Origin of the sequence: Clostridium puniceum (assembly GCF_002006345.1) — a bacterium.
Lineage (GTDB): Bacteria > Bacillota > Clostridia > Clostridiales > Clostridiaceae > Clostridium > Clostridium puniceum.
Window position 1 is genome coordinate 57672 of the sequence record NZ_LZZM01000201.1, and the last position, 57671, is coordinate 115342.

Below are 57671 nucleotides of genomic sequence, written 5' to 3' on the forward strand. Positions count from 1 at the left end.
CTTACTAGGGTTAGTAACATAGAACTTGCCATTTATCTTATCTTCATATATTAATCTATCTGCATGTGGAATAACCTGCATATTACCTAAAATTAAGGTCTTTAGAGTTACTTCTTTCATATCATTATTTCTGTCTATTCTATAAACTATATTTTTTGATCCACCTTTGTCTATATCTATATAATATACTCCTGTAAATATTGATGCACTTATTTTTTTAACTGTCATATTTTCTTGATATGAACAAATTTCTTTAACAATAGTTTCTGTAGAATTTTTTGCATTATATGTTATTATTTGAATTTTATTTTTGCCATCCTTTTTAACCTTTTCTGCTATTACTAATATCTCTCTATCTTGAAGCCAATCATAATAAAGAATAGTTCCATCATTTTCTGTTTTAACCTGATTACTTGTTCCAGTTTTAGAATCTTGCAAAAATAAACTATCATTTTCCTTGTAAATTAAGTATTTACCATTATATGATATACTGACATCTTTTGCTGTACTTGAAATATTTGCCTTAATATCCTTCGTAGTATCTTTTTTAACCTCTATTGGTTTACTTGCAAATTCTGATGTATGCTTAAATACAATGTTATTTAAGAAATATAACCCACCAATTTGCAGTATTATAGATAACATTGCCCATGCAATTATCTTTTTAAACACTTTCATAACCAAACCTCACCTTCTGTTTATTTAACAATAATTGCTGTTGCAATAGTTCTTTCTCCCATACTATTTGATGGCTTATTTATAATTTCTCCATCATAATACATAGTGGTTGATTTACCACCATCTAAATTCATTGCATTAAGGCAACCTAATTTAGACATAATTTCTTGTACTTCTTTTACTGTTGCACCTAAACTTCCTAGTTCTCTACCATCTATAACCAAGAAAATTATCGCTCCATCTTTTCTTTGACCTATTGCAGTTTTAGGAGCTATTCCAAATCCACCATCTCCACTTATTTGTGTCATTTTCCCATTAATAATCAATGCTGGATAAAAGCTTACAGCTTCTTGAACACCCTTTTCTTTAAGTTCTGCTACTGAAAAATTTCCTACAAGCATAGTACCATTTTTGGTTATTCCAAGAGAAGTTGTTTTTCCTCCGCCTAAATCATCATATACAACTTTTCCTTCATTCATAATAACCCCTGTTGGTAATCCTCCATTCCCAGTCCATTCAGCTGAAGATGACTGATCTACGAATCCACCACCGTTAATTGCTGCAATTGCACCATTTTTCTCTGCAATTTGAGATGTAATTTCACCTTCAACTTTTAACTTAGAAGTGTAACCAATCTTAACTCTCGTTGGGTCTTTTATTACCATCCAATAGCCATTATATTTAGAATTCCCATCAAGTTGATTGATTTCTATAGTATCATCTTTAATCTTTGGAATATCAATTTGTGATGTATCTGTTGTTTCGCTAGTTGTTTCAACAGCGTTTTGACCTTGAATTTTCGCTATTCTTTCATCTGATAAAAACCATTTAGCCAAATATTGATGACTTGCTGAAGTCATTGCTGCTCCAACATATGTACTTTTTGCCGTTTCAAATGGTCCATATAAAAGTATAAATGGAAATGTACATGCTGTGAAGAGAAGTTCAAATGCTAAAAATGCTACTATTGTTTTAGCTGAAAATTTCCTTGATTTTTTCTTCACTTTTTTTACTTTTGTTCTATTCTTTTGATTCATATTTTTACTATTTTTATTTATTTTCATTTCATTATCCTCTCCGGAATGTCTTAAATAGACTTGTGTTTTGGTTATACCAAACTTTATTATATATTATTTCGTTTTAAAACGCTAGGACTAATTTACTTTTGACATAATTAAGCATTTATATATATTTTTTTATCTTATTTTGTCAAATATGAGATAATTATCTTATATATCAGTAGTTTATGGCATATACTTCAATTTTCTTTTTTGACTTCCTTAGTTATGATATAATGCATATTAGGAGGGATACATTTATGGAAGATAAAATATTAATTGAATTAAAAAATTCTAAAGATTATATTTCTGGAGAAACTTTAAGTTCAAGCTTAAAGGTTTCAAGAGCTGCTATATGGAAGCATATAAAAAACTTAAAATCAAAAGGTTACTTAATAGATGGGATTTCAAATAAAGGTTATAAATTAATCTCTTCTCCTGATTTAATAAATAAAAGTGAACTCTTATCCTTAATGAAAACATCTATATTAGGAAGAAATATAATTTATTTTGATAATATAAATTCTACAAATATTAAAGGAAAAGAACTTGCACAAAGAGATATTGAAAATGGCAGTTTAATAATTGCTGAAAAACAAACTCTAGGAAATGGACGTTTTAGTAGAAAATGGGTTTCTCCAAATGGTGGGCTTTGGTTTTCTTTAGTTTTAAGACCAAATCTTCCTCCAACTGAAGCACCAAAAATCACTCAAATTGCAGCTGCTTCAATTTATAAAACTTTAAATGATCTTAATATTAACTCAACTATAAAATGGCCTAACGACATACTTATAAATGATAAAAAGCTTTGTGGAATATTAGCTGAAATGAAATGTGATATGGATCAAGTACATTATCTAATTTTAGGTATAGGTATAAATGTTAATATTAATGAAATGGATTTTGATGAAAGTATAAAATCTACTGCAACTTCATTAAAAATTCAATTTAATAAACAATTTAATAGAAATAAAATACTTGCTACATTTTTAAATCATTTTGAGATTTTATACAATAAATTTTTAACTACTCTAGATTTATCTGAAACAATTTCAATTTGCAGAGCTCACTCTAACATTTTTGGAAAGAAAGCTAAATTAATTACATATAATAATGAGGAAATCGTTACTTGCGTTTCCTTATCTGATGCTGGCGATCTTATTATAAAAGATCACACAGGAAATGAAAAAGCAGTACTTACTGGTGAAATAAGCTTTAATGGAGTTAATAACTAAATTTATTTTCTGAATTTCATTTATTGTTATGACACCATTCATTTTATGGTTGATAGCTATCTTTATAATAAGAAGGTGTTGTGTAAAAGTAATTTTTGATCCTTTAACCAACACCTTTTATTATATTTTATAGAAAAGTAACTCATTTTCTTTACAAAATTACTTACTCATTTATCACTTTTTGAATATGCTCCTTTAATACACTTGCTGATTCTTGTAATCTTCTTAATTCTTCTTCATTCTTCAATTCTGGATTTACAATTCTTACAACGCCTGTACTATTAATAATTGTTGGTACTGCTAAATAAACATCATCAATTCCATATTGACCTTCCATTAAGCAAGATATAGTCAAAATAGTATTTTCATCTCTTAATATAGCTTCTACTATTCTATTTACTGCTAATGCTACTGCAAAATAAGTTGCATTTTTTCTGCTTATTATTTCATAAGCAGCATTTTTAACATCACTTTCTATTACTGCCTTAACTTCATTATCCCATTCTAAATTAAATTTCTTAGCATATTCCTCAAAACTCTCTCCTGCTATACTTGCTGTACTCCAGCTTACAACTTCACTATCACCATGTTCACCTAAAACATATGCATGAATATTATTATTATTTACATTTAAATATTTACCAATTACATATTTTAGTCTTGATGTATCCAATACAGTTCCCGAAGCAATAACTCTTTCCTTAGGGAATCCTGATAATTTATATGTGATATATGCTAAAATATCGCATGGATTTGATACAACTAACAAAATTGCATTTGGACTTGCTGCTGCAATTTGTGGTACAAAGCCTTTAAATATTTTATAATTTTTTTCAATTAAATCTAATCTAGTTTCCCCTTCTTTTTGAGCTGCTCCTGCTGTAATTATAACTATATCTGAATCTTTAGTTTCTTCAATATTGCCTGCATATATGCTAACTGGTTTTACAAAAGATGTGCCATGAACTAAATCCATAACTTCTCCCATTGCTTTCTCCATATTTATATCAAATAAACATATTTCTGTAGCCACACTACTATTCATTAGAGCATATGCAGTTGTTGCTCCTACAAAACCTGCACCTATTACAGATATTTTACGTTTTCTTTCTACCATTCTATCTTCCTCCTATAGTTTAAATTACTTTTATTCTTTCCAAATATTTAATTTTTATCCATTGTTAAATTTTTATCATACTTTATTATAACCTATTTTTTCTTTTATGTAAATATTATTAATTAATAATCATTATTATTTTTAATAAGTAATTTGAATTTTTCTATAAATACTATATAATTAAATTTAGCTACATATTAGTGATATTTGGTGAAATTATAAGCTGGGCTTTTATCTTTATATTGCCCATATACAAATGGAGGTACACTTTAATGAAATTATTATTTTTTGATACAGAAACTACTAGCATAAAACCTGGCAGCATATGTCAATTAAGTTATATAACTGTTGATGCTAGTGTAAAACCTCAGGTAACAACTGGGAAGAATTTCTTCTTTACAGTTGATGAAATGGACCCTTCTGCAGAAGAAATTCATGGTTTTTCTTTAGAAAAACTTTATGATTTATCTAACGGACAATATTTTGAAGACTTAGTACCTGATTTTTATGATGACTTTGTTAGCTCTGATTTTTTGATAGGGCATAATGTTAATTTTGATGTTAGATTTTTAAAACATGAGTTAATATCTTTAGATGAAGATTTTAATCCTAAAAATGTTTTTTGTACTATGGCATACTACAGAGACATATGCAAAATCAAAAAAGCTAATGGAGAAATCAAAAACCCTAAATTATCTGAAGTAATAGATTGGCTTAATATATCGACTGAAAAAATTGCTGAAACATCCGAAAAATTATTTGAAGGAAGTGGAAATTATCATGATGCAAGATTTGATACAGCTGCAACTTATTTAACTGTTATAGAAGGGTTAAAGAAAGGTTATTTCCCTAAAGGTTATTTCACAAATATTCTTAATTCTAAAAAATAAATATTTATCTATGGTTACCACCATCATAACTTAATCATATAATATACTATAATTAAAAATTTTACTAATTCATATTTCTTTTAACTTTTATAAAACTATAATATAGCTTTTTTCTTTCATATATTGTAAATGGGGTGGTAAAATGAAAAAATACATTTGTGAAGTTTGTGGATATATTTATGATCCTGAAATTGGAGATGCTGATGGAGGCATTACTCCTGGTATAGATTTTAATGATTTACCAGATCATTGGGTTTGTCCTATATGCTCTTTTAACAAGGATAATTTTTCAGTTGAAGATTGATTATATTACATTAGTAATAGTAGCCTAAAGAGACTATAAGATTTTTTCCTATAGTCTTCTTAGTTTCTCATATTTAAAATATAAATAAATTTAACTATCTAATTTTTTAAATAATTCTTCTTGATACTTTTTAGTGAGTTCCTTATTCATAGGTTCTACCCCTTCCAATGGATACTTAATTCCTAAAACCTTATATTTATTTGCTCCTAAAACATGATATGGAAGCAATTCTACCTTTTCAATATTTGGAATTGTATCTGTAAATTCTTTAAGTTTTTTTAGATGTTCCTCTCCATCTGTTAATCCAGGCACTACTACATGTCTTATCCACATCTTAACTTTATTTTTCTTCATCGTTTCTAAAAACCTTAAAGATTCATCGATTTCTACACCTGTAATATTTTTATATCCTTCTTTAGTAAAATGTTTTGCATCAAATAATACTAAATCCGTGTATTTTAATATTTCATCGTAATCTCCAAAGCCATATCCTGAAGTATCAAGACAAGTGTGTATGCCTTTATTTTTACATAATTTTAATGCTTCAAGAAGAAATTCCGGTTGCCTTAAAGGATCTCCACCAGAAAATGTAACTCCTCCACCACTACTTGCAAAATAGGTTTTAAATCTTTCTATTTTTTTAACTAACTCTTCTGGAGTATACTCTTCGCCACCATCAGTACACCATGTATCTGGATTATGGCAAAATTTACATCTTAGCGCACAACCTTGAAGAAATACTACCACTCTTATTCCTGGTCCATCTACAAGTCCCATGGATTCTATTGAATGTACTCTGCCTTTTACCATAATATCAACTCCTTTAATTCAATTAACAGTTCAAAGTTAACAATGATGATTTTATTTCTTATTTGTACCAAATACATTAATTTAATAAAATTATTTTTATTAAATTCTCTAATTCTTATACTACCACATTTTATACACAAATTTATAGTATAAATAAACGGAACCTTAGATTCACTAAATAAATTTTACTGTTCATCCAAGGTTCCATCTATATTTATATTATCCTAATCCAATTTATTCACTAAATGCTTTCATGGAATGTTCTGCTTATAACTTCTAATTGTTGCTCTTTTGATAATCTGCTGAAGTTAACTGCATATCCAGAAACTCTAATTGTTAATGTTGGATATTTATCTGGATTTTCCATAGCATCAATCAATGTTTGTCTGTTAAGAACATTAACATTTAAGTGATGAGCTCCTTGAACAAAATATCCATCTAAAATTGAAACTAAGTTACCTATTTTTTGGTTTTCATCCTTTCCAAGTGCATCTGGAACAATTGAGAATGTGTTAGAAACACCATCTTGACATATTCCATTATATGGTATCTTGGCTACTGAATTAAGTGATGCTAAGGCTCCATTTACATCTCTTCCATGCATTGGATTAGCCCCTGGTGCTAATGGTTCCCCCTTCTTTCTTCCATCTGGAGTTGTACCTGTCTTTTTGCCATACATAACATTAGATGTAATTGTAAGTGCTGATAATGTATGTTTGGCATCTCTATATAATGGATGCTTTTTAAGTTCATTTGAGAACTTAGTAACTAATGCTACGCCTAAATCATCTGCTCTATCATCATCATTTCCGTATTTAGGGAAATCTCCTTCTACATCAAAATCTACAGCTATTCCATCTTCATTTCTGATTGGCTTAACTTTAGCATATTTAATAGCTGATAATGAGTCTATAGCAACTGAAAGTCCTGCAATACCAAAGGCCATTAATCTTTCTACTTCAGTATCATGAAGTGCCATTTGGCTAGCTTCATAAGCATATTTATCATGCATGCAGTGAATAATATTCATTGTATCTACATAAACTTTAGCCACATATTCTAATACCTTGTCATAATTTGCTTTAACTTTTTTAAAGTCAAGAACTTCTTCATCTGTAAGCTTTGAAATTCCTGGAACTACTTTTATACCCTTTAATTCATCTACTCCACCATTTATAGCATATAAAAGTGATTTGGCTATATTAGCTCTCGCTCCAAAGAACTGCATTTGTTTACCAACCTTCATTGCAGATACACAACAAGCTATTGCATAATCATCACCATAAATTGGTCTCATAACTTCATCACTTTCATATTGAATAGCATCTGTCTTTATTGAAATTTCTGCACAATACTTTTTAAAGCTTTCTGGTAATTTATCTGACCATAAAACTGTTAAGTTAGGTTCTGCTGATGTTCCTAAATTTATTAAAGTATGAAGATATCTGAATGAATTCTTAGTTACAAGAGGTTTACCATTGATACCAACACCTCCAATTGATTCAGTTACCCAAGTTGGATCTCCACCAAATAATTCATTATATTCTGGAGTTCTTAAGTGCCTAACCAATCTTAATTTTATTATAAGCTGATCAACTAATTCTTGAGCTTCTTTTTCATTTATTAAGCCAGCTTCTAAATCTCTTTCAATATATATATCTAAGAAAGTAGAAGTTCTTCCAAATGAAGTTGCGGCTCCATTGTTTTCTTTAATACCTGCTAAGTAGGCAAAATACAAATGTTGTGTTGCTTCTCTTGCATCTGCTGCCGGTTTAGATATATCAACACCATACTTTGATGCCATTGATTTAACTTCGCTTAAAGCTCTAATCTGCATAGATACTTCTTCTCTTTTTCTTACCAACTCATCAAGCATATCACCATTTAAATTATCAAGATCCTTTTTCTTTTCTTCAATTAAATAATCTATACCATAAAGTGCAACTCTTCTATAGTCACCTATTATTCTTCCTCTACCATAAGCATCTGGAAGACCTGTTAAAAGCCCTGCACTTCTAGCAGCTCTGATTTCTTTTGTATAAGCATCAAATACACCTTCATTATGAGTTTTTCTATACTTAGAAAAATATTTTTCGATATTTTCATCTAATTTATATCCATATTCTTCCAAAGAACTTTGAACCATTCTCATGCCACCAAAAGGATTTACAATTCTCTTAAGTGGCGCATCTGTTTGAAGACCAACTATAACTTCATTTTCTTTGTCTATATATCCAGCCTCATAATTATCAATTCCAGATACAATATCAGTGGCTACATCAATTATTCCTTTTTTAACTTCTTCAACTATTAATTCATATGCTTTCTTCCATACTTTATCTGTCTTTTCAGATTTACCTTCTAAAAAGTTTGAGTCACCTTCATATAATTTATAATTTTTTTGTATAAAGTTTCTTACGTCGATACCCTCTTGCCAAGTCCCTTCTTTGAAACCTTCCCATTGTTTAAACATTTGTTATCCTCCTTTATACTATACAATAAACTAATTGTTATTTTTTTATCAATTAATTCATACTTTTATTCTATACTTTAAATTCATGCTTGTCAATGATATCTTTTATCATTTAACATTTGTTCTCATTTTATCTAAAAGTTCCTCATTTTAACAACTAAAAAAAGCCGACTGTCTAGGCTTTTTGCCCAGACGGTCGGCTTTTTTAGTCATACTTCATGTGGTTAATCCACTTCCGTCAGTCATATGACCAATATCTTATATTTATCCTACTATGCTCTTATAAATTTGTCAATACAGTTAAAATTATTAATTAAATTATTTTTGTATATTTTACTTCAAGTCTTCATATAAGTAAATATTATTTACTTATAAACTATTTCTGTATTTTTTGCTTCGAAGTATCTATCATTAGATAATTTTTCAAACCAACGACCAGACTTTTTAATAATCCTATTTCTATTATCTTCTAAGTTTATTTCAACTAATCCATATCTATTTTTAAATGCATTTTGAGGAGATACATTATCAGTAAATGCCCATAACATATACCCTATACAGTTGCATCCTTCTTCAATAGCTTTTAAAAGCCATACTAAATGATTCTCTATAAACTCTATTCTATAATCATCTTGTATTACACCTTCTTTATTTTTATATTTTGATTCACCTTCTACTCCCATTCCATTTTCAGCAATGAACCATTCAATATTTCCATATTCATTTTTAATTCTCATTGCCATATCATACATTATTTGAGGATATATCTCCCATCCCCTATGTGGATTCACTTTTTTGCCTGGCAAATCGAACATTTCATAATAATATGATGGATGAAAAGGAACTTCTGAATTCCAACCACTAGTCCTAGCTTTTACTCTATGTGGAAAATACAAATTTAATCCTAATAAGTCAACTGTATTATTTTTAATAACAGCCAATTCTTCATCATTGTAATTAAATAAGCAATCATGTTTTTTAAGAACTTTAAACAGTTCTTGTGGAAATTCTCCTTTTATGCTCGGATCAAGATATAGTTTATTAAAGAAAAGATCATACATTTCAGCAGCTTTTATATCATGAGGTGCTGATGATCTTGCATAGGTTACTTCTGGATTTAAAATAACACCAATCTTCGCTCCAATATCTTTTCCAACATTACCAGCTTTAAAAATTTCTACTACTTTTGCTGTTGCGAGGACTTTATTATAATTCCATTGCATCCAAGTTTTTGTATTTTGTTCAAATGGCCATCTAATTGCATCTAAATAAACTCTAGTTTGGACTACTATAGGTTCATTAAAAGTAAACCAATACTTAACCTTATGTCCAAAAGCTTCAAATGCTTTTTGTGCATATTTAACGAATAGATCAACTACATGCTTTGATTCCCAACCACCATATTTTTCAAACAATACTGCTGGCAATTCGTAATGTTCTAAGCATATCATTGGTTCAACACCATTTTTAATAACTTCATCAATCATATTGTTATAGTATTTAAAAGCTTCATCATCAATTTCAGCAGTTTCATAATCTTTTATAAATCTAGACCAATCAATAGATGTCCTATATTTTTGTAGTCCTACTTCCCCCATAAGTTTTGCATCTTCTTTATATCTTCTATAAAAATCAGTAGCTAATGTAGGTCCATAACCGTTGTGCCAAAGATGTGGTGTAGACTTATACCACAAATCCATATAAGAATATTGCCCATCTTTTTTTCCTGTCCATCCCTCGGTCTGCCACGCAGATGCTGCTGCTCCAATAAAGAAGTTTTCTGGTAATTTAAATTTACTCTTTTTTAACTCCATATCCTGCCTCCAAATATATTATAAAATTTAGAATTATTTTAATTTATTTCATATACCCGCCCTTCATTGGTGATACTGCATTATCTGAAAATATTTTTAAAATCCCAGATTTATATTTTGACTTTCTTGGTGCCCAATTCTTTTTACGTTCTAAAAATACTTTTTCAATTTCTTCTTTACTGCATCTTTCACCATTTACTCCAACAACTTGTATAATCCTTTGTGAAATACTAATTTCAATCAAATCATATTCTTGGATTAGTGCAATTGGTCCACCCACTGCTGCTTCTGGTGACACATGTCCAATTGCAGGACCTTTAGATGCTCCAGAAAATCTACCATCAGTTATTAATGCTATACTTGTAGATAATTCTTCGTCAGAAGAAATTGCTTCTGTTGTGTAAAACATTTCTGGCATTCCACTTCCTTTGGGACCTTCATATCTTATAATCACTGCATCCCCCGGACGAATCACTTTCTTTAAAACTGCATCAATTGCTTCTTCTTCACTATCAAATGGTTTTGCTTTTAATACAACCTCATGCATTTCCTTTGGAACAGCAGAATGTTTTACTACTGCACCCTCTGGTGCTATATTTCCTTTTAATATTGAAACTGAACCATTGGTCCCTATAGGATTATTAAATGGACGAATAATCTCTTCTCTCTTTATGCCTATCTTTTCTAAATAGCTATTACATTTTTCATAGTACCCATTAGTTTGTAGTTCTTCTAAGTTTTCCCCTAAAGTCTTACCTGTTACAGTCAGTACGTCTAAATGAAGCATATGTTTTAACTCTTCCATTATTGCAGGCACCCCACCAGCATAATAAAAGTATTGCGCTGGCCATTTTCCTGCAGGACGTATATCTAATAAGTAATGTGCATCTTTATGTATTCTATCAAAAGTTTCTTCATCTATATATAATCCAAATTCATGAGCTATAGCTGGTAAATGTAATAGTGAATTAGTAGACCCTGAAATTGCTGCATGAACTAGTATGGCATTTTCAAATGATTTTGATGTTACAATATCTTTTGGCCGAAGATTCATATTAACTAATTTGATAGCTTGTCTACCTGCTCGTAATGCAACCTCTTCTAATTCTTCGCATGTAGCTGGCATTAATGAACTCCCTGGAAGCATTAGTCCTAAAGCTTCTGCCATTACCTGCATTGTAGCTGCTGTTCCCATAAATGAACAAGCTCCACAAGATGGACATGCATTTTCCTTATAATAGGTTAATTTCTCTTCCGTGATTTCTCCACGCTTACACATAGCACTATAAGCACCTATTTGTTCTAAAGTTAATAAGTCTGGACCAGCTTCCATTACTCCTCCAGTAACCATAATGGACGGTATATTCAATCTTCCAATTGCCATAAGATGTGAAGGAACTGCTTTATCACAACTTGAAATAAATACTCCACCATCAAATGGAGTTGCATTAGCATGAATTTCAATTAAAGATGTTAATACATCTCTAGATGCTAACGAATAATTTATTCCATCATGACCTTGTGACATTCCATCGCAAATATCTGTTGCAAAATATCTAGCGGCCTTTCCACCCAATCGAGTAACTCCTTCTACTGCCTTGTTTACAAATTGGAAAAGGTGGGCACTTCCCGGGTGGCTATCTCCAAATGTACTTTCTATTATTATTTGTGGTTTTATTAAATCCTCAGTTGACCACCCCATTCCTCTGCGAAGCGGATCCATTTCCGGGGCAATTTTTCTTATTTCTTGACTTATCATATTATGATTCTCCTTAATTAATATTCACTTGCATTCAAAGCACATCAGATGTATTTATCATATCACATCTGATATTTTTGTCAATTTCTTTCATTTTTTAATCATACAATTGATAATTTTTATATCACCTCTTCTAAAACGTACATATTCATCTGACGTATTTGAGTATAATCAAAAAAATACACCCTTCTATTTTTTTAGATTGGATGTATTTATCAATAATAATATAATTAATTATTTTTTTCATTTTGTATAACAGCTTTAATATTTCTGCGGTTGTATACTAAATGCAAAAACATTGCATCACGTGCCCCATTAGAATCATGTTCTCTAATTGCATTTAAAATTTCCCTGTGGGTATCCATTGTTTCCTTACGTAGTTTTTGATTTGTTATATCTATAAATATAGCAATAGAACTATTAATAATAGGAATTAAATTTCCAATCACTAAATTTTTACTGCTTTTAGCTATAGCTGTATGAAATTCTATATCTTTTTCTAAATAAAGTTCATTCTTTAAAATTAAATCATCTATTTCATCACACAAAATAGATATTTTATTTATTTCTTCTTCTGTAGCTTTTATTGCAGCTATAGATGCTATTGATGGTTCTATCATAAATCTTACCTCTAACAAATCAAGAGCCAACTTAAATTTATCTTTTATAAATGTCAAACCTAATGGATCGTCAGCAACTCCACCTTTTTCAGATATAAAAGTTCCAGCTCCACGTCTAATTTCTAAAACATTTCGCGAAACCAAAGCTTTTATAGCTTCTCTAATCGTACTTCTTCCCACATTGAGTTTATTTGCAAGCTCATATTCATTAGGTAATTTATCTCCAATACTCCAATTATTCTCCACAATTAATTGAATTATACGTTCCGAAGTTAGTTCTCCTAGTGATTTTGTCGAGATATTTATACTATTTAAATCAAAGTCTTTGAAATCTGACATATTTCCTCCAATATTAACACCAACTTTATTATCCACTAAATCTTTTATAATCAGAATTTTATCTACAATTATTATACTATAGTTATCAACTTTTGAAAATTGTAGCTTCCTATTTAATAGTGGTTTAACTTTCATATTATAACGTTCTTTACTGTTTAGTTTATTTTATATTATATACTATAATAAACTTCCTTAAAACATCTACTCTCTCTTTTTCCTTTAATTAAATGTATTATGTCCTTTCATAGTATAAAAGTTCCTAATAAAAAATGCTGGATAAAATAACTGTTTTTATCCAGTCATCTTATCCAGCAATTAAATTATTAATTTATTACGTATTATTCAATCCACGATGCTACATATTTGTATTTATTATCCTCTTTTCCACTTAACACCTTAATTTCGCCTTTTAATCCTTTTTCTTTTGCAGATAAACAAAAATGACATATACAAATTCCAATATCAATTCTACTAATTTCACTTTTACCTTCTGAATAGATATGATAAATATTATCTTCCTTTAGTATCCTCCAAGGTTGTTTATTCACGGCTGACGGAGCAAGGCGAACCATTTCTAAAACCTCATTATATTCTTTAGCTTCTTCAGGTGTTAGTGAAGTATCAAAATTCTCATTAAAAAATATTTGGGCAAAATCTTTTCTTCTAAAGGTATTACTTCCAAACATTCTTGCTAAAATGGATTTTTTTTCGCCCTCAATTCCTACCGGCGAAACTATTGGGAGCATTTCATCTTCTTTTAATTGCATTACTCTTGCAAAATTACCTTTGTTAAAGGTTCCACCTAACCAAACAGTTCCCAAACCTAAAGATGTACAATTCAATATCACTTTTTCAAATAAGAATCCCAAATCTTCAAGATCATAATTACTTTTTTTATAAGCTACAGCTAAATAATAATTTGCACCTTTTATTACTCCATAAGTACCCAATTTTATTGCTTTATCTGTATCCTCTTTTTGAATTAATTGTATTTTAACCTTTCCACCAAAAGGACCTTCTGAATTATTAATTTCATCTAAATAAGCTTGAAGTTTCTCTTTTACATCATTTGATATTCCTGTATTTTCATAATTTCTTACGGAATGTCTCTTCTTTATTATTTCATTTATTGGTTTATTAAATGTATTCGCCATTCTTACCTCCTTAAAAAATTACTTACATATTTCTGATCATTCTCAAATTTTACATTTACCATCTGAACAGTTGCCAGCATTAGAATCTTCATTGTCTTCACTTTTATTTTCTGATAAAAATTCTGTTGCTGCTTCTGAAAGTTCTTCCTTTTTTATCTTCTCAAGCATCTCTAAAAATAATTCAGATGGTTGTGCTCCAGATACTGAATATTTATTATTAAACACAAAATAAGGAACTCCATTAATTCTTAGTTTTGAGGCACTTTCTTCATCTTTTCTTACCTCTGCTCCATATTGGCCTGATTCTAAAATCTTTAAAGCTTCATCACTATTAAGGCCTACTTCACCTGCAAGATTAGCTAATACTTTGTAATCTGATATATTTAAAGAATCTACAAAATAAGCCTTTAAAAGTCTTTCTGATAATTCATTCATCTTACCTTCAGTTTTTGCATAATGTGATAATCTATGAGCATCAAAAGTATTTGTTGGGATTAAATCATCAAAATCATAGTTAAGATCAACAGCTTTTGCTTGTTCTATTATTTGATTATTTGATGCTTTGGCTTGTTCTACTGATATTCCATATTTTTTTGCTATTATTTCATGAATATTTTTATCAAATTTCTTTTTAGACGATGGGTCAAGCTCAAAACTTTTAAAAACTAATTTAACCTCATCTTTATATTCAAATTTATTTAAAGCAATTTCTAATCTTCTTTTTCCTATATAACAAAATGGACATACAAAGTCGGACCATATTTCTATTTTCATTTCTATTCCTCCTAATATTTTAATATATTAATCTATAAGCAACAAAAGAATATGTAGTATTTATTAATTGTGAAATAAATTTTAATATTCTTTCAAAAAAATTATACTTCAAAATTTGAAGTGCTCTTTTCTAAAGCTTTTGCCATATTAAGTAACTTTTTAGCTGTAATTGCCATTCCGTTAGTTATAGCTGCTTGTTCTTCTGCAGATGCTGTGACTTCTTCTGAAAGTGATGCTGTTTCCTCTGAATTAGAGGCTATACTCTCTACTGTAGACAAAATTTTTTCTTTACCTTCCATAGTTTTTTGAAGCACTTCATTAACTTCATTTATTTTCACTGGAATGATATTTACTTTATTAATAACTTCCCTAAAAGCACTTACTGATTCTTCTATATTTTCTTTGCTTTCCTCTACTATATTAACTGCAGAATCAGTAGTTTCTGAAACATCCTTCGTTTCTTCCATAATCTTATTCACTAAACCTGTTATATTTTTAGCAGAAGTTAAAACTTCTTCTGCTAGTTTTTTTATTTCTTCTGCTACTACTGAAAAACCCTTTCCTGATTCTCCAGCTCTTGCTGCTTCTATAGATGCATTTAATGCTAAAAGATTTGTTTGCTTTGCTACACTATTTATAACATCCACTATGGAATTAATTTTTGATATAGATTCATTTAAATTTTCCACTTTATTTCTTACAATGTGAAAAGATTTTTGCATATCTTCTATAGTATCTGATAAACTGGTTATATTTTCTGCTCCTTTAGTTGAGTCATTTTTTATTTCTTCCCCATTTTCAGCTAGTTTAAGTAATTTGCCACTTACATTGTTTAAGTCTGATGAAAAATTTTCCAAAATTTCAAGTGCATCTGATAAATCTTCAGTTTGCTTTATTCCCTGTTCAGATACACTTGTAACAGCTGCTACAATTTCTTCACTGGCTGATGCAACTTCTTCACCACCGTTAGAAATGTTATTTGACAGATTATTCAAACTTAAGGAAATAGATTTAATTTTCTTTATAAGTGCTCTAAGACTTTTGGTAGTTTCATTACTTGTATAAGCTAGTCTTCCAATTTCATCTTTACCTCTAACTGTATATTCTGCTGTTAAATTTCCTTTCCCTATTTCGCCAACAGTAAATTCTATGCTTTCTATAGGTTCAGCTATTTTTTTTCCTATTATTGTTCCAGCAATAGTAACTAGAATTAAAATGATAATACTAGAAATAATAGCTTTTGCAATACCACTTGTTATTGTACTCTCCATATTATTCACAGAAATACCTACAGAAACACTCAAAACAACCTTTTCTCCTTGTTTTATAGGCACTGTTACATTATATGCAGGAGTGTTTTTCCATTCATTCATAAAGGCTTCAGTCTTTCCTCTAAAAACATTTTCTAATTCTTTTGAATCTATTTTTTGCCCAATTGAATCCTTTGATGTCCCTGCTACCAGTGTTCTATCAGGTGAAATTACACCTATATAAAACAAATTTCCCTCTGAATTTTCATAAGTTTCATCAATTATAGATTGTACTTTACTGATATTATCAATTCCTGTATTTTCTATACTTATTTTTATAATATTGGCTAGATTACTACCATCATATTTCATTTGATTTTCCAATCCAGTTACCATTTGATAAGTTGAAAAAGTAGTATTAATTATTAAAATAATTGCCGCCATGGCAACAAAGTTAAAAATCAATTTTTTTCTTATAGACTTAAACATAAGCTTTTTCCTCTTCATATCATAATTTAAATTTATTCCGTACACGAACGAAATAAATTTCTTTGAGAAAATTCTCTTAAAGCATTTTCTCAGTATTCCTCAAAACTTTATTAATATTTTCTTCAAAGATTTGTTTTTCATTATCATCAAAATCATTTAGCATTAAACCTAAAAATTTAGCATCTATACTCATAAGTTTCTGTACTATATATAAAGCTTCTGGTTTGAGACTTATATATACACTTCTTTTATCTTCTGAGCATCTACATTTTTTTATTAAACCTTGGTTTTCATATTTATTTATAATATCAAATAAGGAAGATTTAGATATTTTCCTTATATTTTATATTTCATTTAAAATTAAGGTACTTCCATCTTTAGGAAGTATATGAAATAACGGAATATGATTTTGCAATATTGGCAATCCTTCTTCTTTTATTTTTTTGCAATAAACTTGTTTGAAATAGAGCTAATTTCATTTATCTTGCTTAATATACACCTACTTTTCATTTTACCACCTAATTCGTTCGAGTACGAATTAATATTAACTCTTTAAATTATTTTTGTCAATAGCTTTTTTTTATTGTTACAAACATACACGGTAAATCATGCGTACTTAGATAAATAAAGCCGCCATTTATGGCGCAGAGAAATCTATAGATTTTGTTTTTTACACTCAACTGGAAGCTTTTGGGACCATGGAAGAAGGTCATCAAGAAAATCAAGATTGGTATCTTCCATATGCTTTGGGATTTCTGTAAGAAGAAATTCAAAATAATTATAAGGTTTTAAATTATTTGCTTTTGCTGTTTCTGCAATACTATAAATAATAGCACTGGCCTTAGCTCCATCAATTGTATCAATAATATGCCAGTTACGTCTTCCGATGCAGAAGCCACGAATACTTCCTTCGTCAGCATTATTGTCAGCCGGAACATTTCCATCCTCTGAAATACTTTCAGATATTTTTCTTGATTAAGGCAGTAGGTGAAACCTTTTCCGGTTTCTGATTTTGGAAGAACAGCATTCTGGTGTTGTTTTACCCATGCGAAGAAAGCCTCTACCAACGTTTTTACAGTCAATTGTCTTTGCTTTTGACGTTCCTCTGATGAGATCTCACTTAATAAGCCTTCTACTTTATAAATAGCGGCAATCTGTTTCAATGCGTCATTTGCAAGTGTTCCTTTGGCCTTTTCTTTTCCAAGAGCCTTTACAACATTTGCAAAACGGCGCCTTGCATGGCTCCAGCATACTGCAATTCTCAGGTCTTCACGTTCTTCCTCCAAACTATGATAAACCTGATATCCATCCGTAACAACTGTGCCAGAGTAATTTTTCAAGAATTCACGCGGATGACTGGAATTACGTATCTTCTGATATTCATACAGAACAATAGGCGCCGCATTATGCATTTTCCCCGTTCGGTAGATCCACATATAGCTTTTGGCGCCGGCTGGCCGGCCATCTTTGCTTACGCAAACTGGCATTTCATCAGCCTGTGGCACCCGACTATTGTATATCTCTTTATGAAGCCTATCGTAAAGAAGGGAAATATCTCTCTCCACACTGGATTGTCCAATTTGCTATAACTTGTCTGCTAAGAACTACATCATTTCTTAAAAATTCCTGTTCCAAGCGATATAAAGGAATAGCATTGACATATTTGCTGTTCATAATAGCAGCCTCCAGTGAAGGCGTAACAATACTATTAAATAGCAAATCGGCTGGTCGCTTACCGCGAATAATAGTTTGATTATCACTTCCTGCATAAACTGCCACATGGTGTTCCTCAACTTCAAATTTCGCAGGGCGAAAGGCAAGCCTTTTATAAACTTCATCAGGAAGACGTCTCCATTTATCTCCTAGACGTTCCTTAAGCTCTTTTTCAGATAATTCATGGTTGATGACTATAACAGGAAGTTCCTTTAAATCTTCATCGCGTTTGCCTTTCGCTTTCTTACGTTTATAGGGTTTTTGGCAGACTTCTTCCATATAAGGTCCTACAACAAACTTGTTAACAATAGTAACTTCAGCTTCGTTGAAGCACATTTCCAATTGACCATCGTAAACCATCTTTTTTGAAGAGCGACCAAACTTTTGATGTTTTGCAATGCTTAGTTGTTCTAAAATCAAGTTCAAATTTTGATTTACTTGCTCTAGCTGAACTTTCTGATCAGCACAAGTCAGTGAAAGATTTTCTGTAAGTTGTTGCATGGTCATAAAAAGAGAAATGATATCTTCTTTATCGTATTTAATTAATTCGCCTTCTGTATATTTTTTATCCATATTGTGAAGATACCATATCTAGAAGCCACAAACAATAGAAAAAGCGTAATTTCTAAAAATTGTGGACAACCTCTGCAAATGAAATTTTTACTATGGATATATCAACTATAAAACCCTTGCGGGTGCGATAGCTTTAATAGCTTTCTTTTGTTCAATAGAAAGACCTTCCATTAACCATTTATACTGCTGAAATGAAATAGCTTTTACTTCATATTCATTACGTGGCCATTGAAATCTTCCTGTTTTTCAAGGCGCTTGTATAAAAGAAGGAATCCATCACCTTCCCATAAAAGTCCTTTGATGCAATCTGTTTTTATTCCACAAAACAAAAATAGAATTCCAGTTTTGAATGGATCAAGGTTAAATTCCTGCTGTATCATGCTGGCAAAGCCGTCGATGCCTCTTATCAAATCACTATAACCACAAGCAATATAGATTTTTTCAAAATCAGATGCATTATTTAACATTTGATATCACCTTCAAAACCATAGAAAGTAAATTTTCTGAAACGGTATTAGAAATTTCTAATACGTTATTTCCGACGTGTATAACCATATCTGTTCTAAAGATAGGTGTAGAGCTGTCTATTAAAGAATCAATAGGAACTTGGAGCTCAACAAAGTTTGCCTGGTTTTGCGATTCAATTTCTTTTTGTGTCTCAAAATCTTTCCCTTTAATGCGACGTTCCCAATAATAGAATTGCTTTTCACTAACATTGTTTTCACGGCACCAAGGCCTAACACCAATACCTTTACTGCGGCATTTTTATATAATAGATGTCCATTTTATTAAATTCTTTTCATTTTCAGTCTTATCCATACAGTACCTCCAAAAAACTAGTTTTAGTTACTTTGAAAAACTTGTAGTTTTTTAAAGCTTGGATTAATTATCTCAAAAATTTAAATCTAATACGAGGTACTTATGGTCTACCGTTTACTTTATAAATTCTTATTTATTAATGTCTTATTGAATTTCATAAAAAATAACAGCTAACTTTAAAAGGTTAACTGTTATTTTATATATACATAATTCTCGTTTTGTATTTTTTTACGCACTTCTGAATAGTATGCAGTGTGCCCATTAAATGCATGACCTACCTCATATGCTATTATCCATTTAATTGCAAACATTGTTATGTATTCAGCAATATTGTTACTAATTTTATCATCTGAAAATGCAATATCTATATCCATTTGCTTATTATCGCTTTTGTCACTTTCATAAATAATTTTAGTATTAATTTCAGTACACAATTTAGTTTTAGATGATAATTCAATAATTTCTTTTCTAGTATTCAATTTATAAAATAAACCATACAACTTATATATTGTTCCTTCATTTACTCTAATAATATCTAACTCTTTAAATTCACGACTTCCTGCATTGACAGAATCATCTTATAAATAATTAAAATTTAGTTGCTTTATAGATTTTAAATTGAATTTATTATATTTAGGTTGAAATCTTCAATCAACAAATTGGTAAATTTACGATAATAGTCAAAACAAACATCTGGTTCCTCAAAATTATATCTAAATTCATTCATTGTATTGCCTTTTTCAAAACATTTTATATTTCCTCCCAAAAGTGTACTCCTCCCAAACATTAAACCTATGAAAAGCAATACTTCTTATAGATAATTTAAATAACCCACGAAAATCCAATATTTAGATTTTCGTGGATTTCATGGTGGAGGTGAGGCATACCTCATTATTAAACTACCCTAATTTAACATAACAATCTTTCTCAAAAAAACTTACTCCATACCTAATAATATTCTTATATCCTTCACTTTCAAGTTCTTTATCATAACGCTTATTTTTTATCTGATCCAGTGCATCTTGAGCTCTTTTTTCCAAACTATCAATATTCTTAGCAATTTTAAATTCGATAACTATTACCACACCTCTTTTAGATACAGATTTTATAAATAAATCACTTCTGCCAGCTCCGCCTTCTCTGTTAGATTTTATTATATAATCATGCATATTAGCTAAAACGCCAACTACAAATCCATGATAGAAATTTTCATAAGCATCATTAAAGCTTATGGTTTCCATTAGTAATCTTCCAAGTTCAGCTTCAAAAGTATTAGCATCTCCATTTATTATGGCAGTATATAAATTGCTAAGATCTTTTGCTTTTACCTTATCGTGAAACCACTTTAGTACTTTAGTTCTAAAGATGTATTTAACTTCTTCATTAGGTATTTCCAATGTGAGATATTTTTGATTGGTTTCACTTATTCTTTCATTTATCTTTTTAAAATATCCAGTAAAGAACATAAAATTCCACAAATTATCTAAGCTATCATATATTTCACCATAAGTAATATCTTCATGAACTGGTTTTTCTATAGTTTTTCCTTCAATTAAAATTTCTATTTCATTTTTAGTCGCTGTATCTGCTCTTTCTATAAGACTTTTAACTATACTATTAGAACTTGTATTGGCCCAATAGGATGTTGTAAATGTATTTTTATTCTTATATAAATCTTTTACAAACTTTACTACATTCCATGGATTATATACCTCTGCTTTTCCAAAAATATATCCATCATACCACTTCTTAACAAGTTCTTCTTTTTCACTTAGTCCATAATCCGTAAGCATTTTATTTACTTCATCTTGAGTAAATCCAAAATATTCATCATAATATTCATTTAATATTGATATAATATCTAAATTGTTTAATCCTGTAAAAATACTCTCTCTAGAAATACACAAACAACCAGTTATAACAGCAAACTCTAAAGAGGAATTTGTCTTTAAAGCTGACTCAAAAAGTAATCTTATAAAAGCTATCATTCTATCGTAAAACCCTTCAAAAAATGCATTTTCCAAAGGTACGTCATATTCGTCTATTAATATGATTACTTTTTTCTTATGATATTTTTCTAAACATTCACATAAGAAATATAAAGAATCAATATAATCACCTTCCTCTCCCTGTTCTTTTAAAATCTTCAAATACCTTTCTTTTCTATTTTCTAATGCTTCATCTTTTAATATATATTCATGTCTTTCAAATTCTTCTGCTATCCTTCTTCAAATTGAAATATATGCCAATTCAAAGTTAGGCTGTTTACCTGATTTTAATGATAAATTAATTACGGAATATTGACTCATATGTGCAATATAAGATTCTCCTGCCTTCATTATATTTAAATTTTCAAAGAGATAAGAATTATCCTTACTGCTGTTTTCAAAAAAGTATTGAAGCATACTCATATTTAAAGTTTTCCCAAACCTTCTTGGTCTTGTGAATAAGTTAACAGCCGCCTTATTATCTAATAAATCTTTTATAATCAATGTTTTATCTACAAAATAATATCCTCTAGTTATTAACATCTCAAAATTATCTATTCCTATTGGTAGTGGTTTAAATTTCATGCCAAATATCATTCCTTTCGTTTTTTACCAAGTAACACAATTACTTATTCAAAAATATCATTTATTGGGATGATAACTCAATTTGTATTTCTATATCTTTTCTTATTTCTTATATTATACCCTATAATAAATTTCCTTAAAACAAAATGTAATCATATATATAATATTAAACATAGATAGTTTGTTCTTATTTAATTAGAATATATACAAAATCAACTTTCAAACCATATATTTACTATACATTAAAATGAATAACTTCTATATAAGTAAAAAATACTTACAGTAATCTTGAAAATTCAATTTCACTGCAAGTATTTTCTATTTTAATTCAAACTTTTATTTTGCTCCATATTGTTTGTAATATTCATCTATTCTCACTTTAATTTCATCTGTTATCAGTATAATTCCATTGATTTCTTTATTATATAAGTATTCTATAACTTCAGCCATAGTAACTATAGCACAAGTTTTAAATCCAAATTTTTCTCTAATTTCAACTAAGGCTGATTGTTCTCCTTGACCTCTTTCCATCCTATCCACCGATATTATAAGACCTTTGACATTAACATCTGCTTGGCTTTTTAATATAGGCATAGTTTCGTAAATTGAAGTTCCTGCTGTTGTAACATCTTCAACTATTAATACCTTATCACCATCATTTAATTTGCTTCCTAAAAGAATCCCTGTATCTCCATGATCCTTTACTTCTTTTCTATTTGAACAATATTTAACATCTATATCAAATGAATTTGAAAGTGCTATTGCTGTTGTAACACCTAATGGAATCCCTTTATATGCAGGTCCAAATAATACATCATAATCATCTCCAAAGTTTTCATTTATAGCTTGTGCGTAAAATTCTCCAAGTCTCTTTAATTGGCTTCCTGTTTGATAATTACCTGTGTTTACAAAAAAAGGCGTTTTTCTTCCACTTTTAGTAACAAAGTCGCCAAATGTTAATACTCCGCATTCTATCATAAAATCAATAAATTCTTTTTTATAAGCTTTCATCAATAATTCCTCACTTTCAATTTTTTTATTTTTATAAAAGTTAACTAAATTCTTTTTAAGTTAATAAATATTAATTAATAATTGCAAAGAAAATCATTTCATATTTTTTCAAACTTCAATGGAAAAGTGGAAGCCCAAATTTTATATTTGGTTAATCGAATTTTCTCTTTGAAACTTGTTCCTAAACTATTAATTACCCATGTGATACCCATAAACATCATAAACTGTTAACTTTTAAACAATTAAATTATTCCTACTATTTCATTAATATCTTTTATACCTTGTTCTCTTAAAAATGCTTCCATTTCTTCAATGATTTCTTTTCCTGCCATAGGATTTACAAAGTTAATAGTTCCTATTTGAATTGCACTAGCTCCTGCCATCATAAATTCAATAGCATCTTTTCCACTTGCAATTCCACCAAGACCTATTACTGGAATCTCTACTGCTTTAGAGACTTCATAAACCATTCTAAGTGCTACAGGTTTTATTGCTGGACCTGAAAGACCTGCCGTTATATTGTTAAATACAGGCTTTCTCTTATATATGTCAATTGCCATTCCCTTTAATGTATTTATAAGAGAAATTGAATCTGCTCCTGCTTCTTGACATTTTACAGCCATTTCAACTATGTCTTCTGCATTCGGTGATAATTTAACCATTAATGGTTTTTTAGACATATCTTTAATTTTCTTCACCACATCATAAGCTACATCTGATTTAATTCCAAATGCCATACCTCCATGTTTTACATTAGGACAAGAAATGTTAAGTTCAATCATATCAATATCTGTATTATTAATCTTTTCTATAGCAGCTTCATAATCTTCTAAACATCCACCGCCAATGTTAGCTATAACATTAGTTCCAAGCTTTCTCATTTTAGGAAGCTCATCTTGTATAAATGCATCTATTCCAGGATTGTTCAAACCTACTGAATTCATCATTCCTGATGGAGTTTCATATACTCTAAGTCCATCATTTCCCTCTTTAGGATTAATAGTAAGTCCTTTTGAAGATATTCCTCCAAGAATTCCAACATCATAAAAATTATTGTATTCGGCGCCGAAACCAAAGGTTCCTGATGCAGCAATTACAGGATTTTTAAATTCTACTCCATTAATATTTACTTTCATCATTTTAGTACTCCTCCTCTGGTTTTCTATAATTCTACATAATATCCATCAAATATTGGACCATCTTTACAAGTTCTCTTATTTCCACCCTTTGTTTTACAGGTACATACTAAACAGGCACCTACTCCACATGCCATATGCTTTTCCATTGATACATATATATTAACTTCTTTTTCTTTACACATATCTATAACTTTTTTCATCATAACTTCAGGTCCGCAGCATAAAACCGTATCATAATCTTCTGGTTTTAAAATTTCAGTAACAAAACCTTTTTGACCATGTTTTCCTGTGTTTGTAGATATATGAACTTCATTTACATATTCTTTTAATTCATCAATTAAGTAAATGTCATCTCTAAAACCTACATATAAATCTATTATTTGCTTTTGATTCTTTTCTCTTAATTTCTTTGCAACTTCTAGCATAGGAGCTGTTCCTATTCCCCCTGAAACTAATGCAATTTTATTATAATCCTTTTCTAAATCGAATCCATTTCCAAGAGGTCCTGTTAGTGCTATTTCATCCTTTACTTTAAGCTTTGTAAATTCTTTAGTTCCATCACCTACTACTGCATACAAAAAGGTCAGCTTATTTCCTGACTTTTCACATATACTTATAGGTCTTGGGAGAAATGTTACTCCATTAAGCTTAAGCATGAAAAATTGTCCTGCTATTATTTCACTATTATCTTCTACTACTAATTTGTATATATCCTTTGAAATTTCTTCATTGGAAATCACCTTTGCATCTCTATAAGTTATAGCCATGTTCTGCCTCCTAAAATCTAAATCTATATTTCTCATACACACTTTTTAGGTGAGAATCCAAATTTTACATTTGGGTTCTCGAATTTTCTTTGTGGGCATTTTACATTTGGCCAGCAGAACTTCCTCTGCAAGCATTTTATAGTTAGTTTCTCAAACTTATTCAGCCAATGAATATAAGTCAAGCTTACTTTTTTAATTATTATTTACTCTCTTAACTCACATTTAAAACAAGTTATTATATTCTCAAAAAGAATATTTATGTTTTAGAACTTTAAAATTTTTGTTCTTATCAGAAATTTTTCTATCAATTAAGCTTTTTTACTGCTTCTCTAATTGCATCTCTCATTCTTACAGCTTCTTCTCTAGCGCACACAGCAAATTCTTCTGGTTTGTTTTCTTTCTTGTAAGCAAGCAATATTCCTCTTGAAGAATTAACTACTCCACCATTTCCATTATTTAAATATAAAGCAACATCTTCTGCTTTTCCACCTTGTGCTCCGTACCCTGGAATTAAGAAAAACATATTTTTATAGTTTGCTCTTATTTTCTTGCCTTCTTCAACATGAGTACATCCCATAACTCCACCTATTGCTGTGTATCCACATTCTCCCGTAAAGTTTTTACCCATTTCACTTATTTTATCAGCTACTACTTCATAAATCTTTTTATTTGCAGTATCTAAATATTCTATGTCTTCAGCTCCTGGATTTGATGTTCTAACTAAGCTGAACACTCCCTTATTGCCTTTTTCTAAATAAGGTAAATATGGTTGTATGCTATCCATTCCCATATATGGACTTAAAGTTATAAAATCTGCTTCGAAATCTCCTTTAAAATGAGCTTTTGCATACATTGCTGCTGTTGCTGATATATCTCCTCTTTTTATGTCTGCTATTATTATTTCATCTTTTTCTCTTAAATAATCTAAAGTCTTTTTATAAGCTGTTAAACCTTCTAGGCCTAATGCTTCATAATACGCAATTTGAACCTTAAAACAAGCAGATACATCATGAGTTGCATCTATGATTTGTTTATTAAATTCAAATATTGCTTCACCTGGAGTTCTGTCCTTCTTTATGTGATCAGGTACATAGTCTAGTGCTGTATCTAATCCAACACAAACAACGCCTCTATCTTCAACTCTTTTATATAATTTATCAATTATGTAGCTTATCATTTTAAATCCTCCTTTAATTCAGTTATGAGTTAAGAGTTTTGGAGAAAATATATTATAAAAAATACCCTAGGAAAAATGAAAATCCAAAAGTGATGCTCCAAATTTTACGTTTGGTAAATAGAACTTTATCTTTGAGTTTTCATATTAACTCTTAATTATTAACTTTTAACTGATATTTAACTTTTCCACCTTTAATCGTGGCAAGCACTTCTCCATAAAATTCCATACCCTCAAACGGTGTGTTTTTGCCTTTTGATGCAAATTCTTTTGGATTAATTTTTACTTTTTTATCAATATCTATTAAAACAAAATCTCCATCTATTCCAACGCTAATCTTTCCTTTATTCATATCTAAAAGTTTAGCTGGATTATAAGACATAAGTTCACTTAATTTATTTAAAGAAATATTATTTTCCTTAACTAACTTTGTATAACAAATTGAAAATGCTGTTTCAATCCCCACCATTCCTGGTGAGCCTTTTTGTTTTTCTTCTGCTGTATGTGGTGCATGATCTGTTCCTATAGTATCAACCATTCCTAATTTTATAGCTTCTATTATAGCTTCCACATCTTCTTTTTCTCTTATTGGAGGATTTACTCTATAATCATTTATATCTCTTGTAAGACCTATATGATGTGGTGTAATTTCTAGTGTAATATTAGCCCCCTCCATCTTTCCATCAATAATATATTTTATAGCTTCCTTCGTACTAACATGACACATATGAAGTCTTACTTTACTTAATTTAGCTAATTCAACATCTCTGAGTGTCATCATATTTTCAGCTATTCTCATATCTACCTTTGAAAATTCAGGGCTTTCTGCATGAGACATTATAATCCAATTATTTTTCTCTGCAATCTTCATAGCTTCACGCATTGTATTTGAATTAGATACTCCAACTCCATCATCTGAAATAGCCTTGATTTCATTGTCAGTTGCAAGATCTTCTAAATGGCTTAAGGTTATTCCATCAAAGTTCTTTGTAATAGATATGCATTGATGAATATCTATTAAATTAAATTCTTTTGATTTATTTCTTACATATTCTAAAGTTTCCTTTGATGAGCATATAGGATTAGTGTTTGCCATTAAACACACTCCTGTATAACCACCTTTAAGTGCTGCCAGAGAACCAGTTTCAATATCTTCCTTCCAAGTAAGACCTGGATCTCTAAAATGAGCATGAGTATCTATAAATGCAGGCATTAAAACCTTACCCTTGCAGTCAAATACTTCTATATTATCTTTATTTATTTCTTTACCTATTTCTTCTATAAATCCATTTTTAATATATATGTTACCTACAAAATCCTGAGTTACATCTATAATTCTTGCATTTTTAATTAACAGTTCCATATAACACCTCTACTTTCCTTCACAACAATACAATATATAATTAAAAATTTTGATAATGTTATGATTGAATATCTTTAATTAGTAACTATTAAAGCTCTGAAAGCTTTGTTATTTCATCACAATATTCACATCTATATCTTCCCGTTTCTTTTTCAACTAAAACAAATGAATGTGGAACATACTCTTCTTGACTTGTTATACAGCTTGGATTTTTGCATTTTATAATATTTTCCACCTTCTTAGGAAGTGTTGGTGTTACCTTATTAACTATTTTCTCATCCTTCACTTCGCATATGGTTATTGTTGGTGAAAGCAAACCTAATACAGTGTAATCAAGGTTATCACAATTCTCTATCTTTATTATGTCCTTTTTTCCTAGCTTCTTACTATCTGCATTAATTATAAGGGCAACACTATATTCTTTAGCATCTAATCCTAAGTAATTAAATATCTTAACGCCTACGCCTGCTTGAATATGATCTATTACTATTCCATTTTTTATACTTGTTATCTCTAACATTTACATCACCCCTAAAAGTTTAATCATTAATGCCATTCTGACATACATTCCATATTCAGCTTGTTTGAAATACGAAGCTCTGCTGTCTTCATCTACCTCATATGCTATTTCATTTACTCTTGGAAGTGGATGCATTACTATCATATCATCTTTCGCCATATCCATTTTAACTTTATCTAATATGTAGCTGTCTCTAAGTCTTAAATATTCTTCCTCATTGAAAAATCTTTCTTTTTGAACTCTAGTCATATATAAAATATCTAATGTTTCAATTACATCTTCTAATTTTTCAACTTCTTTATATTCAATATTATTTTTTTCTAAAATTTCTTCTCTTATATATTGTGGCACAGCAAGTTCCTTTGGCGATATTAGTACAAATTTATTTTCCTTATATCTTGACATTGCTTTTATAAGCGAATGTACTGTTCTACCAAATTTTAAATCTCCACAAATTCCAATTGTATGATTATTTAATCCATTCTTTAAGCTTGTTATTGTAAGTAAATCTGCTAAAGTTTGAGTTGGATGTTGATGTCCTCCATCACCCGCATTGATTATTGGAACATTTGAATAAATACTTGCAACTTTTGCAGCACCTTCTTTAGGATGTCTCATAGTTATAATATCTGAGTATATTGATACCATTTTAATTGTATCTGCTAAAGTTTCACCTTTTGAAATTGATGTTGAATTTGGTTCTGAGAAACCAAGAATTTTCCCCCCAAGTCTCATCATTGCTGCTTCAAAACTCAATCTAGTTCTTGTACTCGGCTCATAAAATAAAGTTGCTAAAATCTTCCCGTCACATATGTGGGAAAACTCTTCTGGATATGCCATTATTTGATGTGCTAAATTAAATATGTCATCTAACTCCTCTATTGTAAAATCCATAGGCTCTATTAGATGTCTAATGTCTTTTTTCATTTTATCATCACTCCTTGTTAACCTCTCTGTGTTAATTTAAAGGGAGAACTTCATATAATAATATATAATAAAAAAGCTTCCTTTAAATAAAGGAAGGCATAATAATCCTAAATATTATGGTATTATATAACTTCCTTATTGACTTCTCTGAATCAAATTAAAGGTTATTCTTTTTGTAAGAATAACATTTCTTTCATGTTGTGTCAATAAAAATAATGAAATATATATTATTAAAAATAACCCCTAGAAAACTAGGAGTTATTAAATAAACTTAAAAATTATTCATTATGCTATCCCACATCATCTTACCACACTTTGCAAGAGTTACTGTTCCATATACACTATTAGGAATTCCCATTGAAAGAACAGTAAATGAGAATGAACCTTTGGGAAGATGAATTAATGCTGTATCATTTTCAACATTAGCCTTATCCCCCGTTTTACTTGAGATTTCATATTTTAAATCATCTGGTATATAAAGAGCTAATTTATTCTTCATTTGCTGTCTTTGTAATATATCCATAAGCATTGTGCTATTTTTCTCATTTAAAAAACTTGAATTGTATAAATGCTTCCATACTTTTGATAAATCTAAAGCACTTGTTATATTTTCAATTCCACTACTTACCGCTCTTTCATCTGATGTCTTTCTATTTAATTTAGTATTTTTTAATCCTTGAGCTTCTAGATCTTCATTTATAGTATCTATTCCAACTATATCTATAAGCTTATTAGCAGCCGTATTATCACTTTGTATAAGCATTGCAACTAATAATTCAAATATAGTATATTCCCTATTATCAAATTCATGTAATATACCTGTTCCATAAACTTTATCTTCTTCTTCAATCTTTATCTTATCTAAAAATGAACCCTTTTCATTTTCAACATGCTTTATTACAGATACTGCTATAGGAAGCTTCATACATCCAGCACTTGTCATCTGTACATTTTCATTATATCCAAAACTAAAACCACTTTCTAAATCTTCAAAGAAAAATGCATATGTTCCTATTCTAGATTCTAAATACCTTTTAATTTCTTTCATAATACCCACCACTTTCTAAAATACTCTTAATGTCATTAGGTATCTTATAAGTACCAATTTCTTTATTATTGTACTCATATTAAGCTAGTTAATCAGCAAATGATATACCTATTTTCTTTGCTATAGTTACTAATTCTCCATTTGGATCTACTTTTTTATTGTTTCCAATTACATTTTCTAAACTATCATAAGTAATGTCATTACCTTTTAAGCATACCATACTGCCAAATTTACCTTCATTTATAAGTTCTACAGCAGCAACTCCATATCTTGTTGATAATATTCTGTCAAATGTACATGTAGTTCCACCTCTTTGAATGTGACCAAGTACTGTGCATCTAACTTCTCTTTCCTTAACTATTTTTTCTAAATCCGCTGCTATCTTATTACCAATTCCACCAAGTCTAATAGGATCTGGACTATCAGCTACTATTTTAGCTACCATAACTTCGCCATTTTTAGGTTTTGCACCTTCTGCAGCAACAATTATAGTAAATAATTTTCCATTCTTTTTTCTTTCTTCTATTTTTTCTGCAATTTTATTTATATCATATGGAATTTCTGGCAATAAAATAACACTAGCAGAACCTGCTATTCCTGATTCTAAAGCTATAAATCCTGCATTTCTTCCCATAACTTCAAGAATCATAATTCTATGATGAGATTCTGCAGTTGTGTGTAATCTATCTAAAGCTTCTGTTGCTACCTCAAGTGATGTATTAAACCCAAACGTTATATCCGTTGATCCCAAATCATTATCTATAGTTTTTGGAACCCCTATTACATTAACTCCTTTTCTTGCAAAATCTCTAGCAGATGTTAATGTACCATCTCCTCCAATTACTATTAAAACGTCTACACCTTCTTTTTTAAGATTTTCAACTGCTATATCAGATACATCTTTTTTAATATTTACACCGTTTTCCTCTACTGCATAATCAAATAAATTATCCTTATTTGAACTATAAAGTATAGTTCCTCCTTTTGACAAAAGACCTGATACAGTTGATAAATTTAATGGAATAAAATCATTGTTATATAATCCTCTATATCCAAATTTATATCCAATAACTTCATAGCCATAATTTAATATTGCTGATTTTGTTACAGCTCTTATTACTGCATTTAACCCTGGACAGTCTCCTCCTCCAGTTAATAAAGCTATCTTTTTAATACCATTGGTCATTTCTAAATCCCCCTATACCATAATCTTCATTTGAAAATAGTAGGAAAGTAAATTATCATTATTTTCTGACTATTTACTTAATAATATCACAAACTTTAATTTATGAAAAGTATTAATTTACAATATATTCTTTTTCTTACGAAATAATTGAAATTCATTTATTTCAGATTTATCTCCTCTTTTTATTTTTTATTCTCAACTATATTTTAATTACATAACTTCTAATTAATCAGCTAAATTAAAGTCCTGTACTTTAAATAATGACCTATGTTTTATGTATGAAAATCTACAAATATTTCAATTACAAATCTATATAGAATCAATCACGCAAGTACAAATTTTATAAAAAAATCCTTTTGAAACATGTATATTCATAATTAAAATAAAAATAGAATGCTTCAAAACATTAATCAAAACTTTACAATTAATATTTTTAAACCATTCCATTTTTTATATTCTATATTTTTAATAAACCAAATGACATAAGTATAGCAAATACTATACCAGCACCTATTCTATATACTGCAAATACTCTCATAGGTCTCTTCTTTAAATATGAAACAAACTTTTCCATGACAACTATTGATACTACAAAAGCTACAATAAATCCTACTATTAATGCAATCCAAAGTGTTGCATTCATGCCGCTCAAGTCAAATTCTAACAAGTCCTTTGCTGATGCTGCTACCATAGCTGGAATAGCTAAGAAAAATGAAAATTCGGCAGCTACAGGTGTTGAAAGACCAGCAATCCATCCTCCCATAATAGTTGAAGCACTTCTTGACATTCCAGGCCATACTGAAAGTACTTGGAATGCACCTACTTTTAATGCTTGAATTGGGGTTATACTATCTAAATTTCTAACAGCATGCTTTTTATTCTTTCTAAACTTATTTTCTATCACTATGAGTAAAATACCACCAACTATAAATCCTATTACTACCATTTGAGGATTAAACAAGCTTTTTATTTGCTTATAAAATATCACTCCTACAATTCCCATTGGAATACATCCAATTAGAACATTTATACCAAAATTAAATCCAGTTTTTCCTTCCTTACCTTTTGTAAATATATAAGTAAAGAATTCTATTACACTATCCTTTATCTTTTTCCAATATAAATATACTACAGCAAGTATTGCTCCAAGTTGAATTACAACTTCAAACATCTTAACAAAGTCACCTTCAAACTTAATTATGCTTGATGCCAATATCATATGTCCTGTAGAAGAAACTGGAATAAATTCTGTAAGTCCTTCAATTATAGCTATTATAATAGCTTTTATTATAAATAAAATGTCTATTCCCATTAAAATTCACTCTCTTTCATTATTTATATAGTTACCTGTAAAATTATTCAATTATTTTTTAATCATGCTCTTTATTTTAAACTAATTTAATCTTTTTCATATTTAATTATCTTTCAATTTCATTACAATTTTGAAAGATTACATTATTTTCTAGTTTTATTTTATTAACCTATAAGCTACTTACTAAAACAACACATCCATAAGAAGTTTGTCCTTTTAATCTTGCTAAAATGATTTGTAACTTCTAATCAGTATAAATAATTTTCAATCTGTATCAATAATGAAGGAGCAACTTTTTAGTTCCTCCTCCATTATTTCTATTTTTCTATTATGCTAAGTACATCTTTTTCTTCATTTTTTAAATTAGGTACATAGCTTTTTAATAGTGTAAAATTACCTATTAGTTCATAATGACCAAGAGCTGCTGGAATGAAAATACTATCTCCCATAAGTATTTTTTCTTCACCGCCATTATATTTTATAATACCATTACCTTCAACACAGGTAAACAAGTAAAATCTCTCTTTATTACTCTTCTCTTTTGCATATGTATTAATTTTATATTTTTGTATTGTAAAATATTCTCCTAAACAAAGGTATGTTTTATCATATCCTTCTTTTTGCATCAATATTCCTTTTGAATTTTCTCCTTTAAGAGAAAAATCTATTACTTCTAATGCTTTTTCTACATGTATTTCTCTGCCTCTATTGTAATCATAAACTCTATATGTTGTATCACTATTTTGTTGAATTTCAGCTATTAAAACTCCTTCACATATAGCATGAACAAGTCCACTTTGAACATAGAAAAAATCACCTTTTTTAACTGGAATCTTATTTAAATATTGATCTAAATTTCCTTCACTAATTGCTTTTCTAAATGTTTCTTTATCACAATCTTTTGTCCCAACTATTAATGAAGCACCTTCTTCAGCATCAACTACATACCAAGCTTCTGTCTTTCCAGAATCTTTTTCAACTCTATTAGCGTATTCATCATTAGGATGAACTTGAACTGAAAGCTTATCTTGCGCAGTTATTAATTTAATTAAAAGCGGAAATTCTTTTGTATCTATTTCTGCTCCTAAAAGATCTGTGCCATAAAGTTTTATAATTTCATCAAAAGTTTTACCTTTTAATTCACCATTTTTAACTTTACCAGTTCCATTTTTATGACAAGCTATATCCCAGCTTTCACCTATTACTCCTTTTGGAACATTATCTCTAAACCTCTGTAAATCTTTTCCTCCCCATATTCTTTCATAATACAAATTTTCAAATTTAATTGGATACATAATTATCCCCCTTTAATAGTAAAATAAATTAATAGAATAGTTTAAGATCAGGTACCTTTAGTGTTGCTCCATTTCTCTTATTATACGCCTTAGACAATTCTTTAACTCTATTATAATTTTCAGTTATTATTTCTCTATCCTCTGTACTTGTTTCTTTAGTCATTCCATCATATGCAGCTTTTAAGTTTACCATACCTCTATCTATGTCTCCATCAACAGATATATAATAACATCCTGCATTGTTTAAAGTTAAAATATCATTTTTATCAATTGAATATGCCTTTCTTATTTCTTTTAATGCTTCATCATTTTTGTCTTTATTTAAATATACAGTTCCAAGAGCTCTATGATATTTAGGATCTTTATCATTAATAACTGTGCTTTTCTTTAATAATTCTATAGCATCATCCGGCTTTTGATTATTAAGGTTTATCAATGCCATATTATAATATATTTCAGGATCATTAGGTTTTATTCTAGCTGCTAAATCATAGTAATATAAAGCTCTTGAAGTATTTTTTATTGTATTACCATAATATTCAGCTATTTTAATCATAATATTATAATTAAATGGTTCTTTATATAAAGCAGTTCTAAAATATGGTTCAGCTTCTTCACTTTTATTCTGTTTAGTCAATATTTCAGGTATCAAAAATCCATAGTTATCTGGATAATCTTTATTCATAACTATACTTTTAACACAATCCTTAAAAGCTTCAGCGTATTTTTGATTATTATAAGCTTGCCATGCTGCAGCATGATATCCTATAAATGATTTAGGATCATCCTTTATCACCTCGTCTAGAACATCTTTTGCTTTTTCTATTTCTCCCATATTTTGATACATGTTGGCTTTAATAAGCATTAAGTTTACATTTCCAACATCTTCATCGTCTAACTTTTCAATCAATTCATCAGCTTTTTCTGCTGAATCCTTACTCATAGAATAAATTTTTGCCATCCACATTTTATATACAAGTTCATTAGGTTCTTTGCCTTCAAATTTAGAAATTCTATCTACAATATCTGTTTTGTTATAATCTGTAATTTGCGCTATAACATCAAATACCTTCACTTCATTTTTATCTTTATACCAAGCATCTTTTAACAAAGCAAATCCTTCATCAAAGTCATCAACTAACATATTCATTCTAGCTATAACAGCTAAATCACTTGCTGATTCATTATCTATCTGATAAATATCAACTATTTCTTTTGCTTTATCCTTCTTACCATTTACCAAATAAATAGTAGTCATTGTTCGTAGTAAGTTCTTATCTGTTGGATATTTTCTTAAGAATACTTCTCCATATTCTAAAGATTTTTTATATTCACCATTCATAAGTGTTGTAAATACTATCAAATTCATCAGCTCTTTATCTTTAGCTTCAAGGTTCTCATCTTTTTCCTTGTCCTTATCTTTTTTAGTATCTACAAGCTTATTCCTAGCTTCATAAACTTTTTCAATAAGCTCATTTGATTTTGCAAATTCACCCTTAACAGAATAAATTTCTGCAATTTTCATATTCCATATTGGCCAATCTTTTTCGCTTTCCTGCATTTTTGTATATTCTGCAACTGCTATATCATACTTTTTATTATAAAAAGCTGTTTCTGCTGAATTAGCCGCTATAGATGCTTCTACTTCCTTTTTCCCCATAAGAGATTTTAAAGTTGCAGTAATTCCTACTGATATGCTTAAACAAAGAATCATTGTTATAACTGGAATAAAATATTTATTCTTTTTTAAAGTGGTTATACTTTTTTTAACTTGTTCTCGCTCAAAAATTGCATGAATTAAATGATTTATATATTCTTTAACTGGTTTTTCCATGAATAAATCACACCTTACTTTTCTTATGAGTTTATACCTAAACTCTATTCTACCAAAGTTTGATACAAAAATCTACATTTTACATGATATTCCAGTATTAAAAATAACATTTAAACAAATATTTTCTCAAATAATTATATTCTTTCCCAAAACAATCTAGCCGCAAATTTCTCAGTATTTATATTAGAGCATTGCCGCTCCAATTAAACCTGCGTCATCTCCCATTTTTGCTATTCGTATATTTACTATTTCTGAATTTGAAACTTTTGTTTTAACACACTTAATGATTTTAGGTAATAGATAAGTATTATATATTAGTACGGCACCTCCAATAACTATAATTTCCGGATCTACTACTGTAATAACATTTGCAATACCTATAGATATATTTTCTATCCAATTATCTATTATACTAACTGCTTTTCTATCATTATTTTTATAATAATCAAATACTTCTTTTGTTGTTAATGTGCTTCCATAAATATTTGATGCTATTCTTGCTATATTTATTCCACTACATTGGCTCTCTAATCCACCTTTATTTAAGTCTGAATGACTATACTTATCTTCATTTATAATCATATTATGTATTTCTCCAGCTTGGTCATGAGCTCCATTGACAATTTTTCCATTCATAATTAAAGCTCCACCAACACCAGTAGAAACAGTTACATAAAATGATGATATATATCCTTTAGCACTTCCAAATAAATTTTCTGCAAGACCTGCTACATTTGCATCATTATTTACTTTAACAGGTTTATTTAGTTTTTTATTTAAATATTCTGCTACATTAAAATTTTCCCATCCCTTTAAATTAGGAGGATTAATTATTTTCCCTATTTTTAAATTCAATGGTCCTGGTGCTCCTACTCCTACTTTATCAATATCAAAATCTTTCCATACTGTTTTAATATGATTAACTAACTTATCTAAATTATAACATCCTCCTTTTGACACTTCATTTTCAGTTTTAAAATGTTCTATTACATCTCCATACTTTGAAATAATAGCCGCCCTTAAATTTGTTCCTCCAATATCAATTCCAATTAAATATCCCATTATTAATTTCCTCCTTGTATAATTTAAGCTTATATTTAATTATATTAAAAGGTTGAACATTATTACTATTCAACCTTTTAACTTCATTATTTTTATTAAAATTTTTATTATATATGTTCTAAAAAATTTTGTTCATTAAGATTTAATTTCTATATTAGAGTGATTAGATAAGACAACCAACTAAATTATGAACTTTCTTAATTAGAACTTATATATTTAAATTATTTTATTATTATAGTTTGTACCTTACAATGACTTAATGGCTTAGGATTTATGCTGTTATTCTTTATTGAAATCTCATTCTCAGCTAAATAACTTTCATCGAGCATTGCATAATAAGATTTTTCATATTCTTTATTAAATACAATATCTCCTACCGTCTTATGATTTTTCATTGGATTAAATATTCTAATTACTAAACCTGTTCCATCTTCTTGCTTTTTAATTGAACTTAAAGCAAAATTTTCATTCTCAAATTTAAGTAAACTATAACTATTTTCATATATTTTTTTCTCATCTCTAAATGCAAATATCATTCTTCCATTTAAGAAATCAGCATACTCATATACTTGAATTGGAGCCAAATATTTTTTTGCTAAATTAGCAATATTAGCTTTATCAAATTCATCATTATAAATATATACACCAAAGCTAAATTTTAATTTTCCTAGTAATTGCGCATTGGGAGTTTCTACTATTTTTTCTCCTGAAGCTCTGCCTGGTCTGTACAATAAATTTTCTCTTCCCATATGACTAAAACTTCTAAATAATGTTAGTGCTATAGTATCAAATTGTTCTCCAACTATTTGATATTCTCTAACTCCATCTGTTATTACTGCTAAACCTCTTTCTCCATTTTCTAATGTAACAAAGCTTTGCATTGGTTCTATAGTTATTGGTTTTTCTTGCCACAACTCTTCATTTGATTCCCAAAGCTTTATGTCTTCTTCTAATACAGTTTTTCTGCTTATCACACCAAATTGTTGGTCTGCAATTGATAATTTAGATGCAATTTCAGTATTAAATAATACTCTCACTCTATGAGATAATGCTTTATTATCAATCTCTATATTAAACTTTATTATATTTTGATCATTATCTAATGAAATTCTAATTTCTACAGGCATATCTACAGATATATTTCTATTAGCTCTCTCTTCTAAAGATGCCGGTACTCTCATAGAATAGTTTAGCACTAATTCTTCTTGTATTTCAGATTTTAAAACTTTAGCTTCTGATTTCGATAATAAAGAAGATACTATTAAGTCTTTTCTTGGAGGTGAATAGTTATATGAATCTCCGTCGTCTCCATTTTCTTCAAGTATAGCTTGCTTTGAATAAAGTTTATTAGATTCCTTATCTAAAATATCAATAGTTCCATTTTCATTAGCATAAATTTTATAATACTTATTTTCTATTAGATTTGCTTTCTCTTCTTTAAGTGAAAGCTTATTTTCCTTATTTAACTCAAATACTATCTGGCAATATCCTACAGGTGGTATGTCCTCAGCCTTAAGTGCTATTTTAGCTCTATATACCTTACTTGGAATATAAATTTTCTTGCTTGGATTTAATCTTATGGTTTGAGTTAAAACATAATCACTTATATCTTCTTTTGACTTTATTACGTATTTAAGTTCTTTTCCTTCTTTATTTTTAATTATAAAATCTTCTTCTGGAATAAAAGCTTGAAATTCAACTACTTCTGTTCTCTCCTTAGGAAAAGCATTAAATAATGTCAATGTAATTTCTTCATTATTATTTTTAATCTTAGTTGATATTAATCTCATGTGAAGATCTAATAAATTTGTTGATAAATCTCTAGCCTGCTTATATCTCATATAAACATCTTCATTAGTTGTATCACTATTACATGATCCAATACTGTCATGAGCAGCATTTTCAAACATTAACTTCCATATATCTTTCATAGTTGTATGAGGATAGTCGTTTCCTAGGGAATAACTCATAGCTAAAATTGGTTCAACTACATTTACTATATAGTTTTCTAAATAGTTATTCATAATCTTTAAATCTGATCTTGATGAGAAAATTGATTTATGAATTCTCATATGTTTTCCATTAACAAATTCTCCTTGAAGTTCTTTAAAATCGCTTCTTTCTGCTTTAATACTTTTAATATAATTTTCTATACTGCTAATAATATATTCATTCTCTTCATCTATAGCATTTGCTTTTTTTAATATCTCTGGAAGGTTAGTTCTTATTGGAGCCTGATCAAAACCATTTGGTAGATATACGTTATTAGTACTTGCTTTTTCCTTAAGTTTTCCTATCTGTTCCTTTAAATATTCTTTTAAATCTTCTTCATCTTCTGGAATATTACCACCGCAATAATATCCAAAAGGAATTTGCACTGCAAATGCTACTGTTCCATCTGAACCTTTCCAATTAAACTCTGTTGAATCAACCATATCATCTGAAACACCTCTCCAAAATAGAGAATCTTTTATTGCAAATCCACTATATATCTGTGGCATTTGAGCTGATTGGCCAAAAGAATCTGGAACATATCCAACTTTCATATAACTTCCAAATTCTTTACATCTTTCAATTCCATAATACAAGTTTCTAACTATTGATTCACCTGATATAACAAGTTGATCTGTTTGTGTGTACCAAGGTCCAATTACTAATTTACCCTTTTTAACCAATGACTTTATTCTTTCTTCATCATTTGGCATCCATTTTAAATAATCATCAAGCAATGACGCTTGAGCATCAATCATAAAATATTTAAATTCTTCATTACTTTCCAGAGTATCTAAAACATCTTTAAAATCTTTCATTAAATATATCTTTGATCTTGAAGTTGTAAAATACCACTCTCTATCCCAATGGCTATGTGGCACAACATGAACTTTATTTTTCATAATTATATCAGTTCCTTTCTTGAGGCTCAAAATGTCATGAAAGTGTTTCCTTCAGACTTTCCTCCTATAAAGTGAGGCATCTCAAATCTCTAGCGTAAAATTTGAGATAGCCTCCTATTTTTTATTCCATTTCTAAAATTATTTCCTCATTATCATCATCATTATTATTTGATATTTGTCCTTTATCATTAAAGTCAACTAGTGTTGTTGATAATATTGCAATTATAAATGAACCAACTAATATACCAACTAAATATGCCCACCCAGTACCTACTGAAATAAATCCATACAATCCACCAATTGGAGGCATTATAGCATGTGCGCCCAATAATGCTGTAAGACCAGCTCCTACTGCACAACCTAACATATTAACAGGAATTAATTTTAGTGGATTACATAATGTATATGGAATTGCTCCTTCTGTAATCCCTATGAAGCCCATAATCAAATTACCTTTTCCTGCTTCTCTAAAAGATTCTGAAAATCTTGATTTTCTCATGAATGTGGCAATACCATATGCTAATGGAGGTATAACTATTGCACAGTTAATTAAAATTGCTGGTAAATAAACCCCTTCTGTAAGCAATACATTTCCAGCCATCCATGCGGCTTTATTTACTGGTCCTCCTAAATCAAATCCAATCATTGCACCTAAAATAACAGCCAATATAACAACATTGGTTCCATTTGCCGTCATAGCCTTAATCCATTCAATAAGAGCTGTATTTATAGATGCTAAAGGCCCTGATAGTATTACTCCCATTAAAATAGCAATTGTTCCAACAGTAATAAGTGGTAGGATTATAAGCGGTACCATTGAAGCTGCCGCTCCAGTAATTTGCACTTTTTCTTTTATATACTTAGCAACATATCCTGCTACAAAACCAGCTATAACTGCACCTAAAAAACCTGCCTTTGTATTACTTGCAATTAGACCTCCAATAAATCCTGCTGCCATAGCTGGTTTTTCACCAATTGAATAAGCTATAAATCCACCTAGTATAGTATTAACCATACCAACTCCTACCCAGCCTGATTGTTCTATTAAATATAATATATTATAAATTCCAGTTGCATCCTTATATGGTCCAAAATCTGTTATACCAACAGCTAATCCTATAAGTTTTGGAACCGCGACTACTAATGATGCTCCTATAATTAGTGGTAACATATATGAAATACCAGTCATTAAATGGCCTTTTAATTCTTGAAGTAATGAATTACTTTTTTTCATACTAAAAACCTCCGATATACTTTATTTATAAATTGTTAAAATATTTGATTATAAACTTTTTATTATATGTTTTAAATGATATAATACTTATGAAAGATTTTTTATATATACTTATTTTTAATAAGTATATGGATAATCTCGTTCTTGCCGGAATGAGATTATTTTTATTTTGCAAGAGCTTCAATACATTTGGTTAAAACTGCTTCTGGCTGCTTAAGTGCAACGCCAATCTTTACTTTTATTACTTTTTTCCCTTCAAATCTCTCCATACCATCAATATGTTGATCTGAAGCAATTAGTACAAAATCTGCTTCTTTTGCTTCCTCTGGAGTTATTCCATTTACTCTTCCCATAATTCCTTGTTGTTCAACCTTAATTTCATGTCCCAGCTTTTTTCCAGCTTCAGTTAATGCCTTAGCCGCCATAGGTGTATGAGCTAATCCAGCTGGACACGATGTAACTGCTACAATTTTCATTTTTATTCCTCCTCCATTTTTTTTGATATATATTTTATTAAACTGTTCTTGTCCTCTGAAGATATTATTTCTTTTTTAAAGTCATCTTCCATTAAACAAGTAGCAAGTTTTGATAACATCATTAAATGCACATTATTTTCATTCTGTTCTGGTACCATTAGACTAAATATATACCTTACCTTGCTGCCATCTAAGGTTTCCCATTTTAATTCTTTTTTGGTCGTAATATAAAATATAGAAGGTTTAATAACATTTGAACTTTTAGCATGCGGAATTGCAAATCCATCCTGTATACCTGTTGAGTAATCTGTTTCCCTGGCTAAAAGATCTTTAAAGACTCCCTCCTCATTTTTAGCTATCCCATTTTCTACAGCTTTTTTTGCTAAAAACTTTAATACATCATTTTTTGTGTCTATTTCTACATTTAAAAATACATTTTTTTCATCTAACATTATAAACTCATCTCTTTTCTATTTGAAATTGATTACACTTTTAATATAAATCATTTCCATAAAAAACTACACATATAATATTTCCACTTTAAAGTGGAAGTTATTGCACTAAATTTTAGCTTTACCACAAGTGGTATTTGTATTATTATATTAAATAATATGGTCGAAATTTGAAACAATATCTATTTTATTTTCTTTAATACTCCTAACTTATAGTCTAATTTCAACCTTATTTTTATTTATATGACTAAATATGTAAACTATATACTATATATATTAAATTTCACACTAAGGAGGTAATTTATTTGTTTATTCAAAAGAGACTTCTTGTTTTATTTGAACTTTTAAATAAGGATGAATCAAAAATTTCCTGTAAGACTTTAAGTAAAATGACAAATGTAAGTGAGAGAACAATAAGAGGAGATATAACTGCATTAAATTCCATTCTTGAAAGTTATGGGGCTACAATAAAAATAAAGCGAAATGAAGGTTATTATATTAATATTTTAGATTTAAATAAATATCAACAGTATTTAGCAGAAAATACTCAAGAACTTATGGAGGATAACGACATACCAAACACCCCAATAGAGCGAAACAAATATATTTTGCGATATCTTTTATATAATAATAACTATACAAAACTTGAAGATTTAGCTGATAAATTATATATTAGCAAGACAACTATATTAAATGATATAAAAGGAATAAAATCTATTCTATCAAAATATAATCTTAATCTTATATCAAAGCCTTATTACGGAATTAAAATTCAAGGTAGTGAATTAGACATAAGAAAATGTATTTCAGAAAATATAATCAATAGAGATTTTGAGAATTATATTTTAGGAATAACTGATGAAGAGATCGAAATATTTAAAGACATTGACTTAAAAAAGCTTCAAGAAATAGTTTTAAGAGACGTCCATGAGTTCAATATAGAATTTTCTGATTTTAGTTTAAAAAATTTTATAATCCACCTTGCTATAGCAATTAGTAGAATCAATAGTGGAGATACATTGACACAAGAATTAGAAATGCTAGCTGAAGATTCAGCTATTAAAAATGCTATAACTCCTATTTATGATGAAATTGAAGAATACTTTAATTTTAATATTCCACTAAATGAAAAAAATTATATTTTTAATCACTTCAAATCAAAAAGTACACCTAAATTAATAAAAGCTAATACTGATGAAAAAATAATAGATTATACTAAAAATTTGCTGGATTATATATACACTCATTATAATTTTGATTTAAGAAATGATACTACTCTTGTCAGTGATTTAATGCTTCACTTTAAGTCAATTTTAAATTCAAAATACTATAACTTAAATAAAATGAATCCACTTATAAATACTATAAAAAGTAATTATCCACTTGCATTTGAAATAACGTTAACTTCAATAGAAAACATTTTCAAAAAAACTATCTATAATTTTACTGAAGATGAGATAGGATATGTATCTCTCCACATTGGTGCAGCAATAGAAAGATATTTCGATAAAAATATTAATTGCAAAAAAATCGTTATAGTTTGTGGTTCTGGTTATGGCACAAGTAGGTTGTTAGAAACAAGGCTTAATAAGGTGTTTAGAGATAAGTTAGATATAATTGAATGCTTATCGTATAATCAATATCTAGTAAAGAATTTAATTAATATTGACTTAATAATATCTACAATTCCTCTTGAAAACAAAAAATTTCCTGTTATATTAGTTGATTTTGCTTTACTTAATAAAGATATTGAAGGAATTTCTAAGGCATTAACTGATGAACCTATAATCTCTAATAAAGTGTTAAGTGAATATTTTGACTGCAATTTATTTTTAAAATCTCCTAATGTAAATACAAAAGAAGAATTGTTAAACTTAATGTGTGATACTTTAAATAATAATGAAATAATATTGCCTTCTTATAGAGAATCAGTTTTTTATAGAGAAACCCTTTCTTCCACTAATATAGATGATTTTTTAGCTATTCCTCACCCAATGGAATTAAGTGCGATTTCAACCAAAATATGCATTGCTATTTTAAAGGAACCTATTTTGTGGAGTAAAAATACTAACATAAGTTTAGTTTTTATGATTGCTATTAATAAAAATGATTATTTTGAAATGGATAAAATTTATGATATATTTCTAAAAATAATTAATAACGATGATTTAAAAAATTCTATATTAAATTGTAGTTCTTATGAAGACTTTTTAAATCTACTGCAATCTATAGTTTAGCAAATAAAAAGTGAACTATCTCAAAATAGAAATTAAAATCATTTAATTTTTAGTAGAATAGGTATCGTGTAACTACATTATAATTAGTTACACGATACCTATTTTATATACCTTTATACATTAAATCTAAAGTTAACTACATCTCCATCTTGCATTACGTAGTCTTTTCCTTCAAGTCTAAATTTACCCTTTTCCTTAGCTGCTGCCTCTGAACCACATTCAACTAAATCATCATACCCAACTACTTCTGCTCTAATAAATCCTCTCTCAATATCAGAGTGAATTTTACCTGCTGCTTGTGGTGCTTTAGTTCCCACTTTAATTGTCCAAGCTCTAACTTCTTGAACTCCAGCTGTTAAATAGCTCATAAGTCCAAGTAATTTATAGCTAGTTTGAATTAATTTATCTAAGCCTGATTCTTGTAAACCATATTCACTTAACATTTCCATTTTCTCATCATCTTCAAGACCTGATAATTCTTCTTCTATCTTAGCACTTACAACCATAACTTCTGAATTTTCAGCTTCTGCATATTCTTTAACTTTTTTAACATAATCATTGTCAAAATTGCCTTCCATAACATCATCTTCTGAAATATTACAAGCATATACCACTTGCTTTGAAGTAATTAAAAATAAGCTTTTTATAAAAGCATTTTCTTCTTCTGTAGCTTCTAAAGTTCTAACAGGTCTATTTGCTTCTAATTGAGCCTTGATTCTTTCCATAATTTCATATTCAAACTTTGCAGTCTTATCACCAGATCTTACAAGTTTTACTGATTTTTCTATTCTTCTTTCTAGAACTTCTAAATCAGAAAATATTAATTCTAAATTTATAGTTTCTATATCACGTATTGGATCAACAGAACCTTCAACATGAACAACATTTCCATCATCAAAACATCTAACAACATGAACTATTGCTTCAACTTCTCTAATGTGTGATAAGAATTTATTACCTAAACCTTCGCCTTTTGAAGCTCCTTTAACTAATCCTGCTATATCGTAAAACTCTATTGCTGTGTATACTTTTTTCTTTGTATTATACATTTTTTCTAAAACATCTAATCTTTTATCTGGTACACTTACAACACCAACATTTGGTTCAATTGTACAGAATGGATAATTAGCTGATTCCGCTCCAGCTTTTGTTATAGCATTAAATAATGTGCTCTTACCTACATTGGGTAAACCTACCATACCTAATTTCATCTATGTACATTCCTTTCTTACTTCTAACTTTTAATATACCTTTTAAAATTATACTCTAGAACCCTTTTTATTTCAACTTTATATTCTAATTGTATTTTAGATAATTCATAGTTAATAAATAATATTTTTTTAATTTTTAATTTACAAGCTCTAAACTCTATCTTCCAAAAATCCCTTTTGATTAATTTATATATACAATTTCCCATGAGTATTATTTAGTAAAATTCAAATACTATACGTAATTAAACCTTAGTCTGTTTACTTACAGAATACATTTAAATTATTTTAAAGATTGAAGGTGAAAAAATGAAAAAATCTATAAAATCTATTATTTCTCTTTCTTTAATTTTAAGCTTAAACATAGCTTTCCCTATAAAAAAGCCAAATGCCATAAATAATAATGAGGAAGCTGCAAATGAATGTTTTCAAGAAGATGGTGTTTTAGGTGATATTTTAGATATTGATAATATAAAAGATATTTTTTCTGCCCTTAGTAGTGGTGATGAACTTAATTGGTATTATGTAGGTAAAGGCAAAGATCAAATTGCTGAAGCTCCAAGAGAATCTAGCGATTTTCTCAAAGAAAATGCTGCTTGCTATTTGGGTGATACTTCAAAAAAAGTCTTATATCTTACTTTTGATGAGGGGTATGAAAATGGCCATACTGGAAAAATTCTAGACATACTAAAAGAAAATCAAGTACCTGCTGCATTTTTTGTTGTTAAACCTTATATTACTAAAGAACCAGAATTAATTAAACGAATGGTAAATGAAGGACATATCGTTGGCAATCATAGTGTTCACCATCCATCTATGGCTCAAATACATGACAAGGAAAAATTTGCAGCAGAATTAAAAGGGGTGGAAGATGCTTATAAAGAAATTATTGGTCAAGATATGCCTAAATTCTTTAGACCTCCAATGGGTAAATACTCAAAAGAATCTTTACAAATGACTAAAGATTTAGGGTACAAAACTATATTTTGGAGCTTTGCTTATAAAGATTGGTTGGTTAATAGCCAACCTGCTGAAAATTATGCGATGCAAAAAATTAATAAAGGTGCCCATCCTGGTTCTATAATGCTTTTACATGCAGTTTCAGAAACAAATACAAAAGTGCTTGGAACAGTTATTAAAACTCTTAAGGAAGAAGGTTATGAGTTTAAATCCTTAAATGATTTACCTAGCTAAATAATTTAAAACTTCATTGATATGGATTTTACTTTGCCTTTTAGTTTAGTTAAAAATATCTGGTACTTCAGTTCTATTAATATAAAATTGGTTTGTAGCTAGCATCCCTTAGCTATGAATAAAATAAATTCCCTCAAATTAGAAATTATTTTGAGGGAATTTATTTATATAGAAATACCAAAAAATTTATACATTTAAAATCTATAATATTTTGAAGAACTCATTAAATTCGCTGCTTACTTTTACAGAAGAATTTCTAGATATAATAATGTCTTTTATTTTAATTAAATCTTGAGCACCATAGACAGAAGGATTAATTAGATATCTTTCAGCATTTGAATTACTATTTCTTTTATTTTTATTGTCATTAGGATTAATACCAATTGATACAAAATCTTTCTTCTTAGTTTTAGGCTCATTTCCCTTGCCCATAGAAATTGATTTTATATCACTATATTTTATTGCTTTTATTAAATCCTTATTTTTATAAAATTCCATCTTATTTTCTTTAAGAAATATATCTCTACTGTATTCAACCCAAACTGAAAGTGCAGTTATTATTCCTGTGAATACAAATATCCATAAAAGAGGACTCTTTAAACCATCTTGAGTAATACCAAAAACTACTCCCATCACTATTTCAATTATTGAAGCACCTAACATTGCACCATTTCTTTTTTTTATAACAATAGGAAATGTTGTATTCTCCATTGTCTATTCCCCCTCTAGATTATTTAACTCTACATATTCTGATTAATTAATAATTATCTATATACATAATATACATATCATTCTAAGAAATATTATATATCATATATACAATATTTTTCAATACTTGTATATATGATTATGAAAATCCCTATTAGAATATAACATAAGAACATAATCAAATTATAAAAAATTAGATGTATGAAAATTTTATACAAACACAAACTATATATGTGATTTAGTTAAAGGTGGTGTCTATATGTCTACAAAAGATGGAATACATAAACCTGGATCATGTAATCCAGAACAAAAAGGGTTAAGAAGACAGAAACTTCATTCTAACCAAAATGATGTTGGTAATCCTAAAAATCAACCTGAATATGAAAATTTCAATGGAGAACCAATCAAGTAAAAATTAAGAGATACTTAGTAAATTTTATTCAAATACTAAGTATCTCTTTTAATTAGAAAAGTCAACTCTATTATTTGGTATACATAATAATCTTAATAGCCCTTGTAAATTAAGTTCTATTTATTTTAATTACATTCAATAAATACCAAGTCAACATGTTAGTATATCCTTTTTCATATACCTTAGTCTAATGTTGTTAACCATAAAATATTATGAATTAGGATAAATTACAATATTTACTGCTTCAATAATAGAATTTTTTTCTTTAATTGATTTTACTATAATATCTTTTAATTCTTTGTCGATTCTGTAAAAAAATTCTTCATCTCTAAGTCCATTTAAATTTACTTTGACGTTTATTATAGAGCTTTCTATAGCTGAATGAAGTAAAATTGCAGAAATAGCCAAATCTGATAGTAGCATCTTGTTTCCATACTTAGCCATAACATTTAAGTTTTTATAAAACCCTAAGCTTTCTCTTGCTAATATTAAAGGTGCTTCCATAGATTTTATAGTGTTTTCTTTTATAGCTAAAGCTCTTTTTTGCTTATCTTCTTCTGTGTTTTTAGGTAACTTATAACAATCCATTAATTTCAAGAAATTTTCTCTATCTTCCTCCATAAGCTCTAGACTTCTTGAAGTAAATTCTTTAGATTCTTTTTGAAATTTATTTATAAGTTTCTTTTCGTTATCTATCAAACTTAAATAACTCTTTTTGCCTACAGTTAAAGAATAAACCATAGAGTTTAATGCTCCAGATAGTGCTCCAATAAGGCCTGCTACACTTCCACCACCTGGTGCTGATAAATCTGATCCTAATTCATCTAAAAACTGGTTAATGCTTTCATCGCAAAATTTCATATATTATTCTCCTATCTATCAATAATATGATTATAAATTGAAAATGTATAATTTATAATTAAGATTTAAAGCTATTTACTTTCTTTTATTTTATATTTTTAAGTTATAACTCTTACTTGCTTCACTACTAACTTTCTATTAAATCACATAAAGCCTTAATTATTATTCATTAATTTTTATTACAAAGATTAATGAATATTTTTATTATCTAAAATTGATATTAAATATCCCAAGTATATCCAAAATACCAAAGAAATGAAACTTGCCATATACACAAGAGTACTTTCAAATAAATTTACTGCCAGAATTCCAACTATAACTGAAGTTAATGTTGTCATTTGAAGTTTTTCTTTTCTTTGTAATTTATCTAAATGGTGAACTATAAACATTAATATTATTCCTAGAAACATTAAAAATAATAGTAATGAAATAATACCATTTACTGTTGCTATCTGTACATATATATTATGAGTTCCTCCATATTGTATACCTGGTACATACCAGCCTATACGTGCATTTTTAATTGCTTCTACAAGCTCACTGTTTCCTACTCCTGTGAACAAATGGCTTTTTATTACTACAATTGCAGAATCCCAAATATTGTTTCTTTCTGTTGTAAATCTTTCTAGATTAATTTTGCCAGATTCTAAAATTACTGCGCTAACTAATATTGGTAATATTAGAAGGGTAGCTCTAATGTATTTATTCTTATTATATATAAAAATAAAAGTATATACTACAGCAATAACAACTAAATAAGCACTTCTTCCTTGAGATCCTATCATTGTGATTGTTTGTAATATTATATTCCCAAGCCAAAACATCTTAAGTTTATGATTCTTTTCTATATAATTAAGATAGATACACATAACAATTGCTATCGCAACTGCTATTCCAAGTGCATTTTTATTATCAAACACACCTCTTGTATCTCCATATATGATTTCATTTATTACTATAGTTTTTCCTAAAAATCTCATTGTTAAAGAAATAATAGATGCTATAAACATAAAAATTGCATAACAATAGGTTATTATATTCATTTCCTTAACTAAGGTCTTTTTATCTCTAAAAACCTCAACAGAAAATATTACAAGAAATAAAATTAAATTAACCAGCCAAATTTTTATATTCTCACTATTTCTATAAGCAGCAATATTTAAAATTAATGTTATTATCATGAAAAGTCCAAGTGGAATATCAAATTTATAAATCTTTCTTCTCTTATAATCTTCAACTATCATAAGTAAAATTAAAATTATTGCCCATGCTAATACTATATTTTTCAATATTGATATACCAGGAATATATTGCAACATAGTAACAAATGTAAAACTTACAAACAAGTATAGTAATTTAAAATAAAACTTATTATCCACATATTTATATATATTTTTAATTATTTCCTTCATATGCTTTTTTATACACCCCTTTTAGCTTTTCAACTAATACTTTTTCAGAATAGCTAAAAATTGTTTTCTCTCTTATCTTATATTTATCATATATTTTGTAATTATCTTTTATCTTTATTAATGCTTTTGCTAAATCCTCTATATTTTTCTTTTTAGCTATTATTCCATTATCTTCATTTATTATATCCTCTGCCCCACCATTGTCAGCACCTATAATAGGCTTCCCTGATGCAAGAGCTTCAATATAAACAACACCAAAGGTTTCATGTTCAGATGCTAAAGCAAAGACATCACAAGCTTTCATTTCATCTGAAACTTCTTTTCTTGATAATGCTCCTAAAAGTTTTATCTGCTCATCCATTCCTAAATCTTCAATAAGTTTCTTTAACACTGGCTTAAGAGAACCATCTGCACCTATCCTTAGCGTTACCTTTTTCGCTTTAAAAGCTTTTGTAAAAGCTTTAATTAAACAATCCATACCTTTTCCATCTTCTAAAAAACCACATGAAAAAAATTTAAAATTTCTATTTACTTCTGAATTTTCCAGATTAATATTTTCATTAAGATCAAATAATTTTAAATCAACCATATTATTAATAACTTCAATTGGTCTATTAACATATTCCTGAAGTTCGTTTTTTAATCCATTTCCAACTGAAATTAAAAAATCTGCCTTTTCATAAGCTTCAAATATGTATTTTTTATAACTCTCTTTAGTATATTTGGCATATTTAAGAGATGAGTGCTCTGTTATTACAAGCGGAATATTATACTTTTGACTTATAAAAGTAGCTGCAATACCTCCCCAAAAGGCTGAATGTGCATGAATGATATCAACTTTACCTTCCCTTTTAACTATTTCTTGATAAAGTTTATCCATTCTCTTATTAAAACTTTTGAACATTAAAGGATTTTTAGGAAAATAATTATAATCTTTATATCTATAAGTCCTAAGATCATCTTCTATATTAAAATTTATTCCTCTTTTCTCATGAATCTTGCCCAACATAGTAATTGGCCAAATCTCATTATATGCTACTGTAATTTTTTCATCACAATTCGCAAGTGCCTTAAACTGCTCCTTAAAAAAGCTTCCATGTACTTTATTCCTTGACGAAGAATACCATGATGGAATGACCATTATATGCATTTAATCACTCCCTCCTAATATAGAATTCAATCTCTCAACTATCGAATTCCACTCATAATTTAAATCTGGAGCGCAATCTATTTTTTCATTCCTATGCATTTCAATTAATTTATAAATTTTAGCCTTTATTTCTTGAACATTATTTTCAACTACAATACATTTTGTATTATTTTTTACCACTCTTTTAATTGGATCATTTCTATCTCCATAAATTACAAATATTCTGCCTTTTGCTCCAAAATAATCATAAATTTTAGCAGGTATTTGAGTAGAATTTTTATTTCCAAATAGAAGCAATGCATTTCCATTAAGCATATATTTAAGAGCTTCATTAAATGGTATTCTAGGTGATACTTTTGCTACTTGTAAATTTTCTAGTCTCTTCTTACCTTCTATATCATCTATATTACCAAAAAACAACACATTTAATAAACTGTATGCTTCTCCGTCTTCTTCTTTTATTTCTTCAATTGCTTTTATAAAAGGTTTTATATCTCTAAGCTTAGAAAATATTTCTCCAGTATAAATCATATTAAGCTTATCTTTTTTTATAAGTGCTGGTGGTTCTTCATTAAATAATGTATCATATAAATTCCTATCAAAACCTCTATTTAATATAAAAGTCTTTTTACTACCATCACTTAAGGCTTTATAGTCTTTTAAATATTCATTTTTATTAGCTTCTGTAACAAATATAAATTTATCTGCTAAATTAACAATATTTTTCTCCATATTCTGTTCAAGTAATTTCTTAACAATAAAAGACTTCTCTCTTGTAGAATCCTTAAGCCAAGGGTCACTCCAATAAGTAATCCACGGTATATCTCTATATTGCTTCTTTATATAATAAGCACATAAATGAGAAGATGGAGGCTCATGCATTGAAAATATAACATCAAATTTTTCTTTTACCATTAATGCGATACCATAATCCCCTGCTTTTCTTGCCCATCCATAGTACATATCTGGTATAACTAAAGCATTTTTTAATCGTCTTAAAAGCCTCTTTCCTTTACCACTCTTATTTTGTAATGACAAACCAGACTTTTCCTTTGTTTTCCCAATATTTCTAGGCATTAATTTTTTAAAAACAATACCACCATCAACAACATGAACTTTTATTTTATTGTCCATCATAGAACGTAATGTTTCATCATAATATATTGAATCCTTTGGAAAATTAACGGTTAAAAGATGTACCTCATTATTATTAATTTCACTTAATTTGTTTAAATATTGCAACGTTTCTATAGCAGCAGAATTATTTATTAATGGGGAATAGCAGGCAATAAATAATATTTTCATATGTCCTCCTATCTTTTAATTTTCTTTAAAATTAAACTTTTTATTTCCACTATTTCTTCTATTTTAAGTATATAGCATAAAATTAAATATATAATAATTCCAACAATAGTTCCTAATAATAGAAGTATTAGTGAGTTTATTTTTTCTTTTAAATAACTTACCATAATAATTATGACTAAACCCATAATTAAAGAGTTCATGGTTATTAATCCTATTTTCTTAAGTATATCTCTTATTTTAAAAGCTTTTTCTATTTTTATAACACTGATAAATAACAAAACAGATGTTACTATCATTGCTATAACTGAGGCTAAAGCTATCCCCATTATTCCTATATATCTAGATAAAATTATACTGAATGCTACATTAATAACGACCCCAATAAGTCCATTTATTGTAGTAACTTTTGTTTTTCCCATAGAAAACAAAGTTGAGTTTAAAATATCTCTTATACCTGTAAAAAATATTCCAAATCCATAACCAAATAACGCAAAACTTGTAATTTGAACAGCATTTTCATCAAATGCTCCTCTCTCATATATTATTCTTATTATATCTTTATTAAATATTATAACTCCAATAGTAATGGGAATTAATAACAAAGCCAAATATAAAATTGATTTTTTTAATATATTTAAAAAACCAATTTTGTCTTCGTTACTTCTCATATTTGCCATAAGAGGATAGACTATGCTGGTAACTGAAGTTGTAATAATTGTATTAACAAAAACTATCAACTTTTGAGCATAATCCAGTGCTGAAACTGATCCATCTGGAAATTTTAAAGCAATATACTTATCTACAACCATATTTAGAGAATTTGCTCCTGCTCCAATAATTACTGGAATTATTAAAATTATAATAGCTTTTAATCTTTCATCCTTTAATTTTATAGCAAATTTATATCTATACCCATGTGTAATAAGCGATGGAACTTGCACCGCTACCCTAAAGAAATTTCCAATAACATTTGCAATTGTTAATCCTATAATATCATAATTTTTAAATAACAATAAATATATTATCATAGGTAAATTGAAAAACAACCCTAATATGGATGGAATCACAAAATCTTCATTCACTTGTAACAATGTTGTAAAACATGCATTAATTGATAAAAATAATATATTCAAAAGTGTGATTCTTAATAGTCCAATTGCAGTTAATGCTGTTTTTTCTGATGGGTTAAATAAATATACTATTTCTTTTGAAAAAACACTTGTTAGAACAAAAAGAAACAAAGATACAATAAAAAGTATGTTTATTACGTTATTCGCAAAATCATACATTTCATTTTGTCCCTTTTTAGCTTTAATTTTACTAAGTGTTGGCAAAAAAGCAGTTGATATCGCAAGTCCAATTAAAGTAAATATTGTTTCTGGCACTGATACAGCAATATTATAAGCATCAGTATACATTCCAGCTCCAAAACTTTTTCCAATAAGCATATCTCGGATTAACCCTAATGCTCTGCTTATTATAGATACTATCATTATTATGAATGTAGATTTAATTAAATTACTTCCCTTTTTCATTCGATATCAATTCTCCCTGCTTCATGATCGCTCTATTATCAACTAATTTTTATTTCTATTCTTCCATACTAATAATAAAAACTTAGGTATTACCATTAATCTTCTTATTCTAAATGGTTCTTGTATAACTCGATATAGCCATTCTAACCCTAAAACTAACATCCATTTTGGTGCCCTTTTAAGCTTTCCCGCAAATATGTCAAAAACACCACCTACTCCCATAAATATGTGAGTAGGCAAATTCTCCATGACTTTTTCTATAAATATTTCTTGTCTTGGTGAACCCATAGCCACAAAAATAGCCCAAGGTTCACTTTTTTTCACATCTTCTATTATATCATTACAATTATTTAAATCAAAAAAACCATTATGAAATCCTGAAATCTTTAGGTTTGAAAATTCATTTTTAATATTTTCTATACATTTTTCAAGAATTTCCTGTTTTGCTCCTAACAAATAAATTGATTTTCCTTCTGAATCAGCCTTAATTAAAACTTCTCTAACAACATCTATTCCCGCTATTTTCTCTTTAACCGGTGCTCTTAAAAGTTTTGATGCAATGACAGTTCCAACCCCATCTGGTATTATAACTGAAGTTTTAGCATTAAAGTTTTCTTTTAGCACAGGGTTACTTAAGCCGTTAAATAACACTTCGGGATTCCCAGATATTATATTTACTTTATCAAAACCTTCTATGTAATTCATTAAAATGCTCTTATCTTTATTAAAAACCTTAAAATCCAATATTTTCGTAAACATATGATCTCCTAACCCAATTGAAACTAAACAATCAATGATAAAATTCTAAAAATATGTTTTCCAACTTCCACCTTAACTGCTTCTGAATTGTCAATTGTATATTGTAACTTCTCAATTAATCTATCTATTTCATAGTTCTATTTAGCATTTGATCTATTTCTATAACTATTTCATCATCTGGAGCTAATTTCTTTGCAATATCTAAATTTAGTTTTGCTTGCTCCTTATCACCTAAATTAATATAGCACATTACAATATTGGTGCATATATCAACTTCTTTAGATGCTTCAAAAGCTTTTCTAAAATATTTCAAAGCTTCTTCATAATCTCCGATTGATGCATAATTTAACCCTAATTCATTAACAACTTCAAGGCTTCCAGACTCAATTGACAAGCTTTCATTTAAATAATGTATAGCGGTTTCATGATTTTGAAGCTTTCTATATCCGACACCTAAATAGTAATAGATTAGAGGATTTTTCTCAAATTCCTCACTTAACGGAAGAAGTAATTCAATTGCTTTTTTAGGCTCTTCGTTTAAACAGTCAACTGCTTTTTCAAAGTGGCTTACATTATTAATATCAGCTATTATTTGTTCAATTTCAGGTGTTTTTTTACCACCCTTGTTTATATATTCATTAATTTCAACTTCTGCACCTTTATAATCTCCTTTATCTTTAAGTATTAAAGCATTATAAAGATATGGCTCTGGAACTTTTTCAAATTTTTCTTTACATTCTTCTATTTCTTCCAATAATAATTCATCAAAACTTGAATCTTTTTCTCTTATAGTTTCTCCTATGGTCAATAGCTTAATTAAAATTTCTTCTTCTCTTGTATATATATAAAGACCTTTTAATAAGATATAAGCATCTTCTAATCTATCTTTCTTTATTTTCTCTGCAATAAGACTTTTTACACATTCTTCTGAATCAGGAATGGAAGCTAAAATTATTCCATAATCATCATTGTATTTAATATTTTTATCAGCTCCAAAGGCAATAAACATTCCTTCAATAAAATAATATATAGGCAGATTATTTAATGTTATTGGATTATTTGCATTTGCTGCAACATATTCAGAACTTATTGGCATGTATAAATCATCATTTTTAAATTGAAAATTATCAGGAATGTTAATACTTTTTTTAAAACCATCTTTATTAATTTCTAAAAATAATAATTTACTTAATTTATCTTTATACATTGTCTTGTAATTACTCATTTTACACCTCACTGAATTTAGTTAACAGTTAATGTCCTTTATGGATATCCTATAGACAAATAACAGTTAACAATTGTTTGTTAAATTTTATTTTAAATATTAATTTTTAAAATCTGATAGAACTTTGTTACTTAAATTGTTCAGGTTAACTGGTAACTGAGTAAAAAATGCTACCACCTAAGAGATGATAGCAATTTCTATGAAAATTTAATTTAACTTTCCATTAATTATTTCCATTACATTTTCTTTAAATTTGGCAATATCTATTTCTGTATTTTCTAAGCTATTACTCTTTACTGCTAAATAAACCTTCATTTTAGGTTCTGTTCCTGATGGTCTTACTACAAAATATGAACCATCTTCTAAGATGTACTTTAATACATTTGACTTAGGTAAGTCAATAGTAGCTTTAGTATTATTTACAGTATTTTCTTCAACACTTAATTTATAATCTAATCTTGTAACAATCTTAACCTTGTTAACTTCATTTATCGGATCATTTCTTAGTGCTTCTATACAACTAGCTATCTTCTCTTGGCCTTCTTTACCTTTTAATTCTAGTGATACAAGATTTTCTTTGAAATATCCATATTTCTCATATAACTCTATTAATGCATCATATAGACTCTTTCCTTGTTCTTTATAGTAAAGACACATTTCACAAACTAACATAGAAGCTATTACAGCATCCTTATCACGTACAAAGTTTCCTGCAAGATATCCGTAACTTTCTTCAAAACCAAAAAGATATGTTTTGTTTCCTGCATCTTCGAATTCTCTTATCTTTTCACCAATATATTTAAATCCAGTTAATACATCCATAAGCTCAATATCAAAATCTTCTGCTATACTTCTAGCTCCTTCTGTTGTTACTATAGTTTTAATAACGACTCCATTTGATGGTAATTTATTAACTTCTTTTAATGAGCTTAATACATAATGAGTTAAAAGTAACCCTGTTTGATTACCTGATAAAACTTTATATTCTCCAGTACTATCCTTAACCACAAGACCTATTCTATCACAATCTGGATCAGTTCCAAAAATTATATCTGGATTTTCAGTTTGAGCCATCTTTACAGCCAATTCAAATACATCTGGATTTTCTGGGTTAGGGTAAGATGCTGTTGGGAAATTTCCATCTGGAGCTTCTTGTTCTTTAACAACCTTAACATTGCTATATCCTAGTTGTTCTAATACGCTTCTTACTGGAACGTTTCCTGAACCATGAATTGGCGTATAGATAACATTTAAGTTTTTAGCTTTTTCTTTAACTAATTCAGTTCTTATAGTCAAACCCTTAACTTTTTCGTAATAAAGCTTATCTACATCTTCTCCAATATAAGTTAACAAACCTTTTTCTAAAGCAATTTCTTCATCAATATTTTTAATCTTAGAAAAATCATCTACTGCTTTAACGCAATCAATTATTATATTTGCTTTTTCATCAGTTACTTGTCCACCAAATTCATCATACACTTTATAACCATTGTATATCTTTGGATTATGAGATGCTGTAACTACTATAC

The 57671-nt window shown here is 28.6% G+C and carries 51 protein-coding genes, 2 pseudogenes and 1 riboswitch (2 of these 54 cut by a window edge); of the genes and pseudogenes, 6 read left to right on the forward strand and 47 right to left on the reverse strand.

Annotated elements, in window-relative coordinates; translation table 11 throughout:
* Together CLPUN_RS19900 and CLPUN_RS19905 are read right to left on the reverse strand one after the other, a co-directional pair.
* On the reverse strand, positions 1–678 hold the 5' portion of the coding sequence (locus CLPUN_RS19900; protein ID WP_077848982.1) for a dipeptidyl-peptidase IV. 357 nt of this gene lie to the left of the window's left edge; only the first 678 of its 1035 coding nucleotides appear in the window; the start codon lies at positions 676–678; the stop codon falls past the left edge of the window.
* A gap of 20 nt (positions 679–698) precedes the next feature.
* A complete protein-coding gene (locus tag CLPUN_RS19905; RefSeq protein WP_077848983.1) occupies positions 699–1742 on the reverse strand; it encodes a phosphodiester glycosidase family protein in 1044 nt (347 codons plus the stop codon).
* Between the two features lie 254 nt (positions 1743–1996).
* On the opposite strand from CLPUN_RS19905, the gene CLPUN_RS19910 reads away from it, so the two are divergent.
* The gene (locus CLPUN_RS19910; protein WP_077848984.1) at positions 1997–2971 is read left to right on the forward strand and encodes a biotin--[acetyl-CoA-carboxylase] ligase; all 975 of its coding nucleotides are present in this window, start codon (positions 1997–1999) and stop codon (positions 2969–2971) included.
* 163 nt (positions 2972–3134) lie between these two features.
* Here the strand turns inward: CLPUN_RS19910 and CLPUN_RS19915 are convergent, their stop codons facing one another.
* A complete protein-coding gene (locus CLPUN_RS19915) occupies positions 3135–4088 on the reverse strand; it encodes an L-lactate dehydrogenase (RefSeq protein WP_077848985.1) in 954 nt (317 codons plus the stop codon).
* Between the two features lie 272 nt (positions 4089–4360).
* Between CLPUN_RS19915 and CLPUN_RS19920 the strand changes: the two genes are divergently transcribed.
* A complete protein-coding gene (locus CLPUN_RS19920) occupies positions 4361–4978 on the forward strand; it encodes a 3'-5' exonuclease (RefSeq protein ID WP_077848986.1) in 618 nt (205 codons plus the stop codon).
* Between the two features lie 142 nt (positions 4979–5120).
* Positions 5121–5282, forward strand: coding sequence for a rubredoxin (locus CLPUN_RS19925; protein ID WP_077848987.1), 162 nt, complete (start codon positions 5121–5123; stop codon positions 5280–5282).
* 90 nt (positions 5283–5372) lie between these two features.
* On the opposite strand, the gene pflA is transcribed toward CLPUN_RS19925, so the two are convergent.
* From pflA to CLPUN_RS20075, 34 genes and pseudogenes are all read right to left on the reverse strand, one after another.
* The gene (gene pflA / locus CLPUN_RS19930; protein WP_077848988.1) at positions 5373–6092 is read right to left on the reverse strand and encodes a pyruvate formate-lyase-activating protein; all 720 of its coding nucleotides are present in this window, start codon (positions 6090–6092) and stop codon (positions 5373–5375) included.
* A gap of 241 nt (positions 6093–6333) precedes the next feature.
* Entirely contained in the window at positions 6334–8565 is a 2232-nt protein-coding gene (gene pflB / locus CLPUN_RS19935; protein ID WP_077848989.1) for a formate C-acetyltransferase, read from the reverse strand.
* 179 nt (positions 8566–8744) lie between these two features.
* Positions 8745–8821: riboswitch (ZMP/ZTP riboswitch) on the reverse strand.
* Positions 8822–8930: 109 nt separating this feature from the next.
* Positions 8931–10379, reverse strand: a complete 1449-nt coding sequence (locus CLPUN_RS19940; RefSeq protein WP_077848990.1) for a glycoside hydrolase family 1 protein — start codon at positions 10377–10379, stop codon at positions 8931–8933.
* Positions 10380–10422: 43 nt separating this feature from the next.
* Entirely contained in the window at positions 10423–12138 is a 1716-nt protein-coding gene (ilvD, locus tag CLPUN_RS19945; protein WP_077848991.1) for a dihydroxy-acid dehydratase, read from the reverse strand.
* 230 nt (positions 12139–12368) lie between these two features.
* Positions 12369–13097 carry a FadR/GntR family transcriptional regulator gene (locus CLPUN_RS19950; RefSeq protein WP_077849031.1) on the reverse strand — a complete coding sequence of 243 codons (729 nt, stop codon included), beginning with the start codon at positions 13095–13097 and terminating at the stop codon, positions 12369–12371.
* 338 nt (positions 13098–13435) lie between these two features.
* On the reverse strand, positions 13436–14251 hold the full coding sequence (locus CLPUN_RS19955; RefSeq protein ID WP_077848992.1) for a nitroreductase family protein: 816 nt from the start codon (positions 14249–14251) through the stop codon (positions 13436–13438).
* A 42-nt stretch (positions 14252–14293) separates the two neighbouring features.
* The gene (locus tag CLPUN_RS19960; protein WP_077848993.1) at positions 14294–15025 is read right to left on the reverse strand and encodes a DsbA family oxidoreductase; all 732 of its coding nucleotides are present in this window, start codon (positions 15023–15025) and stop codon (positions 14294–14296) included.
* A gap of 101 nt (positions 15026–15126) precedes the next feature.
* Positions 15127–16764: a methyl-accepting chemotaxis protein gene (locus CLPUN_RS19965; protein WP_077848994.1), complete on the reverse strand. Its 1638-nt coding sequence runs from the start codon at positions 16762–16764 to the stop codon at positions 15127–15129.
* A gap of 654 nt (positions 16765–17418) precedes the next feature.
* Complete coding sequence (locus tag CLPUN_RS29825; RefSeq protein ID WP_341426106.1) at positions 17419–17667, reverse strand: transposase domain-containing protein; 249 nt, start codon at positions 17665–17667, stop codon at positions 17419–17421.
* Positions 17665–18329 (reverse strand): annotated as a pseudogene (locus CLPUN_RS29830) (IS66 family transposase); the annotation flags it as partial. The pseudogene CLPUN_RS29830 and the gene CLPUN_RS29825, both read right to left, overlap by 3 nt.
* Positions 18298–19050, reverse strand: coding sequence for an IS66 family transposase (locus tag CLPUN_RS29835; RefSeq protein ID WP_341426073.1), 753 nt, complete (start codon positions 19048–19050; stop codon positions 18298–18300). The pseudogene CLPUN_RS29830 and the gene CLPUN_RS29835, both read right to left, overlap by 32 nt.
* Before the next feature lie 105 nt (positions 19051–19155).
* Positions 19156–19248, reverse strand: a complete 93-nt coding sequence (locus tag CLPUN_RS29710; RefSeq protein ID WP_423237315.1) for a hypothetical protein — start codon at positions 19246–19248, stop codon at positions 19156–19158.
* 5 nt (positions 19249–19253) lie between these two features.
* On the reverse strand, positions 19254–19517 hold the full coding sequence (gene tnpB / locus CLPUN_RS19980) for an IS66 family insertion sequence element accessory protein TnpB (RefSeq protein WP_077848995.1): 264 nt from the start codon (positions 19515–19517) through the stop codon (positions 19254–19256).
* On the reverse strand, positions 19507–19797 hold the full coding sequence (gene tnpA / locus CLPUN_RS29715) for an IS66 family insertion sequence element accessory protein TnpA (protein WP_423237316.1): 291 nt from the start codon (positions 19795–19797) through the stop codon (positions 19507–19509). The genes tnpB and tnpA overlap by 11 nt, the downstream gene beginning before the upstream one ends.
* Positions 19798–20060: 263 nt before the next feature.
* Positions 20061–20348 carry a hypothetical protein gene (locus CLPUN_RS19985; RefSeq protein ID WP_158078806.1) on the reverse strand — a complete coding sequence of 96 codons (288 nt, stop codon included), beginning with the start codon at positions 20346–20348 and terminating at the stop codon, positions 20061–20063.
* Positions 20349–20482: 134 nt separating this feature from the next.
* The gene (locus tag CLPUN_RS27775) at positions 20483–20635 is read right to left on the reverse strand and encodes a hypothetical protein (protein ID WP_158078807.1); all 153 of its coding nucleotides are present in this window, start codon (positions 20633–20635) and stop codon (positions 20483–20485) included.
* 133 nt (positions 20636–20768) lie between these two features.
* A pseudogene (locus tag CLPUN_RS19990) lies at positions 20769–22442 on the reverse strand (AAA family ATPase).
* Between the two features lie 336 nt (positions 22443–22778).
* Positions 22779–23453, reverse strand: a complete 675-nt coding sequence (pyrE, locus tag CLPUN_RS19995; RefSeq protein ID WP_077848997.1) for an orotate phosphoribosyltransferase — start codon at positions 23451–23453, stop codon at positions 22779–22781.
* A 242-nt stretch (positions 23454–23695) separates the two neighbouring features.
* On the reverse strand, positions 23696–24592 hold the full coding sequence (locus tag CLPUN_RS20000) for a dihydroorotate dehydrogenase (RefSeq protein ID WP_077848998.1): 897 nt from the start codon (positions 24590–24592) through the stop codon (positions 23696–23698).
* 23 nt (positions 24593–24615) lie between these two features.
* Positions 24616–25359: a dihydroorotate dehydrogenase electron transfer subunit gene (locus tag CLPUN_RS20005; RefSeq protein ID WP_077848999.1), complete on the reverse strand. Its 744-nt coding sequence runs from the start codon at positions 25357–25359 to the stop codon at positions 24616–24618.
* 304 nt (positions 25360–25663) lie between these two features.
* Positions 25664–26536: an orotidine-5'-phosphate decarboxylase gene (gene pyrF, locus CLPUN_RS20010; protein ID WP_077849000.1), complete on the reverse strand. Its 873-nt coding sequence runs from the start codon at positions 26534–26536 to the stop codon at positions 25664–25666.
* A gap of 151 nt (positions 26537–26687) precedes the next feature.
* Entirely contained in the window at positions 26688–27896 is a 1209-nt protein-coding gene (locus tag CLPUN_RS20015; RefSeq protein WP_077849001.1) for a dihydroorotase, read from the reverse strand.
* Positions 27897–27984: 88 nt separating this feature from the next.
* Positions 27985–28416 carry an aspartate carbamoyltransferase regulatory subunit gene (locus CLPUN_RS20020; RefSeq protein ID WP_077849002.1) on the reverse strand — a complete coding sequence of 144 codons (432 nt, stop codon included), beginning with the start codon at positions 28414–28416 and terminating at the stop codon, positions 27985–27987.
* Positions 28417–29343, reverse strand: a complete 927-nt coding sequence (gene pyrB / locus CLPUN_RS20025; protein WP_077849003.1) for an aspartate carbamoyltransferase — start codon at positions 29341–29343, stop codon at positions 28417–28419.
* Positions 29344–29614: 271 nt separating this feature from the next.
* Positions 29615–30391: a serine hydrolase gene (locus tag CLPUN_RS20030; protein WP_077849004.1), complete on the reverse strand. Its 777-nt coding sequence runs from the start codon at positions 30389–30391 to the stop codon at positions 29615–29617.
* 88 nt (positions 30392–30479) lie between these two features.
* A complete protein-coding gene (locus CLPUN_RS20035; RefSeq protein ID WP_077849005.1) occupies positions 30480–31577 on the reverse strand; it encodes a 6-phosphofructokinase in 1098 nt (365 codons plus the stop codon).
* 457 nt (positions 31578–32034) lie between these two features.
* Positions 32035–32889 (reverse strand): undecaprenyl-diphosphate phosphatase, encoded by an 855-nt coding sequence (locus CLPUN_RS20040; protein WP_077849006.1) that lies wholly within the window; start codon positions 32887–32889, stop codon positions 32035–32037.
* A 317-nt stretch (positions 32890–33206) separates the two neighbouring features.
* Complete coding sequence (locus CLPUN_RS20045) at positions 33207–34184, reverse strand: type I phosphomannose isomerase catalytic subunit (protein ID WP_077849007.1); 978 nt, start codon at positions 34182–34184, stop codon at positions 33207–33209.
* Between the two features lie 28 nt (positions 34185–34212).
* On the reverse strand, positions 34213–36018 hold the full coding sequence (locus tag CLPUN_RS20050) for a tetratricopeptide repeat protein (protein ID WP_077849008.1): 1806 nt from the start codon (positions 36016–36018) through the stop codon (positions 34213–34215).
* A gap of 183 nt (positions 36019–36201) precedes the next feature.
* Positions 36202–37080 carry an ROK family protein gene (locus CLPUN_RS20055; RefSeq protein ID WP_077849009.1) on the reverse strand — a complete coding sequence of 293 codons (879 nt, stop codon included), beginning with the start codon at positions 37078–37080 and terminating at the stop codon, positions 36202–36204.
* Positions 37081–37301: 221 nt separating this feature from the next.
* Positions 37302–39974 carry a mannosylglycerate hydrolase gene (mngB, locus tag CLPUN_RS20060; RefSeq protein ID WP_077849032.1) on the reverse strand — a complete coding sequence of 891 codons (2673 nt, stop codon included), beginning with the start codon at positions 39972–39974 and terminating at the stop codon, positions 37302–37304.
* 121 nt (positions 39975–40095) lie between these two features.
* Entirely contained in the window at positions 40096–41208 is a 1113-nt protein-coding gene (locus CLPUN_RS20065; protein ID WP_077849010.1) for a PTS fructose transporter subunit IIC, read from the reverse strand.
* A gap of 164 nt (positions 41209–41372) precedes the next feature.
* A complete protein-coding gene (locus CLPUN_RS20070; RefSeq protein WP_077849011.1) occupies positions 41373–41684 on the reverse strand; it encodes a PTS fructose transporter subunit IIB in 312 nt (103 codons plus the stop codon).
* A 2-nt stretch (positions 41685–41686) separates the two neighbouring features.
* On the reverse strand, positions 41687–42136 hold the full coding sequence (locus CLPUN_RS20075) for a PTS sugar transporter subunit IIA (RefSeq protein WP_077849012.1): 450 nt from the start codon (positions 42134–42136) through the stop codon (positions 41687–41689).
* A gap of 305 nt (positions 42137–42441) precedes the next feature.
* Here CLPUN_RS20075 and CLPUN_RS20080 point away from each other — a divergent pair, with 305 nt between their 5' ends.
* Entirely contained in the window at positions 42442–44373 is a 1932-nt protein-coding gene (locus tag CLPUN_RS20080) for a BglG family transcription antiterminator (RefSeq protein ID WP_077849013.1), read from the forward strand.
* Between the two features lie 113 nt (positions 44374–44486).
* On the opposite strand, the gene ychF is transcribed toward CLPUN_RS20080, so the two are convergent.
* The gene (gene ychF, locus CLPUN_RS20085) at positions 44487–45584 is read right to left on the reverse strand and encodes a redox-regulated ATPase YchF (RefSeq protein ID WP_077849014.1); all 1098 of its coding nucleotides are present in this window, start codon (positions 45582–45584) and stop codon (positions 44487–44489) included.
* A 306-nt stretch (positions 45585–45890) separates the two neighbouring features.
* Between ychF and pdaA the strand changes: the two genes are divergently transcribed.
* Positions 45891–46775: a delta-lactam-biosynthetic de-N-acetylase gene (gene pdaA, locus CLPUN_RS20090; RefSeq protein ID WP_077849015.1), complete on the forward strand. Its 885-nt coding sequence runs from the start codon at positions 45891–45893 to the stop codon at positions 46773–46775.
* 201 nt (positions 46776–46976) lie between these two features.
* On the opposite strand, the gene CLPUN_RS20095 is transcribed toward pdaA, so the two are convergent.
* Entirely contained in the window at positions 46977–47486 is a 510-nt protein-coding gene (locus CLPUN_RS20095; RefSeq protein WP_077849016.1) for a hypothetical protein, read from the reverse strand.
* A gap of 256 nt (positions 47487–47742) precedes the next feature.
* On the opposite strand from CLPUN_RS20095, the gene CLPUN_RS28205 reads away from it, so the two are divergent.
* Positions 47743–47895, forward strand: coding sequence for a clostri-philic family protein (locus tag CLPUN_RS28205; RefSeq protein WP_198944375.1), 153 nt, complete (start codon positions 47743–47745; stop codon positions 47893–47895).
* 210 nt (positions 47896–48105) lie between these two features.
* Here the strand turns inward: CLPUN_RS28205 and CLPUN_RS20100 are convergent, their stop codons facing one another.
* From CLPUN_RS20100 to CLPUN_RS20135, 8 genes are all read right to left on the reverse strand, one after another.
* A complete protein-coding gene (locus CLPUN_RS20100) occupies positions 48106–48756 on the reverse strand; it encodes a cyclodeaminase/cyclohydrolase family protein (protein ID WP_077849017.1) in 651 nt (216 codons plus the stop codon).
* Positions 48757–48944: 188 nt separating this feature from the next.
* Positions 48945–50168: an O-antigen ligase family protein gene (locus CLPUN_RS20105; RefSeq protein WP_077849018.1), complete on the reverse strand. Its 1224-nt coding sequence runs from the start codon at positions 50166–50168 to the stop codon at positions 48945–48947.
* Positions 50152–51318, reverse strand: coding sequence for a glycosyltransferase (locus tag CLPUN_RS20110; RefSeq protein ID WP_077849019.1), 1167 nt, complete (start codon positions 51316–51318; stop codon positions 50152–50154). Before CLPUN_RS20110 ends, CLPUN_RS20105 begins: the two co-directional genes overlap by 17 nt.
* The gene (locus CLPUN_RS20115) at positions 51319–52623 is read right to left on the reverse strand and encodes a glycosyltransferase family protein (protein ID WP_077849020.1); all 1305 of its coding nucleotides are present in this window, start codon (positions 52621–52623) and stop codon (positions 51319–51321) included.
* Between the two features lie 8 nt (positions 52624–52631).
* Positions 52632–54158, reverse strand: a complete 1527-nt coding sequence (murJ, locus tag CLPUN_RS20120) for a murein biosynthesis integral membrane protein MurJ (protein ID WP_077849021.1) — start codon at positions 54156–54158, stop codon at positions 52632–52634.
* Positions 54159–54200: 42 nt separating this feature from the next.
* Positions 54201–54917, reverse strand: coding sequence for a WecB/TagA/CpsF family glycosyltransferase (locus CLPUN_RS20125; protein WP_077849022.1), 717 nt, complete (start codon positions 54915–54917; stop codon positions 54201–54203).
* 124 nt (positions 54918–55041) lie between these two features.
* Positions 55042–56142 (reverse strand): tetratricopeptide repeat protein, encoded by a 1101-nt coding sequence (locus tag CLPUN_RS20130; protein ID WP_077849023.1) that lies wholly within the window; start codon positions 56140–56142, stop codon positions 55042–55044.
* A gap of 207 nt (positions 56143–56349) precedes the next feature.
* Positions 56350–57671, reverse strand: the 3' portion of a protein-coding gene (locus CLPUN_RS20135) for a phospho-sugar mutase (RefSeq protein WP_077849024.1). It continues 406 nt past the right edge of the window; 1322 of the gene's 1728 nt are visible here — the last part of the coding sequence; its start codon lies beyond the right edge, outside the window; the stop codon is at positions 56350–56352.

What these genes read in the sequence shown, in the direction of transcription:
- CLPUN_RS20045 (WP_077849007.1), bottom strand. Translation starts at nt 34,184, where the DNA reads ATGTATCCAATTAAATTTGAAAATTTGTATTATGAAAGAATATGGGGA.
- CLPUN_RS28205 (WP_198944375.1), top strand. Translation starts at nt 47,743, where the DNA reads ATGTCTACAAAAGATGGAATACATAAACCTGGATCATGTAATCCAGAA.
- mngB (WP_077849032.1), bottom strand. Translation starts at nt 39,974, where the DNA reads ATGAAAAATAAAGTTCATGTTGTGCCACATAGCCATTGGGATAGAGAG.
- CLPUN_RS20115 (WP_077849020.1), bottom strand. Translation starts at nt 52,623, where the DNA reads ATGAAAATATTATTTATTGCCTGCTATTCCCCATTAATAAATAATTCT.
- CLPUN_RS20070 (WP_077849011.1), bottom strand. Translation starts at nt 41,684, where the DNA reads ATGAAAATTGTAGCAGTTACATCGTGTCCAGCTGGATTAGCTCATACA.
- CLPUN_RS19925 (WP_077848987.1), top strand. Translation starts at nt 5,121, where the DNA reads ATGAAAAAATACATTTGTGAAGTTTGTGGATATATTTATGATCCTGAA.
- CLPUN_RS20000 (WP_077848998.1), bottom strand. Translation starts at nt 24,592, where the DNA reads ATGATGAAAGTAAATATTAATGGAGTAGAATTTAAAAATCCTGTAATT.
- CLPUN_RS20040 (WP_077849006.1), bottom strand. Translation starts at nt 32,889, where the DNA reads ATGGGAATAGACATTTTATTTATAATAAAAGCTATTATAATAGCTATA.
- CLPUN_RS20125 (WP_077849022.1), bottom strand. Translation starts at nt 54,917, where the DNA reads ATGTTTACGAAAATATTGGATTTTAAGGTTTTTAATAAAGATAAGAGC.
- CLPUN_RS20035 (WP_077849005.1), bottom strand. Translation starts at nt 31,577, where the DNA reads ATGACCAATGGTATTAAAAAGATAGCTTTATTAACTGGAGGAGGAGAC.
- CLPUN_RS19955 (WP_077848992.1), bottom strand. Translation starts at nt 14,251, where the DNA reads ATGGCGAATACATTTAATAAACCAATAAATGAAATAATAAAGAAGAGA.
- CLPUN_RS20050 (WP_077849008.1), bottom strand. Translation starts at nt 36,018, where the DNA reads ATGGAAAAACCAGTTAAAGAATATATAAATCATTTAATTCATGCAATT.
- ychF (WP_077849014.1), bottom strand. Translation starts at nt 45,584, where the DNA reads ATGAAATTAGGTATGGTAGGTTTACCCAATGTAGGTAAGAGCACATTA.
- CLPUN_RS19950 (WP_077849031.1), bottom strand. Translation starts at nt 13,097, where the DNA reads ATGTCAGATTTCAAAGACTTTGATTTAAATAGTATAAATATCTCGACA.
- CLPUN_RS19910 (WP_077848984.1), top strand. Translation starts at nt 1,997, where the DNA reads ATGGAAGATAAAATATTAATTGAATTAAAAAATTCTAAAGATTATATT.
- pyrF (WP_077849000.1), bottom strand. Translation starts at nt 26,536, where the DNA reads ATGATAAGCTACATAATTGATAAATTATATAAAAGAGTTGAAGATAGA.
- pyrB (WP_077849003.1), bottom strand. Translation starts at nt 29,343, where the DNA reads ATGAAAAAAGACATTAGACATCTAATAGAGCCTATGGATTTTACAATA.
- CLPUN_RS20100 (WP_077849017.1), bottom strand. Translation starts at nt 48,756, where the DNA reads ATGAAATTTTGCGATGAAAGCATTAACCAGTTTTTAGATGAATTAGGA.
- pflB (WP_077848989.1), bottom strand. Translation starts at nt 8,565, where the DNA reads ATGTTTAAACAATGGGAAGGTTTCAAAGAAGGGACTTGGCAAGAGGGT.
- pflA (WP_077848988.1), bottom strand. Translation starts at nt 6,092, where the DNA reads ATGGTAAAAGGCAGAGTACATTCAATAGAATCCATGGGACTTGTAGAT.
- pyrE (WP_077848997.1), bottom strand. Translation starts at nt 23,453, where the DNA reads ATGAAAGCTTATAAAAAAGAATTTATTGATTTTATGATAGAATGCGGA.
- CLPUN_RS20015 (WP_077849001.1), bottom strand. Translation starts at nt 27,896, where the DNA reads ATGGAACTGTTAATTAAAAATGCAAGAATTATAGATGTAACTCAGGAT.
- CLPUN_RS29835 (WP_341426073.1), bottom strand. Translation starts at nt 19,050, where the DNA reads ATGGATAAAAAATATACAGAAGGCGAATTAATTAAATACGATAAAGAA.
- CLPUN_RS19960 (WP_077848993.1), bottom strand. Translation starts at nt 15,025, where the DNA reads ATGAAAATAGAAATATGGTCCGACTTTGTATGTCCATTTTGTTATATA.
- CLPUN_RS19940 (WP_077848990.1), bottom strand. Translation starts at nt 10,379, where the DNA reads ATGGAGTTAAAAAAGAGTAAATTTAAATTACCAGAAAACTTCTTTATT.
- CLPUN_RS20005 (WP_077848999.1), bottom strand. Translation starts at nt 25,359, where the DNA reads ATGGCTATAACTTATAGAGATGCAAAGGTGATTTCCAATGAAGAAATT.
- CLPUN_RS19915 (WP_077848985.1), bottom strand. Translation starts at nt 4,088, where the DNA reads ATGGTAGAAAGAAAACGTAAAATATCTGTAATAGGTGCAGGTTTTGTA.
- pdaA (WP_077849015.1), top strand. Translation starts at nt 45,891, where the DNA reads ATGAAAAAATCTATAAAATCTATTATTTCTCTTTCTTTAATTTTAAGC.
- murJ (WP_077849021.1), bottom strand. Translation starts at nt 54,158, where the DNA reads ATGAAAAAGGGAAGTAATTTAATTAAATCTACATTCATAATAATGATA.
- CLPUN_RS20110 (WP_077849019.1), bottom strand. Translation starts at nt 51,318, where the DNA reads ATGCATATAATGGTCATTCCATCATGGTATTCTTCGTCAAGGAATAAA.
- CLPUN_RS20095 (WP_077849016.1), bottom strand. Translation starts at nt 47,486, where the DNA reads ATGGAGAATACAACATTTCCTATTGTTATAAAAAAAAGAAATGGTGCA.
- CLPUN_RS19965 (WP_077848994.1), bottom strand. Translation starts at nt 16,764, where the DNA reads ATGTTTAAGTCTATAAGAAAAAAATTGATTTTTAACTTTGTTGCCATG.
- CLPUN_RS19905 (WP_077848983.1), bottom strand. Translation starts at nt 1,742, where the DNA reads ATGAAAATAAATAAAAATAGTAAAAATATGAATCAAAAGAATAGAACA.
- CLPUN_RS19920 (WP_077848986.1), top strand. Translation starts at nt 4,361, where the DNA reads ATGAAATTATTATTTTTTGATACAGAAACTACTAGCATAAAACCTGGC.
- CLPUN_RS20075 (WP_077849012.1), bottom strand. Translation starts at nt 42,136, where the DNA reads ATGTTAGATGAAAAAAATGTATTTTTAAATGTAGAAATAGACACAAAA.
- CLPUN_RS20130 (WP_077849023.1), bottom strand. Translation starts at nt 56,142, where the DNA reads ATGAGTAATTACAAGACAATGTATAAAGATAAATTAAGTAAATTATTA.
- tnpB (WP_077848995.1), bottom strand. Translation starts at nt 19,517, where the DNA reads ATGTTAAATAATGCATCTGATTTTGAAAAAATCTATATTGCTTGTGGT.
- CLPUN_RS20065 (WP_077849010.1), bottom strand. Translation starts at nt 41,208, where the DNA reads ATGAAAAAAAGTAATTCATTACTTCAAGAATTAAAAGGCCATTTAATG.
- ilvD (WP_077848991.1), bottom strand. Translation starts at nt 12,138, where the DNA reads ATGATAAGTCAAGAAATAAGAAAAATTGCCCCGGAAATGGATCCGCTT.
- CLPUN_RS20020 (WP_077849002.1), bottom strand. Translation starts at nt 28,416, where the DNA reads ATGTTAGAGATAACAAGTATAAAAAATGGAATAGTAATAGATCATATT.
- CLPUN_RS20055 (WP_077849009.1), bottom strand. Translation starts at nt 37,080, where the DNA reads ATGGGATATTTAATTGGAATTGATATTGGAGGAACAAATTTAAGGGCG.
- CLPUN_RS20105 (WP_077849018.1), bottom strand. Translation starts at nt 50,168, where the DNA reads ATGAAGGAAATAATTAAAAATATATATAAATATGTGGATAATAAGTTT.
- CLPUN_RS20030 (WP_077849004.1), bottom strand. Translation starts at nt 30,391, where the DNA reads ATGAAAGAAATTAAAAGGTATTTAGAATCTAGAATAGGAACATATGCA.